The organism is Pseudoalteromonas sp. P1-9 (genome assembly GCF_001399975.1).
In the GTDB taxonomy this organism is placed as follows: domain Bacteria; phylum Pseudomonadota; class Gammaproteobacteria; order Enterobacterales; family Alteromonadaceae; genus Pseudoalteromonas.
Map to the genome: position 1 here is coordinate 1 of NZ_LKBD01000028.1, position 57,671 is coordinate 57,671.

48 protein-coding genes, 1 tRNA gene and 1 riboswitch (1 of these 50 running past the window's edge) are annotated in these 57,671 nt (G+C 40.4%); of the genes, 27 read left to right on the forward strand and 22 right to left on the reverse strand.

From position 1 onward, the window contains the following. Window positions 1–377: 377 nt before the first annotated feature. The 6 genes from AN214_RS15555 (at window position 378) to AN214_RS15580 (ending at window position 6,090) form a co-directional block, all read left to right on the forward strand. Complete coding sequence (locus AN214_RS15555) at window positions 378–1,760, forward strand: integrase family protein (protein WP_054980566.1); 1,383 nt, start codon at window positions 378–380, stop codon at window positions 1,758–1,760. Next, entirely contained in the window at window positions 1,744–2,604 is an 861-nt protein-coding gene (locus AN214_RS15560; RefSeq protein WP_054980567.1) for a hypothetical protein, read from the forward strand. The genes AN214_RS15555 and AN214_RS15560 overlap by 17 nt, the downstream gene beginning before the upstream one ends. 78 nt (window positions 2,605–2,682) lie before the next feature. Next, on the forward strand, window positions 2,683–2,874 hold the full coding sequence (locus tag AN214_RS15565) for an AlpA family transcriptional regulator (RefSeq protein ID WP_054980568.1): 192 nt from the start codon (window positions 2,683–2,685) through the stop codon (window positions 2,872–2,874). Between the two features lie 2 nt (window positions 2,875–2,876). After that, entirely contained in the window at window positions 2,877–3,419 is a 543-nt protein-coding gene (locus tag AN214_RS15570) for a hypothetical protein (RefSeq protein ID WP_054980569.1), read from the forward strand. A 314-nt stretch (window positions 3,420–3,733) separates the two neighbouring features. Next, window positions 3,734–4,765, forward strand: a complete 1,032-nt coding sequence (locus AN214_RS15575; RefSeq protein ID WP_054980570.1) for a hypothetical protein — start codon at window positions 3,734–3,736, stop codon at window positions 4,763–4,765. Next, the gene (locus AN214_RS15580; protein ID WP_054980571.1) at window positions 4,762–6,090 is read left to right on the forward strand and encodes a VapE domain-containing protein; all 1,329 of its coding nucleotides are present in this window, start codon (window positions 4,762–4,764) and stop codon (window positions 6,088–6,090) included. The genes AN214_RS15575 and AN214_RS15580 overlap by 4 nt, the downstream gene beginning before the upstream one ends. Window positions 6,091–6,537: 447 nt before the next feature. Here AN214_RS15580 and AN214_RS15585 read toward each other — a convergent pair whose 3' ends face one another. Further along, the gene (locus AN214_RS15585; protein WP_054980572.1) at window positions 6,538–7,200 is read right to left on the reverse strand and encodes a hypothetical protein; all 663 of its coding nucleotides are present in this window, start codon (window positions 7,198–7,200) and stop codon (window positions 6,538–6,540) included. Between the two features lie 79 nt (window positions 7,201–7,279). On the opposite strand from AN214_RS15585, the gene AN214_RS15590 reads away from it, so the two are divergent. Further along, window positions 7,280–7,540: a hypothetical protein gene (locus AN214_RS15590; RefSeq protein WP_054980573.1), complete on the forward strand. Its 261-nt coding sequence runs from the start codon at window positions 7,280–7,282 to the stop codon at window positions 7,538–7,540. A 174-nt stretch (window positions 7,541–7,714) separates the two neighbouring features. Here AN214_RS15590 and AN214_RS15595 read toward each other — a convergent pair. Together AN214_RS15595 and AN214_RS15600 are read right to left on the reverse strand one after the other, a co-directional pair. Next, window positions 7,715–7,791: transfer RNA gene (locus AN214_RS15595), tRNA-Pro, on the reverse strand. A gap of 364 nt (window positions 7,792–8,155) precedes the next feature. After that, the gene (locus AN214_RS15600; protein ID WP_054980574.1) at window positions 8,156–8,806 is read right to left on the reverse strand and encodes an arylesterase; all 651 of its coding nucleotides are present in this window, start codon (window positions 8,804–8,806) and stop codon (window positions 8,156–8,158) included. 10 nt (window positions 8,807–8,816) lie between these two features. Here AN214_RS15600 and AN214_RS15605 point away from each other — a divergent pair, with 10 nt between their 5' ends. Together AN214_RS15605 and AN214_RS15610 are read left to right on the forward strand one after the other, a co-directional pair. Continuing rightward, on the forward strand, window positions 8,817–9,530 hold the full coding sequence (locus tag AN214_RS15605; protein WP_054980575.1) for an ABC transporter ATP-binding protein: 714 nt from the start codon (window positions 8,817–8,819) through the stop codon (window positions 9,528–9,530). Then, window positions 9,520–12,015, forward strand: coding sequence for an ABC transporter permease (locus AN214_RS15610; RefSeq protein ID WP_054980576.1), 2,496 nt, complete (start codon window positions 9,520–9,522; stop codon window positions 12,013–12,015). Before AN214_RS15605 ends, AN214_RS15610 begins: the two co-directional genes overlap by 11 nt. 11 nt (window positions 12,016–12,026) lie before the next feature. Here the strand turns inward: AN214_RS15610 and AN214_RS15615 are convergent, their stop codons facing one another. Continuing rightward, window positions 12,027–12,923, reverse strand: coding sequence for a TIGR01777 family oxidoreductase (locus AN214_RS15615; protein ID WP_054980577.1), 897 nt, complete (start codon window positions 12,921–12,923; stop codon window positions 12,027–12,029). Between the two features lie 89 nt (window positions 12,924–13,012). On the opposite strand from AN214_RS15615, the gene AN214_RS15620 reads away from it, so the two are divergent. After that, a complete protein-coding gene (locus AN214_RS15620; protein WP_010559882.1) occupies window positions 13,013–14,062 on the forward strand; it encodes an AI-2E family transporter in 1,050 nt (349 codons plus the stop codon). A gap of 34 nt (window positions 14,063–14,096) precedes the next feature. Here AN214_RS15620 and AN214_RS15625 read toward each other — a convergent pair whose 3' ends face one another. Then, window positions 14,097–14,981, reverse strand: coding sequence for a LysR family transcriptional regulator (locus AN214_RS15625; protein ID WP_010559883.1), 885 nt, complete (start codon window positions 14,979–14,981; stop codon window positions 14,097–14,099). A 304-nt stretch (window positions 14,982–15,285) separates the two neighbouring features. On the opposite strand from AN214_RS15625, the gene metE reads away from it, so the two are divergent. Continuing rightward, on the forward strand, window positions 15,286–17,556 hold the full coding sequence (gene metE, locus AN214_RS15630; protein WP_054980578.1) for a 5-methyltetrahydropteroyltriglutamate--homocysteine S-methyltransferase: 2,271 nt from the start codon (window positions 15,286–15,288) through the stop codon (window positions 17,554–17,556). Window positions 17,557–17,590: 34 nt separating this feature from the next. Here metE and AN214_RS15635 read toward each other — a convergent pair whose 3' ends face one another. Next, the gene (locus tag AN214_RS15635; protein ID WP_054980579.1) at window positions 17,591–19,963 is read right to left on the reverse strand and encodes a GGDEF domain-containing protein; all 2,373 of its coding nucleotides are present in this window, start codon (window positions 19,961–19,963) and stop codon (window positions 17,591–17,593) included. An 87-nt stretch (window positions 19,964–20,050) separates the two neighbouring features. Next, on the reverse strand, window positions 20,051–21,742 hold the full coding sequence (locus tag AN214_RS15640) for a collagenase (RefSeq protein WP_054980580.1): 1,692 nt from the start codon (window positions 21,740–21,742) through the stop codon (window positions 20,051–20,053). 167 nt (window positions 21,743–21,909) lie between these two features. On the opposite strand from AN214_RS15640, the gene pyrC reads away from it, so the two are divergent. Continuing rightward, entirely contained in the window at window positions 21,910–22,947 is a 1,038-nt protein-coding gene (pyrC, locus tag AN214_RS15645) for a dihydroorotase (protein WP_010559887.1), read from the forward strand. Window positions 22,948–23,012: 65 nt separating this feature from the next. On the opposite strand, the gene AN214_RS15650 is transcribed toward pyrC, so the two are convergent. Further along, entirely contained in the window at window positions 23,013–24,401 is a 1,389-nt protein-coding gene (locus AN214_RS15650; protein ID WP_054980581.1) for an MFS transporter, read from the reverse strand. 955 nt (window positions 24,402–25,356) lie between these two features. Between AN214_RS15650 and AN214_RS15655 the strand changes: the two genes are divergently transcribed. Next, window positions 25,357–26,616: a hypothetical protein gene (locus AN214_RS15655; protein ID WP_054980582.1), complete on the forward strand. Its 1,260-nt coding sequence runs from the start codon at window positions 25,357–25,359 to the stop codon at window positions 26,614–26,616. Window positions 26,617–27,160: 544 nt separating this feature from the next. On the opposite strand, the gene AN214_RS15660 is transcribed toward AN214_RS15655, so the two are convergent. The 5 genes from AN214_RS15660 to AN214_RS15680 all read right to left on the reverse strand — a co-directional run bounded on the left by AN214_RS15660 (window position 27,161) and on the right by AN214_RS15680 (window position 33,813). Further along, entirely contained in the window at window positions 27,161–28,195 is a 1,035-nt protein-coding gene (locus tag AN214_RS15660) for a DUF2235 domain-containing protein (RefSeq protein ID WP_054980583.1), read from the reverse strand. Between the two features lie 48 nt (window positions 28,196–28,243). After that, window positions 28,244–28,876: a lysoplasmalogenase gene (locus tag AN214_RS15665; protein ID WP_054980584.1), complete on the reverse strand. Its 633-nt coding sequence runs from the start codon at window positions 28,874–28,876 to the stop codon at window positions 28,244–28,246. Window positions 28,877–29,210: 334 nt separating this feature from the next. Beyond that, complete coding sequence (locus tag AN214_RS15670) at window positions 29,211–32,009, reverse strand: hypothetical protein (RefSeq protein ID WP_054980585.1); 2,799 nt, start codon at window positions 32,007–32,009, stop codon at window positions 29,211–29,213. Beyond that, on the reverse strand, window positions 32,009–32,560 hold the full coding sequence (locus AN214_RS15675) for a condensin complex protein MksE (protein WP_054980586.1): 552 nt from the start codon (window positions 32,558–32,560) through the stop codon (window positions 32,009–32,011). The genes AN214_RS15670 and AN214_RS15675 overlap by 1 nt, the downstream gene beginning before the upstream one ends. A gap of 5 nt (window positions 32,561–32,565) precedes the next feature. Continuing rightward, entirely contained in the window at window positions 32,566–33,813 is a 1,248-nt protein-coding gene (locus AN214_RS15680; protein ID WP_054980587.1) for a hypothetical protein, read from the reverse strand. Between the two features lie 195 nt (window positions 33,814–34,008). On the opposite strand from AN214_RS15680, the gene nhaD reads away from it, so the two are divergent. Next, complete coding sequence (gene nhaD, locus AN214_RS15685) at window positions 34,009–35,262, forward strand: sodium:proton antiporter NhaD (protein WP_054980588.1); 1,254 nt, start codon at window positions 34,009–34,011, stop codon at window positions 35,260–35,262. Window positions 35,263–35,345: 83 nt separating this feature from the next. Next, window positions 35,346–35,519: riboswitch (Lysine riboswitch) on the forward strand. 130 nt (window positions 35,520–35,649) lie between these two features. Then, window positions 35,650–36,936, forward strand: coding sequence for a lysine-sensitive aspartokinase 3 (lysC, locus tag AN214_RS15690; protein ID WP_235576770.1), 1,287 nt, complete (start codon window positions 35,650–35,652; stop codon window positions 36,934–36,936). Here lysC and AN214_RS15695 read toward each other — a convergent pair. Then, the gene (locus tag AN214_RS15695; RefSeq protein ID WP_054980590.1) at window positions 36,886–37,671 is read right to left on the reverse strand and encodes a 4'-phosphopantetheinyl transferase superfamily protein; all 786 of its coding nucleotides are present in this window, start codon (window positions 37,669–37,671) and stop codon (window positions 36,886–36,888) included. The two genes, lysC and AN214_RS15695, sit on opposite strands and share 51 nt — an antisense overlap. A 106-nt stretch (window positions 37,672–37,777) precedes the next feature. On the opposite strand from AN214_RS15695, the gene AN214_RS15700 reads away from it, so the two are divergent. Continuing rightward, complete coding sequence (locus tag AN214_RS15700) at window positions 37,778–39,100, forward strand: sodium-dependent transporter (RefSeq protein WP_054980591.1); 1,323 nt, start codon at window positions 37,778–37,780, stop codon at window positions 39,098–39,100. 41 nt (window positions 39,101–39,141) lie between these two features. On the opposite strand, the gene AN214_RS15705 is transcribed toward AN214_RS15700, so the two are convergent. Further along, a complete protein-coding gene (locus AN214_RS15705) occupies window positions 39,142–40,131 on the reverse strand; it encodes a 2-hydroxyacid dehydrogenase (RefSeq protein WP_054980592.1) in 990 nt (329 codons plus the stop codon). A gap of 93 nt (window positions 40,132–40,224) precedes the next feature. Here AN214_RS15705 and AN214_RS15710 point away from each other — a divergent pair, with 93 nt between their 5' ends. Next, complete coding sequence (locus AN214_RS15710; RefSeq protein ID WP_054980593.1) at window positions 40,225–41,109, forward strand: NAD(P)-dependent oxidoreductase; 885 nt, start codon at window positions 40,225–40,227, stop codon at window positions 41,107–41,109. A gap of 60 nt (window positions 41,110–41,169) precedes the next feature. On the opposite strand, the gene AN214_RS15715 is transcribed toward AN214_RS15710, so the two are convergent. The 4 genes from AN214_RS15715 to sbcB form a co-directional block, all read right to left on the reverse strand. Next, window positions 41,170–42,270 (reverse strand): methyl-accepting chemotaxis protein, encoded by a 1,101-nt coding sequence (locus tag AN214_RS15715; protein ID WP_054980594.1) that lies wholly within the window; start codon window positions 42,268–42,270, stop codon window positions 41,170–41,172. A 220-nt stretch (window positions 42,271–42,490) separates the two neighbouring features. Continuing rightward, entirely contained in the window at window positions 42,491–43,132 is a 642-nt protein-coding gene (locus tag AN214_RS15720) for a nitrate- and nitrite sensing domain-containing protein (RefSeq protein ID WP_054980595.1), read from the reverse strand. 139 nt (window positions 43,133–43,271) lie between these two features. After that, window positions 43,272–43,532 (reverse strand): Rho-binding antiterminator, encoded by a 261-nt coding sequence (locus tag AN214_RS15725; RefSeq protein WP_054980596.1) that lies wholly within the window; start codon window positions 43,530–43,532, stop codon window positions 43,272–43,274. Between the two features lie 8 nt (window positions 43,533–43,540). Next, window positions 43,541–44,980 carry an exodeoxyribonuclease I gene (gene sbcB / locus AN214_RS15730; protein ID WP_054980597.1) on the reverse strand — a complete coding sequence of 480 codons (1,440 nt, stop codon included), beginning with the start codon at window positions 44,978–44,980 and terminating at the stop codon, window positions 43,541–43,543. 340 nt (window positions 44,981–45,320) lie between these two features. Between sbcB and AN214_RS15735 the strand changes: the two genes are divergently transcribed. After that, on the forward strand, window positions 45,321–46,475 hold the full coding sequence (locus AN214_RS15735; RefSeq protein WP_054980598.1) for a hypothetical protein: 1,155 nt from the start codon (window positions 45,321–45,323) through the stop codon (window positions 46,473–46,475). 235 nt (window positions 46,476–46,710) lie between these two features. Continuing rightward, window positions 46,711–47,550 (forward strand): isopenicillin N synthase family oxygenase, encoded by an 840-nt coding sequence (locus AN214_RS15740; protein WP_054980599.1) that lies wholly within the window; start codon window positions 46,711–46,713, stop codon window positions 47,548–47,550. An 89-nt stretch (window positions 47,551–47,639) separates the two neighbouring features. Here the strand turns inward: AN214_RS15740 and AN214_RS23195 are convergent, their stop codons facing one another. The 3 genes from AN214_RS23195 to AN214_RS15750 all read right to left on the reverse strand — a co-directional run bounded on the left by AN214_RS23195 (window position 47,640) and on the right by AN214_RS15750 (window position 48,951). Then, the gene (locus AN214_RS23195; protein WP_267890898.1) at window positions 47,640–47,765 is read right to left on the reverse strand and encodes a hypothetical protein; all 126 of its coding nucleotides are present in this window, start codon (window positions 47,763–47,765) and stop codon (window positions 47,640–47,642) included. Window positions 47,766–47,988: 223 nt separating this feature from the next. Next, window positions 47,989–48,354 carry a response regulator gene (locus AN214_RS15745; RefSeq protein WP_010559909.1) on the reverse strand — a complete coding sequence of 122 codons (366 nt, stop codon included), beginning with the start codon at window positions 48,352–48,354 and terminating at the stop codon, window positions 47,989–47,991. A gap of 165 nt (window positions 48,355–48,519) precedes the next feature. Next, complete coding sequence (locus AN214_RS15750; RefSeq protein WP_054980608.1) at window positions 48,520–48,951, reverse strand: CBS domain-containing protein; 432 nt, start codon at window positions 48,949–48,951, stop codon at window positions 48,520–48,522. A gap of 577 nt (window positions 48,952–49,528) precedes the next feature. Here AN214_RS15750 and nagK point away from each other — a divergent pair. The 8 genes from nagK to AN214_RS15790 all read left to right on the forward strand — a co-directional run. Next, window positions 49,529–50,422: an N-acetylglucosamine kinase gene (nagK, locus tag AN214_RS15755; protein ID WP_054980600.1), complete on the forward strand. Its 894-nt coding sequence runs from the start codon at window positions 49,529–49,531 to the stop codon at window positions 50,420–50,422. Between the two features lie 2 nt (window positions 50,423–50,424). Further along, entirely contained in the window at window positions 50,425–51,552 is a 1,128-nt protein-coding gene (nagA, locus tag AN214_RS15760) for an N-acetylglucosamine-6-phosphate deacetylase (RefSeq protein ID WP_054980601.1), read from the forward strand. A gap of 334 nt (window positions 51,553–51,886) precedes the next feature. Then, a complete protein-coding gene (gene nagX, locus AN214_RS15765; RefSeq protein ID WP_054980602.1) occupies window positions 51,887–53,026 on the forward strand; it encodes a transmembrane glucosamine N-acetyltransferase NagX in 1,140 nt (379 codons plus the stop codon). 245 nt (window positions 53,027–53,271) lie between these two features. Then, window positions 53,272–54,072, forward strand: a complete 801-nt coding sequence (gene nagB / locus AN214_RS15770; RefSeq protein WP_010559914.1) for a glucosamine-6-phosphate deaminase — start codon at window positions 53,272–53,274, stop codon at window positions 54,070–54,072. 90 nt (window positions 54,073–54,162) lie between these two features. Further along, on the forward strand, window positions 54,163–55,083 hold the full coding sequence (nudC, locus tag AN214_RS15775) for an NAD(+) diphosphatase (RefSeq protein ID WP_054980609.1): 921 nt from the start codon (window positions 54,163–54,165) through the stop codon (window positions 55,081–55,083). A gap of 71 nt (window positions 55,084–55,154) precedes the next feature. Continuing rightward, window positions 55,155–56,330 (forward strand): cystathionine beta-lyase, encoded by a 1,176-nt coding sequence (locus AN214_RS15780; protein WP_054980603.1) that lies wholly within the window; start codon window positions 55,155–55,157, stop codon window positions 56,328–56,330. A gap of 9 nt (window positions 56,331–56,339) precedes the next feature. Continuing rightward, window positions 56,340–57,161, forward strand: a complete 822-nt coding sequence (locus AN214_RS15785) for an ABC transporter permease subunit (RefSeq protein ID WP_054980604.1) — start codon at window positions 56,340–56,342, stop codon at window positions 57,159–57,161. 2 nt (window positions 57,162–57,163) lie between these two features. After that, window positions 57,164–57,671 carry the 5' portion of an ABC transporter ATP-binding protein gene (locus tag AN214_RS15790; RefSeq protein WP_054980605.1) on the forward strand. The gene runs 380 nt beyond the window's last position, so 508 of the gene's 888 nt are visible here — the first part of the coding sequence; the start codon lies at window positions 57,164–57,166; its stop codon lies off the right edge, out of view.

The window sequence follows — 57,671 nt, forward strand, 5'->3', positions numbered from 1 at the left end:
ACAGCCATCTAGGCCATCAGTCCCCTGAAGAGTTTGAGATCCGATATAATTCGGTAAGCTAGGTGTCTAGAATTTCAGGGGAAGATCACTTAACAAAACCTGACATAACCTGAACTTTATTTAATACTGGCTACACGAAAAATAAAAAGGAATTTGTTAGAAAAGGGAAATGGGTGTAAGTCTTTGAAAAGAATGGTCGGCATAGCAGGATTTGAACCTGCGACCCCTGACACCCCATGACATCCAAACGTGTTGTTTTTAAAGCCTAAAAATAATAAGCTATTGTTTAGCTTTATTTTTTATTTTCATAAGGTTTCAGCAAATTTCTGAAAATCAGGTTATACTGGCTACACATTGGCTACACGCTCGGTTTGAATATGGCGGATCTAACTTCAATTACTCAGGCTAAATTATCAGTATTTAAAAAAGCTGCTTCACCACGACAGCAGTTAGGGTGCGATAAAATTGCAGGTTTCTTTTATCTTAAACTTTCCAGTGGTGGCGCATGGCGATTGCGCTACACAGATTTACTCGGAAAACGAAGAACAGCAACAATTGCAGACGCTAATGTAAAACCAAATCAAGCGGCACAAGAAGCTATTTCATGGAAAGCTAAGCTTAGGGATGGAATAGATCCTCTCTCGTATAAAGAAGAACTAGCACAAATACAACGTGAAGAAGAACAATTAAAAGCGGCAAATGTTTACTTAACTGTGGGGGCTTTTTTTGATGCTATCTATTCGCCCCATAAGTTAGACAACTACAGGTACGGTGCTGGCACTTTAAAAGTGATTAAGCATAATTTTTCGCACTTGTTTAACCGTGATATGGATAAATTAAATAGTGCTGATATTTTACAGTGGTACAACAAACGCAGAGCTAAAGGCATAAAGCGCTCTACGCTAGTAAGAGATTTTGGCGCATTTAAAGCCATGCTGAACTATGCCGCCCAACCGTTAAAAGGCGTAAGTGAGCCTATTCTGAAAGTGAACCCAATTAAAAGTCTTACCTTGCCAGCGTTAACAATTAAAGAGCAAGATGAGTTAGAAGCCCATAACGAAAAGTTAAGCCACCAGCGCGATATATTCAGTAATGAAGTTAAACAGCAAATACATACAGGGCTAACGCTTTATGCTGATAAGTTGAAAGAGCAAAGACGTTCAAGCATAGCCCACGGTAAAAGCCATTTAATAAATTTAGATAACTTAAATTATCCGCACTGGTTTATTCCCTTTTGCCATATAGCGCGTTTAACAGGTATGCGCCCAGCCGACATTTATAATTTGAAATGGGAAAACTTACTATTTAACCAATTTAATGATCAAACGACATTAACCTTTACACCTAGCAAAACTAAAAAGGCGGAAAACAGCCGAAAGGTAAAGTTTCCTGTTACGGGTGAATTAAAGTTTGTATTCGATAGCTGGGCATCACAACAAGAACAGGCTAAACATGGCTTAATATTCAAGTCAGAGCGCACCAACAAAAGTTTAGAGCGCAAAGCCCACCTAAGACACTGGAAGCATGTTAAAGCGCTTGGTGGTGTGCCTGAGAGCTTAGATTTCTATTCATTTAGGCATAACTTTATATCTGAGCTGGTGGCGCGTGGAGTGCCTGTATTAACTATTGCGGGTTTAGTCGGGCATAAAGATGGTTCGATGATCGCGGCTAACTATCTAAGGCATGATGAAACTGATATAGCGAACATTTTAAGTAATCTTAATAACTTTAATGAGGTGAGTAGTGCAAAGGTTATGTAAAGAGGAACAAAGGGATTTGCGTTTTGAGTTAGGCTCGTATTGTAATCAGTTTCAGGTGATGGCTGCAATCCCTAATAGATATCAGAAAGTCGAAGGAGTAACTGAAACAAGCTTAGCGGCAATCGAGTATATTTCTTTTATTTCTTATCCAGAAGCAAGTAAACAGCGTGAACGTGAAAATTTTAGCGACTCGCTTTTACAGGCGGTATTAAGATCACAAAATTCCATAACAGAACTTAATAAACATTTTGAGAGCCCAAAAGAGTGGCCGCGTATAGATACTTGCCTGAGTAAAGGCAAAAAACGACACTATAAAGCTTGTGTTCTATGGCAAGCTTATACTCATTACTGTAATTATGTAAATCAAGCTGCGAGTGGTGAAGAGACTATCAATCGTGGTTGGTATGATTTTTTAGTAAAATATTATGCGTTTTATCAAAATTATGATGATGGTTTTGCTTTCGGGAATTATCAGTCAGATTTTCAGGAGCTTTACAGTAACCGATTTGATTTTCAAAATATTAAAAATCACGGAGAGAAGGATGAATTACGGCCAGTGATAAAAGATTGGAGTGTTTTTAAGAGCTCTTTGAATTTAGTTTATGGACTTATAAAAGCATTTGAAAAGCAGGGTATTAAGTCTTTACCCAGTCTAAATGTGTTAATCTCAAAGCCTTTTTGGGTTTATGAGGCAACAAAGAATAGTCAGTATAAATTAGCCAAATACTTACGCGATGGTAAAGATAAGCAACCTCAAGTAAAAACTAGTATTGATCCAATTAAAATGCCATTCCTCGATTTATCTTTTGATCCTATTTTTCTCAGAAAAGACTGTATTTTTTAATAGATACACTTTTGATCACCCAGCAGCTATATAACCTCATATAAAGTGAAATCACTATTAACAAATGAGGTTTCATTTATGAGTACAAATCAAATTGCAGACAACTTACGCTTAAAAGATGCGGCTGCTTACATTGGTGTGAGCAAGCCGACATTATGGCGTTTAGCTGAACAAGACCCAACTTTTCCAAATAAAATTCGTATTAGTAGCCGTTGCTGTATTTATCGAAAAGCTGACTTAGATAATTGGCTAACAGGTAAGGAGGTATAGCAATGAAAAAGCTAAATGATTTTAACCCCTGTTATATACCTAAACTAAACAGCCAAGCGTACCAATTGCTTTTATTACTTTTAGATAATGATGAGGTGGCAGAAACCGAATTAACCCGCATCTTTAATGGTCGCCAGCGAAGCCCATTACAAATTTTAGGGGGTGATAAGTATTGCTGGAACATTATTAACCATACAAATGATAAAGGCGTTATTTTTGCGCGTAGTTTAGACCCAAGGCATAAATCAGGTTCAAAGCCTGATGATGCAAAAGCAAGAGCTGAACGGAAAAGTGAATATAAACAAGATTCGCACAAACTGGCTAAGCAAGGCCGAATTAGGGAGTCTAAAGCCTTTATCGAATCAATTAGAGCTAAGTCAGAACTTGCCGACTTAGTGAGTAATGCTGCAAATGATGATCACTACAATCAACAAGCCCAAAATGAAAAAGCCAATACAGCACCAACTGTAAAGGCTTCTAATTCAAATACTGGTGGGAAAAGTTTAGAGACTCGCCACCAGCCAAAAAAGGAGTCAAAAGAATGAGCCCTTTTAAAAGTTACAAACAAATAAAGCTTGCGGTTGATAAGTTACTCAACTCAGAGGTAGGTGTAAAGCTTAGTGATGTTTTATTTTTATTATTATATTTAGTTTTTCAGTTAATAGTATTAGTCACACTATTGATCACTTTGTTCAAATCGGGGGCTTTATGATTTTACAAAAAAAAGCCCTGTTAAAAGGGCTGATTATACTAGTAAATTGCACATTTAATTATACTCGAAATGAACAGCAATTGCTCGCTGATGGTACACACAGAAACCCAGTAACAAATAGTGCTCTTCCAGATCGAGGTGATAGCTATGCTTAATTTTTTACACGCTAAAAGCCACAATGTAACCGCTGATTTTACGCATATAAATTGGCATGAGTTAAAGCTAAAGGTTAAAAGCCCTCAAGACTTAGGCGCATTAACACCTAAAGAAGCTAAAGCTAGATCGGCCGTTATAGCGGCTACCGATGCGCCTAATAAAACGAAAGAGTCGATTCTATTACATGATAACTTTACGTTGCTTAGGCTTGATTTAGACGATACTAATTTAGAGCTAGATACTATTGGCGATATGCTAGAGAGTATGTGTATAGAGTCATACTTAATTCATACCACTGCAAGCCACCAGCAACACTCCGCAACAAACCGCTATAGAGTTTATATAGAACTAGCCGCTTCTGTCACTTATGAGGTATGGGCTTTAATGGAAAGCTATTTGAGCTATGTTTTTATGGCTGATGATTGCGCTAAGCGTCCACAGCAAATAATGTATTTACCTGTACGTTTAAAAAGTGATAGTTACCAATTTAAAATTGCAGAAGGAAGGGCGCTTGATGTTGAAAGCTCACAGCTTTACAAAGACGCATTGTTATTTGAAACAGAGCAAAATAAACAGCTAGAACAGGCTACTAGTCTGCCCATAAAACCAACTTATCAAACTCAGCTTATAGGTAAGCAGGTGTCTATTATAGATGCTGTAAACAGTGCTTACGTATGGCATGAACTACTTTTAAGTTATGGCTATAAAGCACAAGGTAAAGCTTATTTGCCGCCAGAGTCCACAAGCAAACAAGCAGGGGCTTACATATTAACAAGCCATACCGATGGTAAAGAACGTTATTATTCACACCATGAAAATGACCCTTGCGCTAATGGCCTGTGTATAGATAAGTTTGATTTTATGGTGATACGTTCCTATCAGGGGGATTATAAAAGAGCGTTAAAGCAAATTGCTGAAACGTACTTTCCTGACTTGCATAAACACAACCTAAAAGAGTACAAAATCAATAAGCAAAACCAACGTAGCCAGACATTGTTTTTAGGTGAAGGGGGTAAGCTATGATTGATACTATACCCGCACCACATAATAAGTACGAAATTGATTTACCACAAAACACAGTATTAGACAGACCACGTTTTACTGACCTAAAAGAAGATAGCAAAGGTAATGTGAGAGTTTTAAACACTAACCAAAACTTAGCCGATTTAGGTAACTTTTGCGGTTTAGGGTTTAGGCTCAATATGATGACGTTTAATAATGAAGTGTGTGATATTTTTGGCGACTTAATAGCCGACTCTTATGACAGCATTAATAGTAAATTAATTTCTGCTGCAAATATTTATGGCTTACCTGAAAAAGCTGTTAATACACATTTGATAGCTCTATGTGAAGAAAGCAAGTATCACCCTATTAAACTATATCTTGATGATGAACAATGGGACGGTAAAGAGCGCGTAAGTGCGGTTATTAGCTGTTTAAATGCTAAACATGAAACGTTAGCTGACACCATACTAAAACATTGGCTGGTGGGTTGTGTGGCTTCCCTTTATGAAAGTAATTTTAACAGTAAGCTTGTGCCAGTGTTACAAGGTGATCAATCTTTTAGAAAAACGGCGTTTGTTTCTCGCTTTGCTGAAATAATACCACACGCTTTTTTAGAAGGGGCGGCATTAAACCCCGATGATAAAGACAGTGTTTTATCGTGTATTCGCTCATTTATTGTTGAGCTAGGGGAGCTTGAACGCACCAGTAAAAACTCCCAAGGTAGTTTAAAAGCGTTTATCACTAATAAAGTCGATACAGTAAGGCCGCCTTATGCAAGGCTCGATATTAAAAAACCAAGGCAAACACATTTTATTGCCACGGTTAACGGTAGTGAGTTTTTAAAGGATGAAACAGGTTCAAGTCGCTTTGCTGTCATTGAAATGGAAAAAGCCGCTAACATGGATAAGCTAAACGAGCTGTTAGGCTGGCACTATGATGGTACAGGCTCACTGAAACAGGTCGATGAGTTACAGCTAAAACAGTTTTGGCTTGAAGTTAAACAGCTCTATTTAGATGGTCATGGCTGGATGTTAAAAGACGAAGATTTGCAGCAAATAGCCAAGTTTAATGATAGCTACCAAGATAAGGGCTTTGCTTATAGCTACATATACGACAATTACATAGCACCAGCGAGTATGATCGATTTTGCAAACGAAATTGATAGGCCACAATGTATTAATGGTTGGTTTTCAGCAGGTGAGTTAATTTATGAAGATAAAAAACTTAACTCTTATACAAGCGGTGTTATCGGTAAAGCATTAAAGCAGTTAAGCCGCGAGGGTTATCTACAAGCTAAAAAAGCAGGGGGGAATCAAACACGCTATAAATTAAGAGGTTACTAGCCGCTTCTTTTATATCAACTGTTAGGTTAGTTAAGTAAAGTTAAGCTATGAATTATTTACCTAACCCCACTAAAGCCCTTTATTCATAAGGGCTTTGCTCGTTTTTAGTTAGGCAGTTAAGTAACTTTCTACAAAAAGTAAAAAATAGCTCAGTAAATACAGGGTAGTCATTAAACGGATTAGGACTAGCGAGAGTAGAAAAGGCTAAAATAGGAAAGTTGGCATTTTAACTTAATACCTAACTTAAAATTATCTTAGCCTTTAAAATTCAACTGGTTAGTGGTTGTTGGGTATCAAGAACTAAGCTAACTATTTTTGAGTGTTTACCTAACTTTCAACTGTTTTGTAAGTCTTTAGCACCTGAACAATAACCCATACAGCCTAAGCTCCTTAATTGAATGAGAGGGTTAGTTTGTTGGGCAAATTTACAGGTGCTCAAGAATAGGACTAGTTGGTTGTGCTATTAAAGTTTTTAGTTAGCTTATATTCAATTGAGCTGTTTGTAGCACTTATAATTTCTATTACCGCTCCTTTATACGTTAACAATTTACCTTGAGATAGGTCGAGCGTAAAATTCGTTGTGAACGGAGTTCGTATCATACCGTCTGTAAACTCACGATAAGTAAAGTTTAATATTTCGCCATTACGACCATTATACTCAATAATTTGCTGCAAAGAATTAGAGACTAGGCAATGATCCTGCTCTCTATAAATTACAGAGATTTCATTGCTAGAGTAGCAACTCATTGTAGCGCCACAAATTTCACCATCTCTTTTGTCATACGTTATAAAATTTGAATATCCCACTATTTTACCGTAGCCATTCTTAAGCCCTACAGCTTGAAGGTTAGGTGAATAATAGCGGTGTGAATTTGGGACTCTCTCACAATATTTACCAGCCGAAATACTTGTTCCATAACCTTCAGCAGCAGACACAGTTACTGAGCTAGCTTGAAAGCCCTTTACTTGCATTAGCATCCTTTCACCTAATGTAACAGTGTTAGCAATGTTTAGTTTTGGAATTGAGATTTCTTCAGTTTTTACCGGTGGTGTGGTTGATTTGCAAGCAGCTAAAGTTAGCAATACTAAAGGAATAGTGAAGCGATACATGGAATGTCCTTTTCGTTAACTGGTCTGATAAAATGTGATCTAATGTTGCTAGAGTTGTCAAAGATTTACAAGAGGTAATATGAAATCAGCTAACAAAACAGAAAATGATAAATTAGTATTTGAAACGTTGGTAGGATTACTCAATAAATCCAGCCGATATAAAAATCCTAGTTATCATGCCTTAGTTAACCACCTTAACAAAAAGGGTATAAAAACTAGCTGGGGAAACAGTTGGACTCGTAAAAGCTTATTTAGATATCTACAAAGAAACGGCTTTTCTGGCGTGTGGGGATTACGTAAAAGCTTAGAGCAATATATGAAACTAGCTAAGTTTATTTAGGGTATTTTCAGACATCGTAAAAAGGGAGTTAAGCAACCAGTACGCGCGAACAACTAAATGAAGTAAGCATTATTTCCCGACTATAAAAAGCGTTGAGTGGCTACACATTGGCTACACAAAGAAATTTTGAAGAAAATAACTTACATAGAAACGGGGCTAAGTTATTGAAAAGAATGGTCGGCATAGCAGGATTTGAACCTGCGACCCCTGACACCCCATGACAGTGCGCTACCAAGCTGCGCTATATGCCGACATTGTTGCTAGTGTATTCTCGGATTTATGTAAAAGCAACTAGTCTAAGTTTAACTGCGTGATAAACATACGATTTAATGAAAGTGTTCGCTGCTTTAGTTAGAAATATCTGGTCACGTACGATTGTTATTGTTTTACCTAACCCACCGAATACATGCGTTCTTCGTCTAAACAATTAGAGATATTTTATAGCGGCTCACTATCAAGACTCATTAATGTAACAACTCAAAAAATAAACGTATTTAAAAGCGAATCAGCTAATTCTCCTAAATCAATATTCTTTATTTAATGGGCTGTTTAATTTCGATAGCGGTATTTTGTCAGTTAACGTTGCTGCTAACGTGAGCCGATTCTCAATACCGGTTAGTTGTTTAAAATAATATCTGCAAAATGTTGTTTCATTACGTCTGCTAATAACGGTTGTGCTTTTGCGTTTGGATGAATGCCATCTGGAAGCATAAGCTCAGGCTTGGTCACCACCGATTCAATAAAAAATGGAATGGTTGGTACAGATTTTTCATTCGCAACTTGCTTATAGGCGTTTTGAAACAGTGTTGCGTAGCGCTTGCCTAGGTTAGGGGTAATAGCTACTTCCATTAAAATGACGTTTGCGTTTGCAGCTAAACTTTTATCAATAATTTGGCGTAAATTTTTCTTGAGTAATTTTACCGGATAGCCGCGTAAACCGTCGTTACCGCCTATTTCTACTAATACCCAGTTTGGCGAATGTTCATCTAATAAAGCGGGAAGACGTTGCAATACACCACCACTGGTTTCGCCGCTAATACTTGCATTTATCAAACGGATAGGGGATTTTTCTTGGTTGTACGCATTTTGTAACAACTGAGGCCACGCTTGTTCTTGTTTTAAACCATAGCCTGCGCTTAAGCTGTCACCTAAGATAAGTAATTTAGTTACTTGATTTTTGTCGCTTTTACCATCACTGTGATCGGTGTTGGCGATTGCCGTGTAACTAATAACAAGTAAGATAACAAATAAACTACGTAACAACATTGAGAGTCCTATGAATAAGCTTTCGCAAATGAATGTGATTCAGGTTAAAGACCTTGAAAAAACTGTCGCAACACTTGATGGCGACCTAACTATCCTCTCTGGCATCAGTTTTAATGTCAAGCCAGGCGAGTCAATTGCGATTGTCGGAGCATCGGGCTCAGGTAAATCTACCTTGCTTGCGCTACTTGCGGGCCTTGATAGCGTCACTCAAGGTGAAATATTTTTAGATGGCGAGCCATTACATAATTTAGATGAAGAGCAGCGTGCAGCGGTACGCGCAAAGAGCGTCGGTTTTATTTTCCAATCGTTTATGTTGGTACAAAGCCTAACGGCTCTTGAAAACGTAATGTTACCGGCGGAGCTCGCAGGTGAAACAAACGCTGAAGAAAAAGCCAAAGAACTGCTTGAAAAAGTAGGGCTTTCACACCGTTTACATCATTTTCCGTCACAACTATCGGGCGGTGAACAGCAGCGCGTTGCGATTGCGCGCGCCTACATTGGCGAACCTAAGGTACTGTTCGCAGATGAACCATCGGCTAACCTAGACAGTAAAAATGGTCGCATCATTGAAGAACTTTTATTTGACTTAAATAAAGTCGCCGGCACAACTTTAGTGTTGGTTACGCACGATGAACACCTTGCTGAAAAGTGCCAACGTACGCTGCATATAGACGCAGGCCAATTAATCGATGACCGTATCGGAGTACAGGCTGATGTGGGCTAAATTAGCGTTTAAATTATTTCGCCAAGAGTTAAAACGAGGCGAACTCAATATTATATTACTTGCGATTGCGCTTGCCGTGATGACGGTAATGACATTGTCATCCATCACTGATCGCATCGGTCTTTCAATCAATCAAAAAAGCAGCGAGTTTATTGCCGCAGATCGCGGTTTGCAAAGTAACCACAAACTGCCACAAGAATTCCTTACAAAAGCGATTGATGACGGCCTGCAAACGGCCACTTGGTATGGCTTTGATAGCATGCTTTTTGCCAACGATGAAATGCAAATTGCGTACATTAAGGCAACCGACGAAGGGTACCCACTAAAAGGCCAATTAAAACTTAAAGACAGCTTTGAAGGAGCTGAGTATGTTACCGATGCCCATCCAGCGCCTGGCAATATATGGTTGTCTGATACGGTTTTTTACAGCTTAAATATTGAAGTAGGGGATGTGGTTGAAATTGGTGAAGCCAATTTCATTGCAGAAAAAATTCTTGCTGAAGAGCCTGATGCACCATTTGCGATTTTTTCGAGTTCGCGTCGGGTGTTAATGAATATCGCTGATGTTGAAAAAACACAGGTTATCCAACCGGGCAGTCGTGTTTCTTATCGTTATTTATATGCCGGCACCGAGCAGCAACTTAATGATTATTACGCTTGGCTCAAACCGCAATTGCTTGAAAACCAACGTTGGTATGGCGTAAAAGATCGCCAAGGTCCAGTATCTGATTCTGTAAACCGCGCTGAGCGCTTTTTATTACTGGCAGGCTTGCTGGGTATTATGCTTGCAGCGGTAGCAATTGCTGTGTCTGCAAGGCGCTATTGTGAGCGTCAGTACGACCCTGTTGCAATGATGAAAACACTCGGCGGTTCGCGCACGACGATTCGTAATATCTACATTGTGCATTTACTGTTAGTGACTGTGTTTTCGGTTATTATTGGTTTATTGCTTGGTTTTATTTTACAAGTTATCGCAATCGATGTGCTGAGTGAAAAAATGGGTAAAGCACTGCCGCCAGCATCACTTTGGCCGCTTGGACTCGCCACCTTTACCGGTTTGATCTGTGCCGTTATGTTCTCGCTAAAACCGTTAATGGACTTATTTGATATCCCACCAATGCGCGTTTTGCGCCGTAATTTAGGGGATACCCTCAAAGTATCAAAACTGCATTTGTTACTTGCAACACTTACCGTGTTTGGCTTGATGTGCTTATTTAGTCGCAGTGTTGTGATTGCGGGCATTATGTTTGTGTCGTGCGCGCTTTTAGCAGGTATGTTATTTGGTTTAAGCCGACTATTGTTTACCTCCTCACGTAAATTGGGATTAAAGCCAAGTAATAGCTGGTCTTTGGCAATTGCGTCGTTACAAAAACGCGCTAACGCCAATGCGGTGCAAGTAATTAGCTTTGCACTTGCAATCAAGCTCATTTTATTTTTAGTAGTGATGAAAAACGATTTAATTGCCGATTGGCAATCGCAATTACCTGAAAACGCGCCAAATGGCTTTTTGGTAAATATTAGCGAATATGAACGCAGTGATATCGCAAATTTCTTAGCCGAAAACAACATTCAGCAAACCGATTTTTATGCTGTGGTGCGTGGTCGCGTAAATAGCATTAACGATGAGCAAGTAGCACGGTCAGTATCGGCGCAAGAAAATGAAAAACGCGATGAAGAAGCGCGCTCGGGTGTTGGTCGTGAGCTTAACTTAACATGGCGCGATACTTTACCAAAGCACAATGAAATTGTTGAAGGTGAGTGGTTAAATCCCGATGCCAACGAGCTTTCCATGGAGCAATCTATGGCTGAGCGGTTGGGTGTGAAAATTGGCGATGAGCTTGAGTTTTTAATTGGCTCGCAGCGTTTTAGTGCCAAAATCACCAGTTTGCGCGGGGTGAATTGGTCTACCATGCAGCCCAACTTCTTTATTATTTTAAGCCCAAAAGTGCTGTCACAATTTCCGGCAACGTATATTTCTGCCATTAGCACACCAAAAGAGTCAAAACGTGCCTTACAGCAGCTCGTGCGCAATCACCCTAGCGTGAGCATTATTGATGTAGATTCAATGATAAAGCAGGTGCGCTCAACTATCGACCAAGTGGCAACGGCCATTAGTTTTGTACTGATAATTGTGGTGATTTGCGGTGCGTTAGTATTGGTGTCGCAAGTGCAGGCAAGTTTGCACGACCGCATGCAAGAAGTGGTGATATTGCGAACCCTTGGTGCTAAAGCCAAGCTCATTAAAAATGCGGTGCTTTATGAATTTGTATTGCTTGGTTTATTTGCCGGTATTGCCGCAGCACTGTTTAGCGATATTGCATTGCTTGTTGTGCAGTATCGTATGTTTGAGCAAATTGGTAATTTGCATCCAACAATGTGGCTTTACGGGCCTGTAGTTGGAGCCTTATTCGTAGCAGTGCTTGGTTACAGTTTAGTGGCAAAAACGCTGCGAAAAAACACCCAAGGACTTGTTAGGGCACTATAAAAAAGTGGGCGTTATCGCCCACCTAATATATTCTCAAGGGCGGGTTTTAAATGTGGGAAATGAAATTTAAAATCTGCGTCTTGCAACGCTTTTGGTTTAACCGCTTGACCAAATACCAGTAAATCAGCCATCTCACCAAACATTAATCGCAATACAAATTCGGGCATTCTAAAAAAGTTTGGCTTTTCTAATGTTTCACTCAAACTTTCAGAGAATTGATTATTCGAAACTGGATTAGGCGCCGTTGCGTTAAACACACCGCTTAGCGATTCGTTTTCGATTAAAAACAAAATAATGTTAACCATGTCGTTAATGTGGATCCACGACATTTGCTGTTTACCATCTGAAATAGGGCCGCCTAAGCAAAATTGAAATGGCGGCACCATTTTTTTCAGTGCACCACCGTGTTTTGCAAGCACCACACCAGTGCGCAAAATACACACGCGGGTTTTATCCGATTGAGCTTTTTTGGCAAGCGTTTCCCACTGTTTGCAAAGATAGTGACTGTATTCATCAAAAGGTTGGTTATGCTGTTCATCAACCGGCTCAGTTTGCCTGCCGTAATAGCCAATAGCACTGCCCGAAATAAACGTATGTGGTGGGTTATCTGCTGCGTTAATTTTGTCGGTGATTTGCTCAGTAATGTGCCAGCGGCTAGATTCAATTTTTTGTTTTTGCGTTTTGCTCCAGCGCTTATCGGCTATCGGTTCACCGGCAAGATTAATCACAACATCAAGGTGGTTAAAATCAATGTCGTCGAGGGTTTCAAACGCATTTACATGGTGCCCCAAAATGGTAAACGCTTTTTCTTTTTTGCGGGTTAGCACCATCAACTTATGATGGTTTGCTAAGTGCTTACACAAGTGTGAGCCAATTAGGCCTGTGGCCCCAGTGATTAAAATATTCATAGATAAATCAAATAGCTTTCTATTTGCCACGCTTATAATGTAGCATAGCGCTAATTAGAACAAAGTGATAATACGAACTAAGGATAGCTATGGTTCAGCCCAATTTTACTGGTGCCAGTAAAAGTTTATTGATTTTTGCGGCTTTAATCGTTGTTTTAGCCGGCTTGAAATTAGCAAGCGCAATTGTCGTTCCGTTTTTACTCTCCGTATTTATTGCCATTATTTGTAGTCCGCTGATTAATTTAATGGGGCGTTATCGCGTACCAAAAGGTGCAGCAATTACACTGGTTATTTTACTAATTATGTTAATTGTGGTCAGTCTGGCAGGGCTTGTTGGTCAATCGGTTAATGGCTTTTCACAAAATGTTCCCGTGTATAAAGAGCAATTACAAACCGAGTTCTCAGGCCTATTAACCATGTTGGCTGAGTATAATATTTTGATCGATAAAGATCGCATTATGTCGTTTTTAGATCCCGGTAAACTTATCGACCTTGCTGCGAATACACTCGCCGGCGTTGGTGGCGTAATGGCTGACTTGTTTTTAATTATTCTAACCGTTGTATTTATGCTAGTTGAAGCGCCTTATATCGGTAAAAAAGTGCATTTAGCCCTTGATGATCCCGATATGAAGCAAAAACAAATCGACCTATTTTTAGACTCGGTTAATTCGTATCTCGCTATCAAAACACTGGTTAGTTTAGCGACCGGTGTTTTGGTTACGGTAATGCTTTGGGCATTTGGCATCGACTACTTTATTTTGTGGGGCGTGCTGGCATTTTTCTTAAATTATATTCCTAATATCGGTTCTATCATTGCGGCAATTCCGGCGGTATTACTGGCTGTTGTACTGCAAGGACCTGGCGTTGCAGGTTTAATTGGCATTGGTTACATGGCAATTAACACCGTAATGGGCAATATGATAGAGCCACGCTTTATGGGTAAAGGCTTAGGCTTATCACCACTTGTCGTGTTTTTATCATTATTGTTTTGGGGCTGGTTACTTGGCACTGTAGGCATGTTGCTGTCTGTACCGCTTACCATGGTTGTGAAAATTGCCCTTGAAAACAGTGAAGAAGGACGCTGGCTTGCAATGTTATTAAGTGGCGAAGAGCAAATTAATGAAGAACTAGAAAGCTAATTTGTAGTTAAATAGATAAAAGGGTTAGCATGTGCTAACCCTTTTTTTGTTTACAGGTATTTAAAAAGTGGCGATAAACTGGGTTGTCGCTCATGGTTTTTTTCATCGCTAAATACATAGGGCGTGATAAACCAAGCGCACCTAATGGAATTGACTTAATTAATCCTTGGCTTTCATAAGGGGTTACTAGCCAATCTGGTAAAGCAGCAACACCCATACCGGCGCTTACAAGCTGAAAAATAAGCAGGCCTTGATCGACAGTTTTTAAGGTGCCATCGAAACGCGCATTTTGAATAAAGTGCTTAAAAATATCTTGTCTTTCGCGTGGAATAGGATACGAAATAATCGTTTCGTCTTTTAAATCAAGCGCGGTTACATACGCTTTTTTAGCTAGCGGATGATCTGGGCTGACAATTAGCTTTAACTTAAAATCAAATAAATGTGCGAACTCAAGGCGTTCTGTTTCACGAATATCCGATGTAAGTACTAAATCCAACTCATCATTTAACAGTTCCGGAATGGCGTCGTAGCTAAAGCCTCGCTCGTAATCCACCTTAATATCCGGCCAAAAGTTGTTAAATTCTTTAATTGTTGGCAATAACCAATGAAAACACGCATGGCATTCAACGCTTAAACGCAATTGCGAGATAGGTTGGTTTAAGCTCTCTTTTAATCTGCATTTGGTTGCTTCCACTTTTGGCAGTACATCATTCGCAAGCTCTAACAACAACATACCTTGTGGCGTAAAACGTACGGGGTGTGTTTTACGCTCAAACAACTGACAATCGAGTTTGTTTTCTAAATCTTTGATTTGGTGAGATAAAGCAGATTGGGTTAGAAAAAGCTCTCGCGCGGTATTAACCAAAGACCCTGTCTCTTTAAGGGTTGCGATGGTTTTAAGGTGTTTTACATCAATCATCTTTAGGAATACTCATATTAAACTTGAACGACCGTGAGAGAGATTTGATACTAGCTGTTTATTTTTCATGTTTCAATGTTGATTTGTACATATCGTCGTCATTTCAATAATAAATTTCTATTTTATATATATGTGTAGATTATGATAGCGCTGTCAATTGGTGTTTGGCTTATATGGAAAAATTTGCTTTTCTATTTTGTATTAATTTATTTCAAGTTAAATTGGAAAAACTTGCGATTTTGTTGAAATAAATTTACCACTAATATTTAGCCATCTAAACGTCTTAAATAAAAAGGATATCAAGATGGCAATTACAATTCACAACTTAGGTTTTCCACGTATCGGGAAAAAGCGCGAACTTAAAAAGGCGGTTGAGGCCTATTGGCGAAATGAGAGTTCACTCACAGAACTGCAAGAGCAAGGACAAGCAATTCGCAAAGACAATTGGCAACTACAGCAAAGCCAAGGTGTTGAGTTGTTGCCTGTAGGGGATTTTGCATGGTACGACCATGTACTTAGTACCTCTTTGCTGTTTGGTGTTGTACCAAAACGCCATCAAAGTAGCACTGGGGAAATTGATCTAGATACTTTATTTCGAATTGGTCGTGGTAAGGCGCCTTCGGGCTGTGCTTGTGCAGCCAGTGAAATGACCAAGTGGTTTAATACCAACTATCACTACATCGTACCTGAACTGACTGAAAATCAAACATTTGAAATTAGCTTTACCGAGCTATTTGATCAGGTAAAAGAAGCGCAAGCGCTTGGTCTCCAGGTGAAACCTGTATTGGTTGGTCCGGTAACTTATTTGCATTTGGCAAAAACTGTCGGCGAATTTGATAAGTTAGACCTGCTGCCACGTCTGCTGACAGCGTATCAACATGTACTGAGTAAATTAGCTGATTTAGGTGTTGAATGGGTGCAAATAGATGAGCCTATTTTAGCGTTAGAACTAACGAAGGAATACCGTTTAGCGCTTACAACAAGTTTTAATAAACTGCATGGACAAGGTATAAAGCTGCTGCTGGCAACGTATTTTGGTTCAGTAGAAAATTACCTAGATGATATTGCAGCGTACCCAGTAGACGGCGTGCATTTTGATTTGGTTGCCGAAGCGCAAGATATAGAGAACATTAACGAGCGCATAGCTAAAGACAAAGTATTGTCTTTAGGTGTTATCAACGGCCGTAATATTTGGAAAACGGATCTCGAAGCGGTTTACAACCAAATACAATCGCTCGTTTCATCACGTGAGCATGTTTGGTTAGCGCCTTCGTGCTCGTTGTTACATACGCCTGTTGATTTAGCCTTGGAAACAACGCTTGATGGTGAAATTAAATCCTGGCTTGCATTTGCAAAACAAAAAGGGCACGAATTATCGTTATTGAAACAGGCCTTGCTGTCGGGGGATATAACTTCGCTCATTGACTATTCAGCGCCAGTGAAAGCGCGTGCTAAATCGCTGCGTGTAAACGATGGTGCAGTGAAGTTACGCGTTGATAGCCTAACCAAGCAAGATGGTGAGCGTACGAGCCCTTTTGCTAAACGTCAGTTGGTTCAAAAGCAAGCGCTTGGTTTACCTATTTTACCAACCACTACTATCGGCTCTTTCCCGCAAACAACGGCTATCCGTAAGGCGCGTCGCGATTTTAAAGCCGGTAATATTAGCGAAGCTGATTACACGGCTCAAATGCAAAATGAAATTTCTTATGCCGTTGCACAGCAAGAAACTGTGGACCTCGATGTGTTAGTTCACGGCGAAGCAGAGCGTAATGATATGGTGGAGTATTTTGGCGAATTGCTTGAAGGCTTTGCCTTTACCCAATTTGGCTGGGTGCAATCGTATGGCTCACGTTGTGTTAAGCCACCGATTATTTGGGGCGATATTAGCCGTAAACACCCGATGACGGTTAACTGGACCGAATATGCACAATCACTCACTAATAAACAGATGAAAGGCATGTTAACAGGCCCTGTGACGATTTTGTTTTGGTCGTTTATCCGCGATGATCTTGATAAACCAACAATTGCCAATCAAATAGCGCTGGCACTGCGCGACGAAGTGGTTGATTTAGAAAAAGCGGGCATAAACATTATTCAAATTGATGAACCTGCATTTCGTGAAGGCTTGCCGTTAAAAGCATCAAAGTGGCAAGACTATTTAAACTGGGCGGCGTATGCGTTTCGTGTATCGGCATCTGGCGTAAGCGACAGCACGCAAATTCATACCCATATGTGTTATGCCGAATTTAACGATATTATCGCGGCGATTGCCGATATGGATGCAGATGTGATTACCATTGAAACGTCGCGTTCAAATATGGAATTACTTAACGCATTTGAAGATTTTGATTATCCAAATGAGATAGGACCTGGCGTTTACGATATTCACAGTCCGAATATTCCAGAGGTAACGTGGATTAAACAGTTGATGAAAGAGGCCGCGAAGAAAGTGCCGGTGGAGCGTCTTTGGATAAACCCAGATTGCGGTTTAAAAACCCGTGGCTGGCAAGAAACCCAAGCAGCACTTAAAAACATGGTAACCGCAGCAAAAGAGCTCAGACAAGAACTCGTTTAAGTCACGTTTGATATGCAGGAAAACTGAGTTTGGCTTAACTCAGTTTTCCTGTGGTTAAAAAGGTAAACGCTTGTTTTGCAGGCATAGGTTTTGCTACTAAAAAGCCTTGACCATATTGGCATTTAGTTTGTTTTAGTACGTCGAGCTGGGTTTGTGTTTCAATTCCTTCAGCTACCACGTCAAATTCAAGGGCGCTGGCAAGCGTTAAAATAGCATCAACCAATGGGTGGTTTTCGCCGCAGTTAAGGTTATCAATAAAACTTTTATCAATTTTTAAAATATGAATAGGTAATTGATGCAAATAACCGAGTGCCGAATAACCCGTACCAAAGTCATCTAAACACAGTTTTACGCCGCAGGTTTTCAGCTTTTCAATAATTTCTGTCGCAAGGGAAAGGTTTTCAATTAGCCCCGATTCAGTAATTTCAATGCATAAACTACCTAATGGCAATTTGTATTCAAAGTAAAGACGCTGAATAAAATCAGCAAACTCTAACGTTGAAAAATGCTTAGACGACACATTTACGGTCACTTTAAAGTCTTCAGGTAATGTGCCGTGCCAAAGGCGTAATTGTTTTGCCGCAAGTTCTAAAATATGTAAATCAAGGGCGAGGATTTGCCCGGTTTCTTCTGCTAGTGGAATAAAATCAGCAGGTGAAATAAACCCACGCTCAGGGTGATGCCAACGCACTAAGGCTTCAAAACCAATGATTTCGCCCGTTTGAATGGTAAAAATAGGCTGATAGAAAAGCGCAAACTCGTGTTTATTCATACCACTTTGAATATCGCTTTCTAAAAGTGCAGCGCCTTTCAGTTTTTGTCGCATGGTGTCGTTAAAAAACTGTACTTTGCCACGGCCAAGTGATTTTGCTTGGTACATTGCGGCATCTGCTCGCTGCAAAATTTTATAGGCTTCGTCGGTGTCTTTGTTGGCAAAGGCAACACCAATGCTGGTTGATGCTTGCAGTAAATGGTCATCAATTAAAATAGGATCTTTCAGCGCGAGCTTTATGCGCTCAATTACAGGTGTAACGTCTTCTGCGCCAAAAATATCACACAGTAAAATAGCAAACTCGTCGCCACCTAAGCGTGCAAAGGTATCGGTTTCGCGAATACATTGACCAATAATGTTGCAGATCTTAACTAAAAATTTATCCCCGACTTGATGGCCTAAAGTATCGTTAATCATTTTAAAACGATCAAAGTCTAAATAGAGCAGGGCATGAATTTTAGGGTTATTACTGCGGCCAAGTGCGTTAATCGCAAGGGTTAAATGGTCAATTAACAATGCACGGTTGGCAATGCCTGTGAGTTCGTCGTGCATTACTTTGTGTTGCAATGCTTGCTCGGCAAAAACGCGATTAATTACAAGGCGAATTTGTTGGCTAATATAAGTTAATAAGTCTTTATCATGCTCGGTGTAGCTAACGCTGTGGTTGTAACTCTGCACCACAATAATGCCCGATAGCTCGTCGTTTAACTCAAACGGTACACCAAGCCAAGAATTAGGCTGTGCACCAATTAAATCAAAGTCACCGTTATCAATATGGCGTTGGTATTCATCGCCATTGATTAGTACGGCTTGTTGCTTATTGATGGCATAAACCGATGCGGTTTTTTGTATTTGCGCATTACTAAAGCGTTTTAACGTAATGCGCTCTACGCCATGCTCAATAATGTACGGAATTTCTAAGCCACGGGTTTGTTTATTGTAATAACCAATAAACAAATTTTCGGCAGGCAGTAAGGTTTTAACAATGTCGTGCAGGCCAGTATAAAAACTGTCCATGGTCTGCGAATCTGAACTTAAGTTAGCAATTTGCAACATGCCTTTTTCAAGCAGCTGTGCGTAGTTAAGTTGATTAATAGTATCGGTAAGATTGGCAACCGTTTTGCACTGGTCAATTTTGGCGCTGAGCATTGACGCAACGGTCGTTAAAATACTCAAGTGATCGGCTGTGTAGTAGTCTTTCTCAGGGTGTTCGCAATCAATTACGCCAAGTACTTGGCCGTCGTAAACTAGTGGTACACATATTTCCGAAAGCACGTTGCCGCTAATATCTAAGTAACGCTTGTCTTGTGATACGTCGCTAATAATTTCCGCGCAACCGGTTTCAAACACATGACCGCAAATACCTTCTGAAATAGAAATAGCGAGTTGTTCATTTTCAATATTATTGTGTTTATGAATGGATGAAACTTGGTTGAGTATTTGCTTTTCTAAATCGGCGATAAAAATGGAACATTCATCAAAACCAAGACGTTTAACTACTTGATGCGTCACGTAGTCGTAGAGCTCGTCGAGATCAACAATACGAATGAGCGACGAGGCAAACTCGTTAATAATACTTAACTGATTAGCTCTGGTGGTAATTGCGTCTACATTATCGCCCGATGAATACTGCATAAAAGCGCTTGCTAGCCGTGTGTTATTAGAAGTTAACACAAATGTAACTCAGCAAGCGCATTTGCTCAATAAAAGTTTGTTTTGCGGTTATAAAATATGATTATGCTCGGCGTTAACTTTAAGCGTTTTAGGCATTAAATAATCGCGATATAAATAACGATAAAGTCTATTTGGCTTTTCTTTTTGCGCGGCTTCTTGGTGTGGGTTAGTTTGCTTATAGCTTGCTAAATAGTGTGCAAACGTATCGCTGTGCTTTGCCACTAAACTGTCGAGTAACTCACTGTAGCCGTCAAAGTAATCGGTGCGTAAAAAGTGCGCTAACTGACGATAATCCTCTAAGGCATTCTCAGATAAATAACGGTGTGCTAAATACGACCACTGGTAAACACGTTTTGAACCATCTTGGTAGGTAGTGTCAAAGACTTCACGCAAGGTAGGCCATTTTGCTTGCTCGGTTTCGTGCAATAACTTATTTACGCGGTCATTACTGTTCCCTTGCGCTATTAATTCTGCGCCACCTTCACTCCACCAAACTAAGTGGCTTGGAAAGTGGCCAAAACCATCGTATTTATTAAAACGGCCATCTAAATAGTGCACGTATTCATGGTTCAGGTTCCAAACCGAAAAATCTTCTTTCCAAAATGCTTTAAAAGAATAAAAAGTAGCTTGGTTACCGGGTTTGCTCGGCTTACCTTCAATGTACATACCGCCATTGTCGGTGCTGATATCAAAAATCATTTGGCCGTGCTGGTTGTAGCCTGTGTAGTTATCAAAAATAACAACACGCAGTGCTTCATTAAAATCGTTTGGCACAGGTTGGCGGTTGGTAGCGTATACGTCATGGAAATGTGACTCTTGCGAAATTAAACGCTCGCAACTTATATTAAGTTGCTCGGTAGTCAAAGTTTGTGCGCGAATAAACAGCGAATCGGAACATTTATGGTTAATTGGCAGGGCATCATCAAGTTTTATTTCGCTGCAGCGGCCTTTAAATTCCTCATCACAAGCTGATTTACCACGGAAGCTATTTACTAAATAACGCTGTGAAAAGATAAACTCTTTATTTGTGTTTGGGTTTTGCTCAAGTGCTTGCCACACTTTTTCATCAAGTGCTTTTTCAGCTGCTTCATCATCTAAAAGATAATGAATGTAGCCAAGCGCCCAAGCCGCGTGCGCTTGCTGCCAACCGTTATCGTTTTGAAGTAAGTCGAGTAATTCTTGTTGCCAGTCAGTTTGTGCAAGTACCGCTTGTTTAATCTCATCTTCACCGCGTGCTTCAAATGCTAAAAAACCAATGGCGCGAAGTTGTTCCCATTTAGCATATTGCGCTGCAAGCGGGCTTGAATCGCTAAGCGCTACATTTGGAAGTAAAGGTAAGTGCTTAGCTAATTTATCTTTTAAATCATCAAAATAGTAATAGCGGTAAAGTGTTACCGCGTAATTTTCGATGGTGCGGTAGTCGTCTTTCGCGATGGTTTTCATGCGGGCAAATAACGCGCTATCCAATGCAATTAGTTGCTCAGTCGTTAGGTTTTTCGTATTGCCAAAATAGCTAAAACCGCGCAGGGCATAAAGTGTTTCATTAATATCGGCACCAGCGTTTAGATTGGTAACTAGGGCATCAAAGTCACTGCTGGTTAACCCTAATTGCCAATAAGCTTGTGTGTTAATTGTGATAGGGCTTTGTAAAAGGGTGGCTGTTGGCTCGCTTGTAGTCGAGGCACAACCCGAAGCAAGTAACCCTGTTAACAACAGAGAAGTAGCGCGTGTTAGTTTCATTTTTGGTCTCTACTTTTATTAATGTGTGCGCTAACTTATCAAAAAGGGATATTGTATACAATTATTATCGATAAACCTCATTGCTAGCGCTTTACAGCGGCATCACAAGTCAATAAGATCACCACAATCGGACGTTCGTCCGCTCACCGTCAATAAAAGGTAGGATCATGACAGACACAACTGCTAAATTAACCATTACTCGCCCAGACGATTGGCACATTCACTTACGTGATGGCGACCAGTTAAAAGACACCGTACGTGACGTAAGCCGTTACATGGGTCGCGCGATTATTATGCCTAACCTTGTACCACCAGCAACTTGTACTGATTCTGCCCTTAGCTACTACGAGCGAATTCAAGCGCACAATAACAGCAATTTTGAGCCGTTAATGGTGTTATATCTAACAGATAAAACAACGCCAGAAGAAATTAAAAAAGCGAAAGCGAGCGGTAAAATTGTTGCTGCTAAATTATATCCAGCAGGCGCAACCACTAATTCAGATTCAGGCGTAACGTCAATTGAGGGCATGTACCCGGTATTTGAAGCGATGGCTGAAGTGGGTATGTTGTTACTTATTCACGGTGAAGTAACTGATTCAAGCATTGATATTTTTGACCGCGAAAAAGTATTTATTGAAAACATTCTGTGCAAAATTGTAGATGATTTCCCAAATCTTAAGATTGTACTTGAGCACATTACGACGAAAGATGCGGCAGAGTTTGTAGCGGCAGCAGGTGATAATGTTGCAGCAACGATTACGGCGCACCACTTACTGTATAACCGTAACCACATGCTAGCAGGCGGCATTCGTCCACATTACTACTGTTTACCAATTTTAAAGCGCAATATTCACCAAGAAGCGTTAATTAAAGCGGCAACCAGCGGCAGCAAAAAGTTCTTCTTAGGTACGGATTCAGCGCCGCACCTAAAAGATAAAAAAGAAGCGTCATGTGGTTGTGCTGGTTCTTACACTGCGCACGCTGCACTTGAGCTATACGCAGAAGCATTTGAAGAAGCAGGCGCACTTGATAAGTTGGAAGCATTTGCAAGCTTTAATGGCCCAGATTTTTATGGTTTACCACGCAATACCGACACAGTGACCCTTGAAAAAGACACGTGGCAAGTACCAGAGTCATACCCACTAGGCGATGACGTTGTTGTGCCTATTCGCGCAGGCGATGAAATCACGTGGAAAGTAAAGTAATACATTTTCCAAATGTAAAAAAGCCCGCTATTTGCGGGCTTTTTTGTTATTTAAATAAGTTAGCTTTATGGCTGATTTTGTTTATTTTCATTTGCTGTTAAGGTTTGCTCTGAACTTGCATCAAAATCTGGGTGTTGCTGCTTCGTAAACTCTTGGTCATCAAACTCTTCATCGTCTAAATCTTCTTGAGAGTGAGTGTTTTCCTCATCCACTACCAGCAATTGCTCGTGCGCTGTGGTTTCTTCAATACGCGGATCCATAGTTGCAGCCAGTGGCGATGCGGTTACATCGGATGTACCCACCACATAATCGCTTGGCTCGGGTTGCTCCGCTTTTTGCTTAGAGTTAATAAAGCTTAGCAGTGCAAACATCACCACAGTGAGCACCGCAGTTGAACCATACAAAGCTTGGTGACCAAAAAACGCCATAATTTGCGCATTCACGGCCGAACCAAGCGCTGCCCCTGCGCCAAACATAATCAGTAAAGCTGACGATACACCAACGCGGTCTTCATCTTCTACACGCGAGTTTGCTAGCGCTGATGAAAGCGGGTAGAGCGTAAAGGCAAATAAGCCAAAGGCAAAAGTTAGGGCATAAGCGACATACTGAGTAAGTGGCAATAAAAATAAGGCTAAACTCACCATACCAATGGCAACCGCGTTACTGCGAATTAAAATACTGCGGCGAATTTTGTCGGAGATAACACCCATAGGCCACTGTGCGAGTAAACCTGCAAAAATGGTGATTGACATAAACAGTGCAATTTCTTGTGCACTAAAGCCTGAAAGGCTTGCAAACGTAGGTGCTAAACCATAAAAACTACCATTAATAATGCCTGCAAAATGCACCGCCGTTAGCGATTGTGGCACTTTTTTAAAGTAGTCAATTAAACTCACTTGAATTGGTTTGAGCGGTTTAGGGTGAATACGCCGTGTAATTGAAATTGGAATTATGCCAAGCGACAACGCCATACAGACTAAAAAGAGCGGGGCATAACCGAGCTCTGGAAATTGTGATAACGCTAATTGGCCTAATACCATGCCCAATGAAGACATGATCATATACATAGAAAATACCCGTCCGCGCGACTCAGGCGCAGCTTGTTCGTTGAGCCAACTCTCTAACACCATGTAGTTACACATCATGCTCAGGCCAACAATTAAACGTAGCACCAACCACAGGTAAATATTGTCACTGAGTGCATGTGCTGCAACACAAGCCGTTACCGCGGCAGTACTTGCCACAAAGGTACGAATATGACCAACCGATTTAATTAAGTGGTAACCCAATTTAGAACCAAGTAACAAGCCTAAATAATAAAATGAAGTGAGTAAACCAATCCAAAATGTGGATACATTATGTTGACCTAAATAAAGCGCAAGGTAAGTGGTGAGTAAACCCGTTCCACCAATTAAAAATAAGTTTGTGAAATAAAGCGAAGGGAATGATTTCATTGAAATACTTTTTTGCACGGTTAGGTAATTATACTAGAAGATTGAAAGGGTATTTCCAAGGAGGAAATTGAAGATTTTGATACTGATCTTTATTGGTATTAGTTAGCGAGTAGGGTTGTAACTTTTGTGGTGGTAAAGGGGAGTGAAGATAATTTAAAAACCTGTTTTTAGTAAATCAAAGAGTGATTTTAAGTTAACAGACAAAGTGCAAGACCTGATCCTCAAGCCTTGTAATCTAAATATACGCAAACAATCTTTATAAAAATTAACTATATTTGTCGCGCTGGCGACCGCAGCCAAAAGGTGGCTAACGCCAGCCCCCCTTTGGATTCCCCCGGCGCCCCTAAATCAAACTTAATCTTCAAACAGAATTTTAATGTGAACATAAACGCCATGAATCGGCATCCATGCCTCAGCATGGCTTGCTCGACCGCTACGCTCCCTGTCTCGCATTATTCATTTAAAATCCGTTTTCAGGTTTGATTAAGGGGGAAGTTAATCTCAGCAAAAGACTTCAAGGTCGCAAATGAGCGAGGAACAGCCGTTCACAATTTGATTTCAAAAGATCATACCTATATTAACTTTTGATTTCGTTGAATACCTGAAAAGTATGTGTATTTGCACAGGTATAATAGTTAACCAATCAAAAATGTGATTTTACTTCCTATTAAATAAATTTATTAATTCTCGCTTTACCTAGCCCATAAAATTCAACTTATTGATTAATAATTAGATTTTTAAAGCTATTTCGTATTTAATAGGACACAACTGAGGGCTCGATAAGACAGGTCTCGCTTTCTTTTCGAAAATTAAATACGTTAGCGCCCTTTAAAATGTAATTTATTAATATTAATCAATTGCTTATTGTTATTTTTTATCAAATTTTAGGTGATGTCTGAAAATTACATATCCGGCATTCTCGATAATAAGCGTTATGAATTAAGGAAGTACTGAGTTGCCTGATAAAAGTGAAGAATTGAATGTTGCTTTAGGTTATCGAACACAACTTCAAGAGAAGAGCCATAAACCGGTAGAGGTGGACGATGATATTTTAAAAGGGCTACAAGAGCACCTAGATAAAGTTTTTCCAAACCCAGAACAAGATGACCAATTTAGAGTGGGTTTACTTCGCGAGTTTCTTGCTGGTAAATCAGTTGATTACAAACTTACCACCGTAGATATAAAAAAATTATTGCAAATAGAAGGTATTACAGAAAGTCATCCTTTATTTGAAATGGTAACAAATGGAGAAACAAGTGATTATGATGATTATATCACGGCTTTATTCTCCGAAAAGCATACTAAAACTCTAGTTAATGCCTGTGAAGAAATAGGATTTAAATTAAGAAGCGGGTTCTCAATTGGTGTCATTGACTCTGAAGGCTTGCAAGCTGAACAAATTCCTATCTGGATGACCGAAGCAAGTGTTATTAATATTACTCAACAACTGTTAATTACCAGTAATCGTCTTTCTAAGCTGTTGGCTAAGAGTATGTGCTTTAGGTTTAATGAAAATAGCAAATATCAACTGTCTAATGACATAAATGACTATAAGAGTAAGCTGCTTAACGACCGAACTCTTCAAAGGGAATGGAGCTTGTTTTTTGCCGATTGTGGTTACAATCCAAAGAAGCCTCCTCTTGGGAAGCGGGTAGAATTATCAAATGAGTACGATCAAAGTTGTTTTATCGATTTTTCTGACTCGATAATAAATTTCATTTTAGGTCATGAATGCGGTCACCATCTGGCAAAACACTCTATTGATGGTATAGCCTCTGTTGATAATGTTAAATCTGACGATCCTTATAAAGAAGAAAAAGAAGCAGATATGCTGGGTTGTCACTTAGCAATGCATATAGGTCACAATCCAGAAGAACCAAACTGGTTTTCTGCGATAAACTTGGGAGCTACATGTATATTAAAAGCCACTCAATTAATTGAAAAAAGCCATCATCTGTTAAAAGATGGCCATGAGAAAGTTGATCTACAAGTGAATGCTTCTCACCCACCATTTGAGACAAGAATTGAAATCATTAAGTGGTTTGTAAGCTACTATTATGAGGATGCTCCCGCATCAAAAGTTGCCATTGAAATGCATGATTTGATTTTGGATTTATTTGACTTTATTTGGCTAAATGTCTCAAGTTTTGTAAAAGGTTTACATGAAAAAGGGCATCGCCCTGAACCAGTTAATTCACAGTGGTTGCCAGAATAAATTCATAACAAGCACTTTAAACGGAACAAAAACAGTTGGCTTTTTCGCTCCGCTGCACAATCATAGCCAACAATTTTGTCCGCTTAAGTGGCGTTACGAATAACAGCTGTTGACACTGAACAGTCTTTAGAAGCCGGTATTTAGGTTCACTGCTTATCCCCCTTAATCAAACCTGAAAAGAACAATTGATGAGCAATTGCCAGCAAGGATGCTGGCAAAAGCATACTTGAGATAGGGATATCGATTGTATGCTGTTTGCGTTCATTTCAATTTTTCTTTGAAGAATTAGTTTGATTTTGGGGGCACGTTTTCTACGAAATACATCCTTGTATTTCACCCTACGGGCCAGCTTCGCTGTTCAAATTTATTCCCGATAAATTTGTGGTTCGTTCGTTTTTGTCGTGTAACAAAAATGAACAAGAGTGCGCCATGGATGGCGCAAGATACCCGCATGGAAGCAAAACCGGCTTATGGCTGTCGTCGCCAGCGCGACAAATGCTAGATTGAAGCGAAAAGGTTAAGAATTACACTCAAACCAAATACATCACAACACCGAATATTCCCTCATTCCCTCTATACCAAAAATCATCCCACTGCGTTCTCCATTGGGTAACAACAACTGAAACGGTTTATTGCGAAGCGCAATTGGTCGGTAATCGGCGATAGCTTGAAAACGTTCTACCACGCTGTAGTGTACCAACGGCATACAGTCTTCCAAGCAATCAACGCGCACCTGTCTTGGGTTTAAGGTTTTTGATGACATAAAACCAGTGCGGGCTTTTTGGTGTAGTGGACCATCAATTTGCGGGAAAATAGCAATATCGTCTGAGCCGATGGATACCTCATTTTCACTAAGTTTAGAGTAATCGACTTGATGAAGTTCAAGCACTTGTAAACCAAAGCGCTTTGCCTCTTCAAGCATATAGCTTAGGCAAATGTCGGCAAGACCATCGTGCCAAAAGCCGCCGCCAATATCTGCATGCACACCTGCAAACCACACTTCTTTTACGTTGGCACCCGGTGCCATCAGCAGGGGTTGAAAGGCAATACGGCGTTCATCTATCGCAACTAAATGCACTGCTTGTTGAATTAGCGGGCTTACACTGTTGTTTTCAAAAACCACATCGCTTGCAGGCTGAGTGTGCGCGCTTAAATCAGGCATGCCGATAGAGGCTACCGTGTCATACACACCTAAAAAGGTGATTTTTCGGCCGTGCTCGGTAAGTTTACTAGCAAAACGCCTTGCAATTGCGGCGCCGCGGCTAAAACCAAAAATAAAAATGTGGTCATCACCTGTGAGGGTGAGATAGTCATTGTAGGCTTGGTTGTAAATGCTTTCTAAATCAGCGTACTCTGGTGCAAACATGGTATTAAACACTTGGCTTAACCAATTGCCGTAGGTGCCAATGCCTGCGTAATAAAAACTTTTTTGCTGCTCAAAGGTGTGGCTTGTATTGATTAAATCACCACCGCAAAAAATATGGGTTTTTACAATATTGCTGATGCTGCTGTTGTAAAATACATCATCCACATCACTGGGTTCGTTGCAGGTGCCATCGAAGCAAAATACGGCGTTCATTTAAAACAGTCCTTGTTAATACTCGTTATTCTATAAACCCGTTCAAGGCTAATTGGTTAAGCTAAGCGCAATCATACTTTGCGCGATGTAGTAAGTCGCTAGAATCGCAGGTTGGCTCCACGCATATTCTTTAACAAAACGGCGATACGCCAAAATTGAGTCCGACACCATAAAAAACAGCGCACCAATAAAGGCGTAAAGGCTCATGTAGTGCCACGATAGCTGGAAGAAGTTGTAGCTTGTAAGCACCATTAACGTCAGTGCCGTTGCATAGGCATAAACCGGAATACGCAACTTACCTAAATGTTTATTTAAAACGGCAATGAGTATGCCCGCATAGGTTAATAAAAAGAGCAGCAGCCAACCATTAAACTCAAAGCCTGTGGTGTCGGTAAAGGCAATCACATAGGCTACATGAGCGATAAAAAACGCGATAAGCCCTTGCAAAAAGTAGTCTTTTTTCAACATTAAAAAAATGTCGCCAATAAGTGAAAAGACTAATCCGCCAAATACCCAATAGTGTACCGGTGTGAAGGTAGTGGTTTGCAAATACGCAAGGCAAATGATCAAAATGGTGGTTAGTGGCTTAAAAATATAACAGAGTGCGTCTTTTTTTAAGCTATCAAAGTAAATGTGACTGTATGCCGAAATAAAAATAAAAGGCAGAAGTGTATTAAACATAATTAACGGTTTTACAACAAAATTGTGACCAAAATACGCAAGAACTGCGAAGAACTCAACAGTTTAAAACAAAAAGCGGCACTTATTTTGTGCCGCTTTTAATTAATTTGCGCTCTGGTTAAATTAGCTTGCTGCTAAATTACTTTCAGTGTCGCTTACCTCAATCCAGTCGTTTTCATCTACCCAGTTTTTTACCTCCGCTTACAGTGCGAATTGGCACGATGTATTCGCAGCTTACTTGTGGTTTAACCGAGGCGAATATAGGTAAAAGAGAACGAAACAAAAAGCGGCACTTATTTTGTGCCGCTTTTAAATAACGTGAGCTTTGATTAAATTAGCTTGCAGCTAAATTACTTCCAGTATCGCTAACTTCAATCCAATCGTTTTCATCTACCCAGTTTTGTTTACCATCGCTTACCGTGCGAATTGGCACGATGTATTCGCAGCTTACCTGCGGCTTAACCGAGGCAAACAGCGGCACGAAACCAAAACTGTATGCGGTTTCAATAATCGCTTGTTGGTTTTGCGGGTCGATATCTGCTGCTTCATCAATGTAGATAGGAATACGGTATTTACTTTGTTCTCTATCTGCCAATAAGTAGCGAATAAATAACATGCCGCACAGCAGTTTGATGGTAATACGGGTACCGTTTGATCCAGCCGAGTCAATTTTATCAAAGGTATCTTGCTCGCCTGCGCGATTGACCACTACAAAGCGAATATCAAATAAATCACTTAAGGTTAATCCGCCATTACCCGTGGCAAGCTCAATTAAGTGATCTTTTGCGCGATTAATCTCTTTTTCATCAAACGCTTGTTGGCTTAGTAAATCGAGGGTATCGCCGTTATCAAGCTTATTTGACGTAGAGATAATGGTATCAATACTTTCAATAAGCTGTTTGCGCGGCAGTACTTCAATTTTAAAGCTCTTTAAGTTTGAAATACGGTGCTGACTAATGCCGCTATTAAAGCTGTTCATTTCACGGCGCAGACGGTCTAAATCTTCACGCAGGCCTTTAATAGTCGCGGCTACCTCGGTCAGTGCCACACGGGCTTGGCGTTCTACCGCTTGTTGTTCGTTATCAAGGTTATGATAAGCATTAATCACTTTTTGATACTTTAAGTACTCGTCGGTTTCACCATCAAATTTGGTAAGGCCTGCGTTGTAAATATGCAGGTAGGTGTTTGATACGTTAACCGCAAAATTTCTAAGCTCATGGCAGTCTTTGTTAAAGCCATGAATTAAATCGGCTAAGTTATCAAAATCAATGGTGATATCAATTGGGTAGGGCGTTGATTTACCTGAATAAAAATCAAGGGTATGGTCAATACGTTCTGATTTTACTTGCGCTAAACGGGCACTTTGGCGCGCCAGCATATCGCGGTTAGCTTTAATGATTGAACGTCTGTCGGCAATGGTGGCAACGGCGTTTTGTACTTCGCTGAGTAACCCTTCTACTTCATCTTGCTCGCTCTCAAGTTGTGAGAGTAATAACTCTTGCGCTTCAATTGATTCCAGCATAGTGGTGTATTTAGCAAATTGGCTCAGTGCGGCTTCGTGCGCCATTACCGTTTGGTAAAGGGTTTCTTTTTCCTGCTTTTTGCCTTCTAAATCAACGGCAACCTCTTTTTGCGCCAGTAATTCTTTAAGCGATGTTTCAAACGCATTAATTTGCGCTTTAATGGTTTCTTTATCATCGCCCGATTGCATTTTAAGTGCGTTTAAGCCCTTTAATGGAATATCAATGCCTGGCAATTTGGCCACATTACCTTCAATTGAGCGGGAAATTAAATCAAGCAGTTCACTAAATGCCGTTTCATCATGAATGGTGATGTCGTTTTTACCCGACGTTGCCATGGTCATAATATCGTGGTTAAGCAGGCACGAAATATCTTCTACTTCTTTCAGTGATAAGTCTTCACGCATGCGAGTAAATAAGTTGTACTCAAGGTTTTTAAGCTGCTGTTTTAAGCTCTTAATTTGCTTGGTGGCATCTTTAATGCGGAAATCAAGCGTAACAAGTGATTGCCCCTCAGCGCTGGCAAGCGTATGCGAGAGTGCATCGTATTCTTTTTTAACTTGTGAAAGCTCAGCTTTTAACTGCGCTTCGTTAACCAGCTCAAACTCATTTTTAAGGGTTGAAAATTCACTAAACCAAGCATCAAGTTGGGTGCGTTTACGTTCTATTTCACGAAGTTGACCTACATACAAACTTTGGCGCTGTTCAAACTCGATTTTTTCACTTTCAATGCCTTCTAGCTGCTCGGTAATTTCAATTAGTTTGTTGTCGTTAAAATAGCTGTAATCAATTAAGGCTTTATCAATTTTTGGCGCAAAGGCCGCAAGTTTGCCTTTTAGTGCACTTTGATGCTCTAACATGCTTTCAAGCGCAGTGATGGCTTCGCCATTTTGTTCAAGCGCTTTTAATTCTATTTTTGCACGGTTTACTTTTTCAAAGGCGCGTTGCCACACATCGTAAAAGTCCACTTTGGCGTTTGACATATGACGTTCAAACACTTTTAGCATAAAGCGTTTTACATCTTGCGCGCCAAGCTTATGTAAGTTAAGAATTCGACGGAAAATCTCTTTATAAATCGATGCGTCATGAGCATGATTTAGCGGGATCATTTTAAGGTTAAGCACACTATCAAACGGGGTTGCGCCGCCCGTCAGCAGGGCATTTAGCTCTTGTGCTTTAAGCTCATACGGGGCGTAACCTTTTTCACCTAACTCTTTAAATAGCTGGGTGTATTTTAAAATACGTTTGTTTTGAGTGTAGTCGGCTAAATCTAACTTGCCGTGGTAGCAAAAATACTGGTAGCCATAACCTGCAACTTTACCAAGGCCTGCCACACCAATTACTACTGGGCCATGGGGCAGCTCTGCTTCTAGTAGAATATACGATTGATCAGATGCAAAATAGAATTTACGGGTTTCGTCAAGGTCGTGACCGTCCCATTCGGTTAAACGTAAATCGTTAATTAGCGGAAACTGTAATGCGTTGATAACTGAGCTTTTACCTGTGTTATTTGGTGCACAAATAGAGCTACTTTTATTGAGCGGGATCACACATTTTGCGTAGCCTGCGGTATTTAATAGGGCAAGTTTGGTTAACCCATATAATTCAGTCATTACACTTGCTCCTCGTCCATGTGACTTTGAAAATTGCTAATATCGTTTAGGGCATCTAAATAGCGGTGCGCAGAGGCAAGAATACGAAAACCCAGTTCAGTTTCGCGGGCAACACCGAGTCTTACCATACGTAAAAACACATCGCGGCGCATATCGCTACCTGAAAATATTTCGAGCTGATCAAACAAGTGCTTGTTGTTTTGCACTAAGGTCATCATCAGTTCAAGGTCGATATCGCTATCGAAAAGGGCAACTAGTGGATCTTTACCGAGGTTGGCATAGTGCTCAATCAACACATAAATGGTAAGGGCAAATGAGCGGGAGATTTTACCCATATTCGGGGTGCCATCATCTACTTGCAGGTAATAAAACCCGCGGGCATCGTGAACAAGGGTTTGACCTAGCGCTGAAAAAAGCGCTTCATAGGCATCAAATTCTTGATCAAGTTGTTGAAAAAGTTGGCTGTCTTGCTCGCAAATATGGTAGCCAGACACCAGTTTTTTATTGATTGCTTTAAGTTCTGTAAGCAATGATAAATCGATTTGAGACATAAAAATTAATCCGATGAAACTGAACTTGCGAGATACGGCTTGAGCGTTAGCTGTTTATTGCCACTTTGAATGGTTACTTGCTCGCCGTGGGAAATAGCGAGCGTATTATCGCTTGCTAGTTTTTGGTAAAGGTATAATAACTCGTCAGTTTCTAGTTCATCATAGGTGGTCGTTAAGAAATCCATAATAGACGCTTTTTTGCTGCGTTTAGCTTGCGTAAAGCGTTGTTTTACTTCATTGTAATCAGGAATGTTAGGTGCTGTGTATTGATTCACCGCACTCATATCCGGTAATTCGTACTCGTCGTGCTCAAACTCCGCAAGCTCGGCCATATACGCAGTGATTTGGTTGTTAGAACCAAGCGACAATCGCTGCGCCTCTGAGCTAAAGTACGGCATAAATTCGCCAAGGATTTTATCCACCCCTTGTTTACGAATAAGCGCAAGTACTTCTGAGGTTTGTTTGGTTAGCTGGGTATTGCGGCGCAGCTCTTCGCGCAGAGGTAATAATACATCGGCACTTTTGGTGAGAGATTGCTGACCAATTAAATACATATCTAAAATACGGCTGCGCAATTGCTCAAGCTGGCGCTTTTCGTGTTTAAATTTGCCAAGGGTTGTGAAGTGAATTATCAAGTCACTCAGTGAGGCTTCAATTTGCTCAAAACAAAGCTTAAATTCGCCGCCAATATCGACCATATTGAGCATTGGTTCAATGTATTCATCAAATGCTTCAATGACCGCTTTATATCGCTTTGCCAACGTTAAATTAGAGTCGTTAGATTTAGCTTGTTCAACCAGGTTAAAAATAGCGTTTTGATTATGTTGAAATAATTTAACAATTTTACGCACGCGCTCATCCATAATGCGTGCATTTCGCTTGATTTCCATTTCGTCATCATTAAAACCGGCATGTGACAAACGTTGGTTTAAGCGTGCTAAATCTTCTACCAAAACATGAATTTCACCAACTAAGCCAAGGCTTTCTTCTTGCAATAAAAATTGCGAAAAATCGGCAATAGCACGGTTAATTTCGAGCTGTGACGATTTAGCGAGAGGTATGATGATCTCTAACTGGATCAACTTGTTAATTTGCTTAAATACCGCCTCTGAAGAGAGTTTGGGTTCTAATTTTTTTAACAAGCTTTGGGCATCTTGGAAGCTAAAATCGCTAAAATCAAAGCGTTTAATTAAGGCTTCAATCAGTGACCAATTGTCTACCAAGGTTGCTAGAATTCTTTTAGGTGGGATCATATTTATCCACGTTATCTTGATATCTATCCAAAAAGTAAATTTTTTATAAAAAAAATGTGTAAATTAACTAAAGCCGTAGTGGTTTTAGGTAATCTTCAGTGCTACACTTCGCGCCGCTCAACAGGCTTCTTATCGACCGCAGGTTGGGTGTTCGTTCAAATTTTTAACTCAACTCTAGCAGGTTAAAATAACAAGATGGTGTCAGGTGTTATTCTCGCGCTGATAGCAATCGCTTTTGTGCTGATTGTTATTGAGGACATTATCCATGTAAACAAAGCCAAAACAACGCTATTTTTTGGAACTTTGTGTTGGATTATCCTCTTTATTTCCCCTCTACATGGGCAAAGCCCAGAATCTGTTCAAAAAGAACTCGATCATAATATTTTAGAAATTGCGACCTTGTGGTTGTTTTTGATGGCAGCGATGACCTTTGTTGCTTATTTAAACTCCAAAGGGTTTATTCAAAGCTTGGTGCATAGGGTATTGCCGAGTGAAATGAGTGAGCGCAATTTAATGTATTTAATTGGCGCATTTGCATTTTTCTTCTCGTCGATTTCTGACAACATCACCGCCACATTGATATCACTTGCGGTTGTGATGTCGCTTAAGCTAGATGCTAAAAAGCTCATTAAATATGCCACGCTTATTGTATTTGCGGTGAACTCGGGTGGTGTATCGCTTATTACGGGTGATGTGACGACTTTAATGATCTTCCTTGCAGATAAAGTCACCATTGCGAACTTGTTATTATTAGTTGCCCCAGCGGCATTGTCGGTTTTTATTTTAGCCGCGATGCTCAGCATGGGCATGAAAGGCACCATTACCTTTGAAAAGGTCGAATTACGTCGTATTGAAAAAACCGACATCACCATTGCCTGTATTTTTGTTTCGACCATTATTGCCACACTGATGTTTAGTGTGTGGTACAAGATCCCACCGTTGCTGACCTTTTTATGTGGTTTGTCGATGATGTTTTTGGTGGCGCAGTTTTTAATGCGCAAAAAAGACGTAAACAAAAAAATCATCGATTATGTACGTGAAATTGAGTACGACACCTTATTGTTCTTTGTTGGTGTATTACTGCTTGTTGGCGCGATGAAAGAAATTGGCATTTTGAATCAATTTACCCACCTTTATGAAGTGCTTGCACCTGAGTATGCCAATTACTTTATGGGTATTCTATCCGCGGCCGTTGATAACGTACCGCTTACCGCAGCACTTTTAAAAGCAGACATTGTTATGGATACACGTCAGTGGTTAACCTTTACCTATGCAACCGGTGTAGGCGGTTCAATGCTGATTATCGGTTCAGCTGCGGGTATTATTGCGATGAGCAAAATTAAGGAGCTTACCTTTGTAAGTTACCTACGTATGTTTATGTATTTGATGATTGCCTACACCATTGGTTATTCATCATCGTATTTAGTTGGTTGTTTATTTCTTAATTAGTGATTGACAGCTAGACGGCTAAACGGTAAATTTCAAAAGCCTTCTTTTCAGAAGGCTTTTGTTTGTGTGCTTATTAAGTATTCAAACACAGAAGAGGTGCATTAACCAGGTAGTAGATTCGAGGGCACATTCCCGACGACGGTCTATCAGGGGGTTAACTGCCGAGGAGTGATCTGGATTTGTGGCCAGCTTGCTTCGGTTCTAGAAGTTGAATCTTCGGGACTGTCACCTGTAACAGGTGGAGAGCTTCTGGCAGAGACTATCCTGATGTAATCAATCACGTTCCTTGCCAAGTTCTCCTTATTAAGATTTAAAGGAGAGACCGTGTCTAATTCGAGTATTAATGTAGCAAAATTTGGTGGTACCAGTGTCGCAGACTATGACGCTATGGTGCGCTGTGCCGAAATTGTTATATCAAACCCAAGCACCCGTTTAGTTGCCGTAAGTGCAAGCTCTGGTGTTACCAATCATTTAGTAAGCCTTGCAAATGATGATTTAACGGACGTTGCGCGCCAAGAACATATTGACGCCGTGGTTGCCATTCAGCACAAAATTACTGAGAAACTCACATTAGATGACGACATTACCGAAGGTTTTTTAGCTACACTTGAAGCGTTTAAAACCTTTGCATTACAAAACGAATTTGATGACAAAGCAAGCGATGAACTATTAAGTTTTGGTGAGCGTTTATCATCGTATTTATTTACCCAAGTTTTACGCAGCTTAGGTGCACAATCGCTGCGCTTTGATGTACGCGAGGTGCTCGTGACCAATTCACATTTTGGTAAAGCAGAACCTAATGTTGAGCGCACTCGTGAATTAGCACAATCAAATTTATTGCCTTTATTAAGCGAAAATATTGTTGTTACCCAAGGGTTTATTGGTGCAAATAGCCAAGGTGATACAACCACGCTTGGCCGTGGTGGTTCTGATTACAGTGCAGCATTATTGGCTGAAGCGGTTGATGCAAAAGCTGTTTATATTTGGACAGACGTAGTGGGTATTTTTAGTACAGACCCTCGTTTATGTGTAAAAGCGGCGCCGATAGCCAAACTGAGCTTTGATGAGGCGGCAGAGATGGCAACCTTTGGCGCTAAAGTATTGCACCCAGCTACTATTTTACCAGCAAGTCGCAGTGGCATTAGTGTGTTTGTTGGTTCGAGCAAAGCGCCAGAGCAAGGTGGTACATGGATTGAAAAAGAAAAATCAGAACAAGCCGGTATTCGCGCGGTAACCCAGCGTAAAAATCAAATATTATTAACGGTTAAAAGCCCAGAAATGCTACTTGCTAGCGGCTTTTTAGCGCGCGTTTTTACCATTTTAGCGAAGTACAATATTTCGGTCGATTTAGTTACTACATCTGAAATCAGTGTCGCGTTAACGTTAGATAACGCGCCAAATGCATCGCGCCCGGAGCTTGATCAAGCTTGTCTTGATGAGTTAAGCGAGTTTTGTCATGTAACGGTTGAGAATAATTTAACTCTGGTGGCATTAATCGGCTCTGAAATTCAATTACGCCACGGTGAAATTAACTTAATGGGTGTATTAAGTGATTTTAATATTCGTTTAATTTGCCATGGTGCAAGTAAGCACAACCTGTGTTTCTTAGTTGAACAAACTGAATCAGATAACGTGGTGCAAGCGATTCACAGCCGTTTGCTCGAAGCCTGTTAAATCGGGTTTAAGAGAAACTTCAACAAGCGTTGGTGGCTGTTTAACAGTCATTGGCGTTGCCATACTAAAATCAAACCCATTAATTTGGCAGCTATAGGCTGCTAAATTATGTTTTGCATAACCATGATATACGTTAGGCGCAAGCAGCTGTGCAATTGGCATGGCAACAGCTTTAGCAAGGGCTTCTTTTAATGTCCAAATACGAAAAAAAGTATCGGACATAGGGTTTGCTGCTTCAATTTCTTGAATTTCATCTTGATGATAAAAGTGTTTGGCTAGTTTTAAAAAAGGGCGCTTTTGCGACATAAACTCAAGGTCGATGCCCATACGCTCTGGCTCATGTGCTAAATATACCGCAACCCAGCCTTTTGAGTGACTTATCACCAGTGAAAGTGGCAGGGTGTTGTTTTGATATTTAATCACCAAGCGCGCAGTGTGTTCATTAAAAAAGGTGGTGAGTTCAGCTGCTTCATATACAACAAATTGTTGCGCTAATTGCTTAATTAAGTAACGCGAGGCTAAGTATTCGCGTTTAGCGCTTTCTAATTTGCGCCTTTCTAAAATGCTAATTTCATGTGCGGATAATAAACTTGTGATGTTTATTTGGTCGAAATTAAGGGCTTGGCTATTGGCTATAACTAAATTAATTGGTGACTTAGGGCTTAGCACGCTAAAATGCGCGCGCTCAGGCGAGATGCCTGTGATTGGTGGTTTTTTGTTGTTAATCGTTTCCATACCCGATAGATTAGTCTTTTAGCCAAGCGCAGTATTACAATTTGCTGCAGTATATCTTGCTTGGTTACGTAAGTCGTGGTGTAGATAATAAAAATAAGAGTTCAATATGGCACAAATTAGAGATGGCTTTCAAAGTCGCTTAGGTTTTGTATTAGCGGCGGCAGGCGCCGCGGTTGGCTTAGGTAATATTTGGGGCTTCCCAACACAAGCAGCAAACCACGGTGGTGGTGCATTTTTGTTGGTTTACTTTATTGTAATTTTTTTACTGGCGTTACCTGCGCTTTTTACTGAACTCTATATTGGTCACAGTGCACAAGCGAACCCCGTAAAGGCGTTGGCTGAAGCGTGCCAATCCACGAGCAAGAAAATGGGCGCGGCAGCAGGTTATATTGGCCTTGGCGGCGCCATTGTGATGCTCAGCTTTTATAGCATTGTTGCCGGCTGGATGCTGGCATTTGCACTTGAACCAATCGCCACATTCTTTGGCCTTACCGACATTGCAAACTTCCTAAAATCAGATTCAATATTGCGCAACTTTATTTTTACGCCGTTGATGCTGATATTAACCGCCAGTATTATTTTAAAAGGAGTTAAGTCGGGTATTGAGGTGTGGTCGCGCCGATTAATGCCGGTTTTATTAGTGTTACTGCTTACGTTAATTGCCTATATTGCGACGTTAGATGGTGCGAGCGAAGGGTTTAATGCTTATTTAGTGCCTGATTTTAGTAAAGTTACTGATCCAGATTTAATTATTGCAGCAATGGGGCAAGCGTTTTTCTCGTTATCACTGGGTGTTGGCTGCATGATGATTTATGGCTCGTATCTAAAACGAGATGCTAACGTAGCAAAAATGTCGATTTCGGTTGCCATGCTTGATAGCAGCGTTGCGTTTTTAGCGGGCTTGCTGATTATTCCAGCACTTTATGTAGCACAAGCGCAGGGTGTTGAGATTATGCAAGGTGGCAAGTTGATTGGTGAAGGGCAATTAATTTTCGCTGTGTTACCTCAGCTGTTTGCTACCTTAGGTGCCTTTGGTTTAGTGGTGGCGTTTGTCTTTTTTGTATTAATGTCGATTGCATCGCTAACGTCAACAATTTCATCGACAGAAATTCCAGTATCGTTTTTAGTAGAAAACCATGGTTTTGATAGAAAGCCGGCAACTTGGCTGGTAACGATTATTGTGGGTATTTGTTCGAGTGTGATAATCGTTAATTTTGAGTGGTTGTTTGGTTTAGTGATCACCGTATTTACCCAATATCAATTGCCATTGATGGGGTTATTCTACTTTGTGGTTGTGGGGTGGCTTTGGAAACGCGGTAATCAACTGCACGAATCAAACAAACTTGGTTACAAAGTGCTAGCAAATTATATTCGTTTTATTTGCCCAATCTTAATGTTAGCGGTGTTTGCTAACGTGGCATTTAAGTAATAGGTTATTGGTATAAAAAAGCGCGTTTCAAACGCGCTTTTTTATTTAACTTCATTAGTTAATGGTAAATTGGCAATAAATTCATTCACATTGTTGAGTGTGGTCGCCACAATTTCGCTCATTGCTTCTTGTGTGAAAAAGCCTTGGTGGCCTGTGATCAGCACATTGGGAAAGGTGAGTAGACGTTGGAAAACATCATCGTCGATAATTTCACAGCTCATATCTTTAAAAAATAGTTCTGATTCTTGCTCATATACATCAAGCGCTAAATAACCTAATTTGCGTGATTTAAGTGCGCGAATACACGCAGCAGTATCAATTAACGCGCCGCGACTTGTGTTGACAAGCATTACGCCCGGTTTCATTTGCTCAAGCGCCTGTTCATTGATGATGTGCAAAGTGTCGTTGGTAAGCGGGCAGTGAAGGGCAATAATATCTGATTGTTGGTAAAGGGTTTCTAGGCTAACTGGCTTAGCTAGCTCACTTTCGGCAAATGGATCAAAATAGATCACGTTTGCACCAAATCCATTTAAAATTTTAACAAAAGCGCTGCCAATTTTACCAAGGCCAATCACACCAACCGTTTTGTTATGCAGATTAAAGCCAAGCAGTCCGTTTAAATCAAAGTTGTTTTCTTTAACGCGGTTATAGGCTTTATGAGTTTTACGAGAAAGCGTAAGAATAAGTGCTAAGCAATGCTCAGCAACCGCTTCAGGGCTGTACGCAGGCACCCGTACTACGACCATCTTGCAATGATTTGCGGCTGGAATATCCACGTTATTAAAACCTGCGCAGCGCAGGGCAATGAGTTTTATGCCAATTTCGTTAAGGGCGTTAATCACCGTTTCATTGAGCGTATCATTAACAAAGCAACATACCGCATCAAACCCCTCGGCAAGTTTTACTGAGATTTCGTTAAGTGGCTGTGTAAAATATTCAGCTGTTATATCGTTTGGCAATTGGCTGTCAAATGCGCTGATATCGTACTTTTGCGCGCTAAAAAATGCGATGCGAAATGGTGTTGTAGTCATATAGATATCCTTGGCAAAATGTAGGCCTATAATTCAATGTGTTAAATGATTATACTCAATCGCAGTTTTGTAAAGATTAAAAGTGAGTAAGTTATGTCGTTAAAAGTTGCGTTTATTGGCCTAGGTGTAATGGGTTACCCAATGGCGGGTCATCTTAAAAATGCGGGCTATGAAACATGTGTTTATAACCGCACCACTACAAAAGCGCAAAAGTGGGCCAATGAATATTTGGGTAGCTTTGCCGAAACGCCAAAAGCAGCGTCTGAAAACGCAGATTTTGTGTTTGTTTGCGTTGGCAACGACGATGACTTACGACAAGTGGTGAAAGGTGAAGATGGTATACTTGCTGGATTAAAACCGGGTGCTGTTATAGTGGATCACACTACAACCTCGGCTAAAGTTGCAAAGGAGCTAGCCGAACTTGCAAAAGCACAAGGCAATGACTTTATTGATGCACCTGTTTCTGGCGGTCAAGCCGGCGCTGAAAACGGTGTATTAACCGTAATGTGCGGCGGTGATGACGCGGTGTTTGCAAAAGTGCAGCCGGTTATGGCGGCATTTTCACAGTTTAGCCAATTACTGGGACCGGTTGGTTCAGGCCAACTTTGCAAAATGGTAAATCAAATTTGTATCGCGGGTGTGGTACAAGGGCTTGCAGAAGGCATGCATTTTGCGATGAATGCAGGGCTTGATGGTGAAAAAGTGGTTGAGACCATTGCCAAAGGCGCTGCGGGTTCGTGGCAAATGGAAAATCGTCATAAAACCATGCTTAAGGGCGAATATGAGTTTGGTTTTGCGGTTGACTGGATGCGCAAAGATTTAGGTATCGCGCTAGATGAAGCACGTAAAAATGGCTCACAACTACCCGTGACAGCAATTGTTGACCAGTTTTACAGTGAAGTACAAAATCTTGGCGGTGGCCGATATGATACTTCGAGTTTATTAGCGCGTTTAGAAGCAAGTAAAGGCAAAATCTAGCTACACATAAAACGCCGCTAATTGTTACAAAAATTGTGGCGTTTTCAGTTAACTAGCAGGTTAGGCTGTTTTATAGTGAGTAATTGAGCTTTTAAGTTGTTGATTTGATTGTGTAAGTCCTTCAATCAGTTCATTTAATTGCTCCATATCACTGGTTATGGAGTTAGATTCTTCACTAATAACACTTACTTGTTGCGTAATATGAGATGCGGCTTCCGATTGTTCTTCTGTCGACACCGATACGGACTTTAAGCGTGCCTGAATATTACTGATTTGATTATAAAGTGTGTTTATATTTTCAAGTGAGGAGTTACTGTTAGTTGAGGTGAACTTGCTCGACTCGTGTATATTTTCCATTAAGCTTTTTAACTCTTCTGCGTCATTTTTCACCAGGTCTAACACACCGCTGATTTCGCTTGTGGCATCTTTAGAGCGAATTGCAAGTTGTCTGACTTCGTCAGCGACGACAGCAAAGCCTCGACCTTGTTCACCGGCGCGGGCGGCTTCTATTGCGGCATTTAGCGCTAATAAATTGGTTTGTTCGGCAATACTATTAATGCTTTCTAATATTGATACGATTGACTGACTTTTATGATGCAAGCTCTCGGTGGAGTTAAATGCATTTTCATTTAGCTCGATTAGGGTATCGAGTGACCCTTTTGATTGCTCTGTGATAGAGCGCGTATGCTTTGACACATCGTCAAGCTGTGAAGTGCTATCCATCGACTCGTCCATTTCGTTTTTAATGCCTAACGTGGTTTGAAAAAGCTGCTCGGTTGAGCTGGCGATATTCTGTAGTGCACCATCGTTTTTAACAATTTGGTCAATAACATGACGACTGACATCCGATATTTTGTCAATGCTGCCACTCATAATATGCAGTGCGTTTGATAAGTGACCAACTAAATCTTTTTGTGAATTGAGCAACTTATCAATATCACGACTGATTGAACCGAGTTCGTCATGAGATTGATCGTTTAATCGAATGGTTAAATCGCCAGAGTTTGAAATATACGATAGGGTTTCTTTGATGTGGTTTATTTTTGAAGTAAGGCCTTTAATTACACGAATATTTGCCCATACGATGACGCTGGCAATAACTAATAATGCCAAAAGTTTACCAATTAAACCTTGGTAATAGCTGTTAATCGTAGCATGCATTTGTCTATCTATTTGTGCGGTAAATTCAGTAGCATGTTGTTTAATTTGATTAATATATTGGGTTGTTGTGGCAAACCATGTGCTTGCTTCTGGCCATGTATTTGTTGGTTTTTGGTTTAAAAAGACATCGTTTATGGTGTTGTTAATATAATCGTTATATTTGGCGATACTGCTCTCTTTAAAAAAACGAGATTGTTCTGAGGTGTCTGACAGCAGTGATTTAAAACGTCGAATATTGGCGATGTAACTTGATACCTCTTGTGCTTGTGTTGAATTTTTTTGCCGATAAAATTCCGTTGAGTTTTCCCCTTACTTGCCCTAAATGCTCTTTTAGGTGTGAATAAAAGTAAACCTGCATAAACTGCGCACGAGTTTGTGAATCATCAATTGAAACAGTAATGGCTTTTACTAAATCAAGGGCCATTAAATTAACTTCTGAGTAAAAATTAAAGGCCTCTTTACCGTTTCGGTTATCTACTTGTTGGCGAATAGCTGTGCGGTTAGCAATGTAGTTTTCAAGCCGTGTTCTCAAAAGTATTGCTTCACCAGAGAGGGTGTTCATATCGGCATTTTTTAGCGCTTGCAATGCGTTGTCGGCTTTTTTGCGTTGCGCTGTTACTTTCGTAAACTGACTTGCTGCGCCACCGGCAATAAAGCCCGCTGACAGGCCTCTTTCTACTGCGAAGTTATGCGCAACATTGTCGGCTTTCAGCGCCAATTCAAGCAGTAATTGATCGCCTTTTGCACTGTCTATGTTGTCTATATCTTCCTGGATAGAAAAACCTATGAGTAAAAAAATAAACAAACATGAAACAACTGATATTGCGATAATGGCTTTTTTGAAAGAAAGGTTGTCTAACATGCGCACTTCCTTGTTGATAAACGATATGCAGGCATATTAAATTTAGAACAAATTGTCTATTTTTCAAGCAACTAACGGTTGTTTTTATTAGCAAGTTAAAGGCTCGATCGAAACCAGAAAAATAGCATGAAAGTAGCGACTATATTAATGAAACACTGAAGTTATGGTGTTCTATGGCGTTATTGCAGGCACTCAAGATGGTGACATCGGTGAGATTAATGTTTACTAGGGTTTGGTCGCTTTGCATAAGAGAGAGAAATTCAGTGCCATTTTCATGAATAAGTGCTTTCGCGGTGCCACTGAATTGCTGTTTATTTTTTAGCGATACAACTACTTCGCTATTGCGCATACACACAATTTCAAAGTAGTCGTATAAGCCGCATGAAATAAGCTTAGCCATTTGTTTTGCTACAAGCTTTGAGCGTAGTGGTACAGGGCTTTTAATATTGCCATTTTTTTCTCATCGCTTTCATGTTCGTGCGCTAAATTTTCTAGGCTTAACATAAATTCATTGGCGTCAATTGATGGGTTATCTTCGCCATGCATGAGTTTGCTTTGGCAGTATTTTCGCCACTTTTCAAGCTCTTGGTGACTTAAGCTTTCTGGCCAGTTGCGGGCGCGATAGCGAAACAGTAATTCGCTGTATTTTGCATCGTCAAATTCCAGTTGTAAACCGGCGAGTTGGCTTGGCTCTGTGGTGCGGATAATATCAAATTTCGATTTATCACCACTTGATGCAAAACCCTGGTAAAGTGCGTAGTCGGGATTTGTAATCGGAGTTAAATGACTGTCGTCGTTAAATACTTCAACTACTTTTTCACGTAATTCTGGATGGGCGCGCAGCAACTTAAGGTTTGCTAAACACGCTTCTCTATCTATGCCTAATCGCTCTGCGTTTTCTGGTAACAGGGTTTTTGCCGGTGCGATAAATGGGCATTTATTAACGTGGACTTGCTTTAACCCAATAGGAAGTTGCTCATCTGTGAGGTTTTCACGTTTTGTATAAAGACGCTCTCGAATTTCTTCAACACTTAATTCAATTAAAGGCGTTGGATCAAGTGCTAAATTAAAACAGATAACCGCATTTTTATTTTGGTGATGAAACGCCATTGGCGCAATCCAGGTTGTGCATCCTTGGCTTGCTGGTATTTTTGAAGAGACATGTACCAGTGGCGTCATATTAAATACATCTACTAAATCCTGCGCAGCTTTTTTAAAGCGCAAATTAAAATAGTAGTGGTACATTTTTGGCAGTTTATCTTTGATGAGCTTTGCCAATGCGATGGTTGCAGTGACATCGCTTAATGCATCGTGGGCGTTGCCGTGGTCAATACCGTTGGCTGCTGTTAAATCTTCGAGTTTAAAGCTCGGAGTACCATCTTCTTTTTCGGGCCAATTGATACCTTCAGGTCTGAGTGCATAGGTTGCTCGCACTAAGTCAATAATGTCCCAGCGGCTATTTCCGTTTTGCCATTCTCTTGCGTATGGGTCGTAAAAATTGCGATAAAAAGTATAACGTGATACTTCATCATCAAAACGAATGCTGTTGTAGCCTGCAACACAGGTTTGCTCTTTGGCAAATTCTAAATGAATTTTGCTAATAAACTCTGCTTCACAGAGGCCGTGTTTCATTGCGTGCTGTGGTGTAATACCTGTCACTAGCGCTGCCATAGGGTGGGGCAGATAATCGGCCTGTGGTTTACAGTAAATGACCAGTGGTTCACCAATAATATTAAGATCAAAATCGGTTCTAATACCCGCAAATTGGCTTGGTCTATCTTTTTGTGGGGTTGCCCCCCAAGTTTCATAATCGTGCCAGTAAATTGTGGGTTGTTCTTGGTTATTCATAAAAAGCGTATTTCATTTGATTTGAAAAGTGTGTGAATTGACACAATGTCTCAATATAGCGCGAAGAATACACCTTTAAAAAGGTGGCTTATCACAAAGTAATTTTAGACTTTTCAAAGATATTTATTTAGCGCAATCATAGCATTTAACAGCGCTAATGTCCTTTGTTGTAACGAAGTATATTTTAAATCTATAGCGCTTCTTATATGAGGTTTTAGTTAAATGTAAAAGTATTAAAACACTGAATCACAACTAGGTCACACTTTCCCACAGTTACTTACTTAACCTTGCACGTCGAGCTGTATATCATTATGTTTTGCTTGAAGAAAAGGAAGGGTAGATGAAAAAATTTGGGTTGGTAACATGTATACTGGCAACTATCGTAGGTTGTAACAGTGAAAGTAGTAATAATGGCGATAAGCCGCCAACTACTTCAGGGACGGCAAGTAAAATTGATGAGACGTTTTTTCATCAAATTAAAAATGCCGGGCAGCATCAAACACCATGGCAAGGTTATCAATTTGACAAAGTGGGGATGTACTTAATTCATGCTGAGAATAAGCAAGTTAAAAATGCCTATATTGTCAATGCAAAAGAAACTATCCAAGATGCTGTCGCATTAGATAATGATTATGGTATTGACGTTAATCAGTTGAATGATATGAGTGTTACCGCTCATGACAAACTCCTCGAAGGTAATGGTCTTTTTGACTTTTATTATAAAATTAAGAACCACCAATATTATTTGCAAAGCTACAGTGAGCAGTCGGTCAATATCTCAGACATGTTAATTACCCCAGCAATTACATTGGCATATCATGAGGCATTTCATATTTATCAACACAACGCATTTAAACAACCAGCGGGTCGAGATCAACTTGATTTTGATGAATTTTGGAAATACCCACTCGATGAAGAAATGGTGACGCTCAAAGTAATGTTGTTAGCTTTAATGTCAGATTTGCCAAATAAAATGTTAAATAGTGAAGAAACATTACAATTTATTAAACAATATATTGTGCTAACGGAAGAAATGATGCGCATTGATAGTTCGCGTACAGGTGATGCGTCCACAGGTTGGGTTTACAAACATTCGTTAGGGCAAGAACTGTTTGAAGGTAGTGCACTATATGTTGATGTTATGATGTCACGAGAGGTGATAGCTTCTCATAAGAATAAACCCTTTAGTTTATTAAATCCGCTTATCCTTGATAAAGAACAATATGGCTACAAACAAATAAGTTCCAAAAAAGATAAAGAGCAATATTTTGCCTTTAACATGTTTTACGAATCGGGGGCTTCAATTATTTGGTTATTGCATCAATACGGCGTCGATCTTAAACAGCTAGAGAATGGTCATTATCCGTACTCAATAGCGAAAGAGATAGCAAATATCAGCGAGTTAGATAGTTATTATTTACTACGAGATTTGAAACAAACCGCGCTTTGGCAACAAGCAGCGCAAAGTGCTAAGCGTTATGGCAAATTTAATTAGATAGTCAGGTGAAGCATTGCTAATCACACTTGCTGTTAATGAGTAGCTGTAATTAAGTCATCATTGTAAATTGACATAAATCAATGGATGATGACTCAAAACATGTGTGCGGACATTCGTCCTTATAATCTATAATCACTTTAGTAAGAATGTGTGGTGCAAACACATCCCTTGAAATTATTTGATAAGTGTATGAGCAATAAAGGCTCTTCACTTTTTTATTTTGGTGAAACTTATGCAATTACCTACGGTTGATTATACCGCTGAAAACGCGGCTGAACAGTTTGTTGAGTCGTTAAGAAATACTGGCTTCGGTGTATTAAAAAACCATCCAATTTCGCAAGATTTGGTTGAGTCGATTTACAAAAATTGGCAAGAATTTTTCAATTCAAGCGAAAAACATGATTTTCTGTTTAGTAAAGAAACACAAGATGGTTATTTTCCTCCAGAGGTATCTGAGGTAGCGAAAGGTTTTACTATAAAAGACATTAAAGAATATTTTCATGTTTATCCAAATGGGCGTGTACCTGCGCAATTAGAAGCAGAAATTCGTGAGTACTATCGTTTAGCAAACGAATTTGCATCGACGTTACTTAGCTGGGTTCAAGAATACGCGCCAGCAGATGTTAAGGCGAAGTTTTCGATTGATTTGAAAGATATGATTTCAAATTCAGATCAAACATTATTACGTATATTACATTACCCGCCGATGACAGGTGATGAAGAGCCAGGTGCTATTCGCGCTGCGGCACACGGTGATATTAACTTGCTAACTGTGTTACCGGCAGCAAATGAACCAGGTTTACAAGTACAAGACAAAGATGGCGGTTGGTTAGACGTGCCGTGCGACTTTGGTAACTTAATCATTAATATTGGTGATATGTTGCAAGAAGCGTCGGGTGGTTATTTCCCATCGACAATTCACCGTGTAATCAACCCAACAGGTAAAGCGTCAGATAAATCACGTATTTCATTGCCGCTTTTCTTGCACCCTCGTCCAGATGTAGTGCTTTCAGAGCGTTACACAGCTGATGAGTATTTAAATGAACGTTTAAGAGAATTGGGTGTAAAATAACCTGAGCGAACACAAAAGCATATTGTGTTGAATAAACATAAAAAAAGCCCGCAACCGCGGGCTTTTTATTTACCTAATCTGAATTAAGGTTAGTTATAACCGCGTTCAAAACATTTTTCATCTTGAGTCGGTTGAAACGGCTTACTAGCATGTTTGTTATTAACCGGTTGTTGGCGGTTAGCGGGCGGGCATAAGCTGCCTGTTGAGTTTCCCATATTTTGCATTCCTGTTGTCATTGGTGATTGCGTTAGCGTCACGTCAAGTTATACAAAACTTATAAAAAGTGACCGAAAATTTACACTCAGTAATTTAACAACAGCAAATTGTAATTGTATTTATCTTAAACTGGTTGTACCTGCCTAAGTTGCTGCGTTTAACCAAGTTAGTGTAGTTGTAACAGGAAATTTGTATTTTGTATACACTATGAATTGAAAAAGTTCACTTTTTAAGCAATTTTTCTACTGCGGTTAGTAAACGCGTGGGGTCAAATGGTTTTGTAAGCCAACCACTGGCACCGCTGTTTTTGGCTTTTTCTTTTTTATAACCGCTCGATTCGGTGGTCAGCATAAGAATTGGCACATATTGATGTTCAGGTAGTCGCCTAATTTTTGGGATTAAGCTCAAACCTGTCATATTGGGCATATTAATATCAGTGATCACCATATCAAACTGTTGTGCGCGCAGTTTGTCCATTGCATCAACACCATCAACTGCAGTTACTACATCATAACCAGCACCGGTTAGTATTGCTTGGATCATTGAGCGAATAGTTTGTTGGTCATCCACTGCTAATATATGCGCCATGAGTTTCTCCTTGTAACTCTTATTTCGTATTTAAAAACCTTAGTAAATTGGATGTATTCTTCCGTTATTTTTGTATTGTTTAGCGATTATTTATTAAATTTAAAGCGCAATACATTTTTAATGACTGCGCGATAATTTGTTTCGCTGAAAATTTTGACAGCGCTTTTAGACAAAACGTCTGTGGCCTTGTTCATAAATTGCATGATGGTGCTGATCGATTGCGCGAAGCACATCGCTGCGAGTGATCACCCCAATCAAGCGTTTGCTGCTATCTACCACCGGGTAAATTTTGGGTTTGTTCGTTAACATGGTTTGCGCTAAATCCAATACTGAATGATCTTCGTCTATTGCCAGTACATCGGTACGCATAATATCAACCACTTTGTAATGGCTTTCATTTTGATAAGTATCCTCAAGCATACGTTCAAGGCAATCTTGCTCAGACAAAAACCCGACTACATGTTTGTGTTCATCAAGCACTGGTCCGCCAGTTTGATGTGAGATTAATAGTCGCTCAGACGCTTCGCTAACAGTCATATGAACAGAAAAGGATACGGCGCGATGCGTCATGTAATCTTTTACTTTAATTGAATTCATGGCACGGTCTCTTTTGGCATTGTTTAGCTTAAGCTTAGTTTGTAACTTTGTGATTTGCCAAAGAGATAAGTGTTCTGTAAGACTAAAATATGACAATTGATTGTTACGTGTCATCAATTGAAATTTTTAGCTTAATAATTTGACATACTAGGTACAAAGCGCAAATCTGAAATGCCAGCGTTGACCATGCATTACAAGAGTAGTTGGTATCTGCTATTGGGTTTAATAACTATTAGTTTATCTAGATAACGAATGTAATAAAAAGTATACGATAGACGTTTTTGTTGAATACGATTTAGAGACTAAAAGTAATTATTTGGTCGTTGTTAAGCGTTAAGTCGGTTCGCTATTAGTCGTATAAGCATAAATTAAATATTAAATAAAACATATGGTTATGCTGATATTAATTAATGGTAAGCAAAAACTATAAAAATTTAATGACAACGCTGTCATTATTTGTGTAACATTAAATCAACACTTGGGTTGGGGAAATGCGTAAAAGTGGATAGTAAACACAAGTAACAAATAGATGTGTTAAGTACTTTTACGGAAAAATTATAAGAATTGAGGTTGTTTAATGGTTGCAAGCAGTGCAAATAAAGAGCAAATCTTTATTGGAATAGACGGTGGCGGTACAAAGTGTCGTGCAACCGTATTTTCGAGCCAAAATGGGGTGTTGGGCACGGGCTTGGGCGGTCCTGCTAACCCGTTACATGGCCTAGACCGCACGCTTGAATCCATTATGGTTTCAACTCAGTTAGCAATTCAAGATGCCGGCTTAAACCTCGATAAAGTAAACGATGTGGTTGCAGGTCTTGGTCTTGCTGGCGTCAACTTGCCTGGTTTATATCAACAAATTCAAGATTGGCACCATCCATTTAAAAAGATGTTTCTGACAACTGATCTTCACACTGCATGTATTGGTGCGCACGAAGGGCAGGATGGGGCAGTGATTATTACAGGCACTGGCTCGTGTGGTTTCTCATTTGTAAATGGTCAAAGCACGATATTAGGCGGACATGGCTTTGCACAAGGCGATAAAGGTAGTGGTGCATGGCTTGGCTTAGAAGCTGTAAAATCAGCATTATTAAGCTTAGATGGTCTTGGACCAAAAACATCGCTTGCCGATATACTGTTAGCGCATTTTAAAGTAACCGATGCAATGGGCATCGCCGAAGCAATGGCGGGCAAACCATCAAGCAGTTATGCGCAGTTGGCGCGTCCAGTACTTGAAGAGGCAAAGAAAGGCGATGAGGTTGCACTTGCAATCGTAAAAGATGGTGCACGTTACATCAGCGATTTAGCCAATAAGCTATTACAAAATAACCCACCGCGTTTATCAATGATTGGCGGATTAGCCGAGCCATTGCAAGAATGGTTAGATAAAGACGTGGTGGCAAATGTTAAACCTGCAATGCAGCCGCCAGAAATGGGCGCCGTTTATTTTGCGCAAAACTCAATTAAAGGGTAATTATGTCAGCTACGAAGTATTTTGCGACACGCTTATTTAGCGGTGAACAGTTTGTTCAAAATGTGACGTTTAGTGTTGAAGATGGCGTGATCACAGCGTTTGAACACGGTCAAAGTGACAATGCGATTGTACTAGGGGGTACCGTTGTTCCGGGCTTTATCGATGTACAAGTCAATGGCGGTGGTGGTGCATTTTTTAACGCCGAGCAAAGTGTAAATTGCGTTGATGCGATTGCAAAAGCGCATGGCCAATTTGGTACAACTGCATTATTACCAACACTTATCACAGACAGTGTTGAAGTAATGGAACGCGCAGCTGATGCCACAGCTCAGGCAATTAAAGATAAAGTGCCGGGTATTGTGGGTGTGCATTTTGAAGGACCCCATTTATCAATGCCGAAAAAGGGCACGCATAGCGAAAAGTTTATTCGCCCAATTACGGAAGCGGAATTTGCAGTATTTGAACGCCAAGATTTAGGCATCAAGGTAGTTACCTTAGCACCAGAAAACGTATCTGCCAGCGACATTAAACGCCTCGTTGCAGCGGGTGTTAAAGTATCAATTGGTCACACTAATGCTGATTATCCAACGGTATTAGCTGCACTTGAAGCCGGTGCTGACGGTTTTACTCATTTATATAACGCGATGAGTGCATTCACTTCACGCGAACCCGGTGTAGTTGGGGCAGCATTAACTGACACCAACGCATGGTGCGGCTTAATTGTTGACGGTCATCATGTTCACCCTGTATCTGCAAAATTTGCTATCGATAGCAAAACCCGTGGCAAAATTATGCTAGTAACAGATGCGATGCCACCTGTGGGTACCGACGATATGGAGTTTGACTTCTTTGATGGTCGTAAAGTGATCCGCACTGGCGATAGATTAAATTCAACCACAGGTGAATTAGCAGGCAGTGTGTTAGACATGGCAGGTGCGGTGCGCAATACCATTAATACTCTTGATGTTAGTTATGCTGAAGCACTGAGAATGGCATCACTTTACCCGGCACAGTACCTAGGTTTAGGTAATCGAAAAGGGCGATTAGTGGTTGGCGCAGATGCTGACTTTGTGGTGATGGACAATGAATTTTATGCACGAGAAACCTATGTTGCTGGTGCAAAGCGATAATTGATTCCTGGGCAAAAACCCTGCTTTGAAGTAACAAGCGGGGCTTTTTTTTATCTAAAAGAAAGTAAAAAAACAGCGTGTATTTTTAGGGGAAGTACACACGTAATTAGACTTAAGTGATACCAACGGATTGTTTCACTCGGTATTATTATACCAATTCGCTTAACGCGTTAATCACTTTAGCGAGCTAAATTTATTGCTTATTGCGTTCGAATTTATTTATGTAACATGTCTACATAAGAGAAATTCTACTTACTTGGCACATTATTTTTAAGCCTAGAGCTGAGAGCACACGGAACAGCATTGGTATTACAAGTATAAAAACGAGGTTGTCGTGAGCGATACAAATAAGAAAACGAAGAAACGATTAGCATCACTTGATGCACTGCGTGGCTTTGACATGTTTTGGATTTTAGGCGGTGAGAAAATTTTTGCCGCTTTGTTTGTTTTAACTGGCTGGGCTGGATGGAAAGTTGCAGAGGCGCAAACATTACATAGTCAGTGGCACGGTTTTACCTTTTACGATCTAATTTTCCCTTTATTTATCTTTTTATCTGGCGTTGCGATGGGGTTGTCACCTAAACGTATCGACCATCTACCTTTTGTTGAGCGCAAACCTATTTATATAAAAGCGTTTAAGCGTTTATTATTGCTGTGTTTTTTTGGTGTACTTTACAACCATGGCTGGGGCACTGGGGTACCACTTAACCCAGAAGAAGTACGTTACGCAAGTGTACTTGGGCGTATTGCTGTCGCGTGGTTTGTCGCGGCGATGTTGGTATGGCATACAAGCTTTAGAACACAAATGTTTACCCTTGCTGGGATCTTGATTGGTTATTGGGTTTGGCTTTGTTTCATACCGGTTCCAGGTGGTGTTGCAGGTGATTTATCGACGGGCGGTGCTGGTTCTTGGAACGCATGGTTCGACACAAACTTACTACCAGGCATTACCTATCAAAACAAGCCAATGGATCCCGAGGGTATTTTGTCGAGTATTCCTGCTATTGCTAATGCGTTATTTGGTGTTATTGCGGGCCGCTATATTAAACAAGCACAAGAGCGTGGCGAATGGAAAACTGCAGTTATTTTATTTGCTGCAGGTTTAGTTGCACTTGCTGCTGGGTGGCTGTGGAATATGGTATTTCCAGTTAATAAAGACCTATGGACGTCGTCATTTGTTATGGTAACGGTGGGTTGGAGCTTTATTTTACTGGCGGTGTTTTATGCTGTTGTTGATTTACTTAATCAACAACGTGCTGCATATCTATTCGTAATTATTGGCGCTAACTCAATTGTGATTTACCTCGCATCAAGCCTAGTGAACTGGGAATACATTTCACGCAGTGTGTTTGGTGGGTTTATTGCTGCGGTACCGGCACCTTGGCAGCCTTTAATAGGCGTGTTTGCCTTACTTGGCGTGCAATTGTTAGTGCTGCATTGGCTATATAAACGCAAGATTTTAATCAGCGTTTAACGCTTACTATTTTAAAAAGCAGGCACCGCCTGCTTTTTTATTTTCTTTATATTTTATAACGCTTTTTTATTCACTTTTACTTTACAAATATGTAAATAGACGCAATAATGACAGCGTTGTCATAATGGTGAAACCTAATATCGTTGTATCCCGATTAGGTTTTGTGATCTATGGATTATCTATACTTGTACGGACAGATATCCATAGATCCCATTTTTATTTAACCCCTTACTAGAGCCTTTCCTATGCAAATAGTTATTTTAAAAGATGCAGCTGCAGTGGCCGAATACGGTGCTCAGATTTTTATCGATCAAATTAATAGAAAACAAGATTCTGTATTAGGATTAGCAACGGGTTCGACACCTGTAGCGCTTTATCAAGAACTGATTAAAGCGAATCAAGCAAATAAAGTAAGCTTTAAGCAAGTAACAAGCTTTAACTTAGACGAATACTTAGGTTTAGACGGCGACCACCCGCAAAGCTACCGTTATTTTATGAACGAGCAGTTATTTAATCACGTTGATATCGACAAAAGTAACACGTTTGTTCCGCCGGGCGATGCACAAAACCCGATCACCGCGTGTAAAATGTACGAGAATAAGATCTCACAAAGCGGCGGTGTAGATGTTCAATTATTAGGTATTGGTCGTAACGGTCATATTGGTTTCAACGAGCCATCATCTAGCCTTGCATCGCGAACGCGTGTAAAAACGCTTACCAAAGAAACGGTAGAAGATAACGCCCGTTTTTTTGCAGAAGGTGAATTCCAGCCACATTTATCAATTACCATGGGTATTGGAACGATTTTAGAAGCGAAAAAAGTAGTATTGCTCGCAACTGGCGAAAATAAAGCTGATGCAGTGCGTGATATGTGCGAAGGTGCGGTTTCCGCTGTATGTCCAGCGTCTGCGCTACAATTCCATCAAGATGCAGTGATTGTTATTGACGAAGCAGCAGCAAGTAAACTTGTAAACGCTGAACTATACAAGCACATTGAAGGCGAAAATCAAAAGTTACAACAGTATTTAGCTGAGCTAAAGCACTGATCATTTTGTAACATCATTTTTGTTTTAAAAAGCGCCATTGGCGCTTTTTTTATGTTTAAATGTAAGCATATTAAATTCAACAAATTAGCTATGCAAAATCTGCCTTTTAGTCAAATGCCACTGGCGCGTTGCTCGCGCGAACGCAGTAAACCTGAATTTATCACGCAACAACTTAATAGCGACAACGCCAAAGTACTGCTTTTTTATCAAGATATGATGTTATCGACTAGCCACCTTGATGATTTATTGTGGTTAAGTGTAAAGCAAGTCACAACAATTTTAGGGCGTGCGCCGCACCTCTTTTTAGGGCTTGAGAATAATACCCCGTACTTTGCTATCGAAATAACCCAGCAAGAATTAGCGCTTGATGAATTAAGTTGTTATCAAACACTGCCATTTCGCAGCCAACTCGCCAGTTTCCCTGCTGCTAGTGTAGCGATCGCAGGCTATGCAAAAACCTTATTGCATTGGCACAAAACACACGTATTTTGTGGGCGCTGCGGCAGCCAAAATACCTCGTATGAAGGGGGATACTCCCGTCGCTGTGATAATAAAAAGTGTGGTCACATTACGTTTCCTCGTCATGATCCGGCGGTTATTATGATTGTTCGTAAAGTATTTGACGATGGTGTTGAGCGCTGCTTGCTTGGACGCCAAGCATCGTGGCCTGTAGGTAACTATTCAGCACTTGCCGGATTTGTGGATGCGGGTGAAACGCTCGAAGAAGCGGTTATTCGTGAAGTAAAGGAAGAGTCGGGCATTGATGTGTCTGAGGTCCAATACATCGCATCGCAACCTTGGCCGTTCCCAAGTTCAGTGATGATTGGCTTTATTGCAACGGCAAGCAGCACAACAATTGATATTGGTGAAGATGAACTGGAAGACGCTAAGTGGTTTAGCCGAGATGAATTAGCGCAATTTGGTGAGTGGGGCGATGACTCATCAAGTTTTAAAAAGCCGCGTTATAGTTCGATTAGTCGCTTCCTGTTAGAGCATTGGATTAACTCATAACAAATTAGATTTGATTAGCCGTCTAAAAGTCTATTTAATGTTTGTAACAGAACCAAGAGTAGAATCGATTTATGAAAGCAAATACCCAAATTATTCACGCAGGTCGCAAGTCAAAATACACCCAAGGGGTGGTTAATCCGGTTGTACAACGTGCATCTACCATTGTGTTTGACTCAGTAGCGCAGATGAAAGAGAACACCGCAAAGCGCGGTGAGCAAGCGCTGTTTTATGGTCGCCGTGGAACGCATACCCATTTTGCTTTACAAGACGCAATTACTGAACTTGAGCAAGGTGCAGGGTGTGCCTTGTTTCCAAGTGGTGCGGCAGCAGTTAGTAACGCCATTTTATCGTTCGTAAAAACGGGCGATCATATTTTGATGGTCGATACCGCGTATGAACCGACACGTGATTTTTGTGAAAAAATTCTCGCAAATATGGGTGTGAGCACCACTTATTACGACCCACTTATTGGTGAAGGCATTGCCGACTTGATTCAAGACAACACGGTTTTGTTGTTTTTAGAAGCGCCGGGTTCGATTACCATGGAAGTACAAGATGTACCTTTACTGACTAAAATTGCGAAACAACATGATTTGCTAGTATTTATTGATAATACCTATGGTAATGGCTATTTCTTTAAACCACTAACCCACGGTGTTGATGTGTCAATTCAAGCAGCAACTAAATACATTGTTGGTCACTCAGATGTGATGATGGGCGTAGCAATTGCAAACGAGGCATGTTGGGAGCAGTTACGTGAAAATGCCTACCTAATGGGGCAATGCACATCAGCAGATGATGCTTACCTTGCCATGCGAGGTTTACGTACACTGCCGGTACGCCTAAAGCAACACGAACAAGCAGCATTAGAAATTGCCAATTGGTTGGCGGAGCATCCGTTAGTTGATCATGTACGTCACCCAATGCTCGACACATGCCCAGGCTCAGATGTGTTTAAACGTGATTTTAGCGGCAGCACAGGCCTTTTTAGTTTTGTATTAAAAGAGGGTAATCAAGCTGCGATTACTGCACTTTTAGATGGTATGCAACATTTTAAAATGGGTTATTCGTGGGGTGGTTTTGAAAGCTTAATTACCGTCACAACCAGTTTTAATCGCATTCGTACGGTAACAAACTACGATTTTTCAGGACCTTTGGTGCGCATTCATGTTGGACTTGAAGACGTAGATGATCTTAAACTGGACCTTGCCGAAGGACTTGAACGTTTTCAAGCACAATTAAAATAAAGGATTTGTATGGGTTCAACTAGCTTTCATCGTGTTATTGCATTTGCGCAATTTGAATTTTCACGGTTTCTATTTTCAAAAAGAGGGCTAGTTGCCATTATTAGCTACCTTGCGATTTGGTCACTTATTTTGACCAACGTGGTAGCGAAAGGCGCTGCGTTTTTTAAAGATCCCCAGTTTGAACGCTTTATGGCGCAATTACTTGGCGAGGTAGGGCTTGAAAACTTATCTACGTGGGCAGTTCCTGAATTAATCGTATTTTGGTTAGTCGCAGTGCTGACTTTTCCATTTTTTGCCATGTTTTCCGCAGCCGATCAGTTATGCAGTGATAAAGCGCGCGGCACGATTCGATTTTTACTGTTGCGCGCAAAACGTGAAGATTTATTGCTTGGCCGCTTTCTTGGTCAAGTATTGGTAGTTGCTGCGTTTATAGGTATTGCCTTATTGGCAAGCATTATGTTGATTGTTTGGAATGATGCGGGTCAACTTTCAGGGTCACTGCATTTAAGCAGCCAAATATTGGTTGATTTAATGTTTGTTGTGTTACCGATGATTGCCTTTATGCTGCTGTTAAATGTTTATTCAACATCATCTAAACAAGCCATTGTTCATTGTTTACTGTTGCTTACATTAGGCAGCATTATTATTGGCTTATTGGCAGAGTATATTTGGCAGGGCTTTTCATTTTTAGGTTACTTGCTGCCTAACGCTAGCTTGTTTGACACCTTAGCGTTAAGCGCGAGCGTGTCTGAACAATATTTGCTGCCACTTGCACAAACGCTCATCTACGGTGCGCTGACGTTTACATTATTTAAGAAGCAAGGGGTGTAACCATGATTGAACTTAAAAATGTAAGCAAACACTTTGCAAGCAATCAGGTATTAACGAACGTTTCAATGACCATTGAAAGTGGTGAGCCTGTTGCGATTATTGGCCCTAATGGTGCGGGTAAAACCACGCTATTTAGTTTAATCTCGGGCTTTATTTCACCAAGTAGTGGTGAAGTACTGTTTGGTGGCAACACAATTCCTCATGCAGCGCAGTTTGGTAAACTGGCGGTATTACCGCAAGATGCACAGCTTGATCCGCGCTTTAGTATTGAAAAACAACTTGCTTTTTTTGCCAAATTACAAGGTTTTGCAAAAGCGTCTGCGCTCAGTGAAGTGACACGTGTGTTATCGCAAGTAGGGTTAGTTGAACACAAAACCAAAAAGCCACAAGAATTATCACACGGCATGCGAAAACGCGCCTGTATTGCCCAAGCGCTGATAGGCAATCCCTCATTTGTATTACTCGATGAAGCCACAGCAGGGCTTGACCCAATTCATGCCAAAGAGATAA

Excerpts from the sequence above, each read along its gene's own strand:
- AN214_RS15565 (WP_054980568.1), top strand. The coding sequence starts at position 2,683 with ATGAGTACAAATCAAATTGCAGACAACTTACGCTTAAAAGATGCGGCT.
- AN214_RS15710 (WP_054980593.1), top strand. The coding sequence starts at position 40,225 with ATGTCGTTAAAAGTTGCGTTTATTGGCCTAGGTGTAATGGGTTACCCA.
- nagA (WP_054980601.1), top strand. The coding sequence starts at position 50,425 with ATGTCAGCTACGAAGTATTTTGCGACACGCTTATTTAGCGGTGAACAG.
- lysC (WP_235576770.1), top strand. The coding sequence starts at position 35,650 with ATGGTGCGCTGTGCCGAAATTGTTATATCAAACCCAAGCACCCGTTTA.
- AN214_RS15555 (WP_054980566.1), top strand. The coding sequence starts at position 378 with ATGGCGGATCTAACTTCAATTACTCAGGCTAAATTATCAGTATTTAAA.
- AN214_RS15650 (WP_054980581.1), bottom strand. The coding sequence starts at position 24,401 with ATGAAATCATTCCCTTCGCTTTATTTCACAAACTTATTTTTAATTGGT.
- AN214_RS15635 (WP_054980579.1), bottom strand. The coding sequence starts at position 19,963 with ATGCAGTATTCATCGGGCGATAATGTAGACGCAATTACCACCAGAGCT.
- AN214_RS15575 (WP_054980570.1), top strand. The coding sequence starts at position 3,734 with ATGCTTAATTTTTTACACGCTAAAAGCCACAATGTAACCGCTGATTTT.
- AN214_RS15725 (WP_054980596.1), bottom strand. The coding sequence starts at position 43,532 with ATGGCTAAGCTTATTTCATGCGGCTTATACGACTACTTTGAAATTGTG.
- AN214_RS15680 (WP_054980587.1), bottom strand. The coding sequence starts at position 33,813 with ATGATCCCACCTAAAAGAATTCTAGCAACCTTGGTAGACAATTGGTCA.
- AN214_RS15640 (WP_054980580.1), bottom strand. The coding sequence starts at position 21,742 with ATGAAACTAACACGCGCTACTTCTCTGTTGTTAACAGGGTTACTTGCT.
- AN214_RS15600 (WP_054980574.1), bottom strand. The coding sequence starts at position 8,806 with ATGTTGTTACGTAGTTTATTTGTTATCTTACTTGTTATTAGTTACACG.
- AN214_RS15780 (WP_054980603.1), top strand. The coding sequence starts at position 55,155 with ATGAAAGCAAATACCCAAATTATTCACGCAGGTCGCAAGTCAAAATAC.
- pyrC (WP_010559887.1), top strand. The coding sequence starts at position 21,910 with ATGACAGACACAACTGCTAAATTAACCATTACTCGCCCAGACGATTGG.
- metE (WP_054980578.1), top strand. The coding sequence starts at position 15,286 with ATGGCAATTACAATTCACAACTTAGGTTTTCCACGTATCGGGAAAAAG.
- AN214_RS15705 (WP_054980592.1), bottom strand. The coding sequence starts at position 40,131 with ATGACTACAACACCATTTCGCATCGCATTTTTTAGCGCGCAAAAGTAC.
- AN214_RS15750 (WP_054980608.1), bottom strand. The coding sequence starts at position 48,951 with ATGAATTCAATTAAAGTAAAAGATTACATGACGCATCGCGCCGTATCC.
- AN214_RS15785 (WP_054980604.1), top strand. The coding sequence starts at position 56,340 with ATGGGTTCAACTAGCTTTCATCGTGTTATTGCATTTGCGCAATTTGAA.
- AN214_RS15745 (WP_010559909.1), bottom strand. The coding sequence starts at position 48,354 with ATGGCGCATATATTAGCAGTGGATGACCAACAAACTATTCGCTCAATG.
- AN214_RS15620 (WP_010559882.1), top strand. The coding sequence starts at position 13,013 with ATGGTTCAGCCCAATTTTACTGGTGCCAGTAAAAGTTTATTGATTTTT.
- nagB (WP_010559914.1), top strand. The coding sequence starts at position 53,272 with ATGCAAATAGTTATTTTAAAAGATGCAGCTGCAGTGGCCGAATACGGT.
- AN214_RS15610 (WP_054980576.1), top strand. The coding sequence starts at position 9,520 with ATGTGGGCTAAATTAGCGTTTAAATTATTTCGCCAAGAGTTAAAACGA.
- nudC (WP_054980609.1), top strand. The coding sequence starts at position 54,163 with ATGCAAAATCTGCCTTTTAGTCAAATGCCACTGGCGCGTTGCTCGCGC.
- AN214_RS15570 (WP_054980569.1), top strand. The coding sequence starts at position 2,877 with ATGAAAAAGCTAAATGATTTTAACCCCTGTTATATACCTAAACTAAAC.
- AN214_RS15700 (WP_054980591.1), top strand. The coding sequence starts at position 37,778 with ATGGCACAAATTAGAGATGGCTTTCAAAGTCGCTTAGGTTTTGTATTA.
- sbcB (WP_054980597.1), bottom strand. The coding sequence starts at position 44,980 with ATGAATAACCAAGAACAACCCACAATTTACTGGCACGATTATGAAACT.
- AN214_RS15735 (WP_054980598.1), top strand. The coding sequence starts at position 45,321 with ATGAAAAAATTTGGGTTGGTAACATGTATACTGGCAACTATCGTAGGT.
- AN214_RS15670 (WP_054980585.1), bottom strand. The coding sequence starts at position 32,009 with ATGACTGAATTATATGGGTTAACCAAACTTGCCCTATTAAATACCGCA.
- AN214_RS15625 (WP_010559883.1), bottom strand. The coding sequence starts at position 14,981 with ATGATTGATGTAAAACACCTTAAAACCATCGCAACCCTTAAAGAGACA.
- AN214_RS15580 (WP_054980571.1), top strand. The coding sequence starts at position 4,762 with ATGATTGATACTATACCCGCACCACATAATAAGTACGAAATTGATTTA.
- AN214_RS23195 (WP_267890898.1), bottom strand. The coding sequence starts at position 47,765 with ATGGGAAACTCAACAGGCAGCTTATGCCCGCCCGCTAACCGCCAACAA.
- AN214_RS15740 (WP_054980599.1), top strand. The coding sequence starts at position 46,711 with ATGCAATTACCTACGGTTGATTATACCGCTGAAAACGCGGCTGAACAG.
- AN214_RS15675 (WP_054980586.1), bottom strand. The coding sequence starts at position 32,560 with ATGTCTCAAATCGATTTATCATTGCTTACAGAACTTAAAGCAATCAAT.
- AN214_RS15605 (WP_054980575.1), top strand. The coding sequence starts at position 8,817 with ATGAATAAGCTTTCGCAAATGAATGTGATTCAGGTTAAAGACCTTGAA.
- nagK (WP_054980600.1), top strand. The coding sequence starts at position 49,529 with ATGGTTGCAAGCAGTGCAAATAAAGAGCAAATCTTTATTGGAATAGAC.
- AN214_RS15615 (WP_054980577.1), bottom strand. The coding sequence starts at position 12,923 with ATGAATATTTTAATCACTGGGGCCACAGGCCTAATTGGCTCACACTTG.
- AN214_RS15660 (WP_054980583.1), bottom strand. The coding sequence starts at position 28,195 with ATGAACGCCGTATTTTGCTTCGATGGCACCTGCAACGAACCCAGTGAT.
- AN214_RS15590 (WP_054980573.1), top strand. The coding sequence starts at position 7,280 with ATGAAATCAGCTAACAAAACAGAAAATGATAAATTAGTATTTGAAACG.
- AN214_RS15720 (WP_054980595.1), bottom strand. The coding sequence starts at position 43,132 with ATGTTAGACAACCTTTCTTTCAAAAAAGCCATTATCGCAATATCAGTT.
- AN214_RS15585 (WP_054980572.1), bottom strand. The coding sequence starts at position 7,200 with ATGTATCGCTTCACTATTCCTTTAGTATTGCTAACTTTAGCTGCTTGC.
- AN214_RS15695 (WP_054980590.1), bottom strand. The coding sequence starts at position 37,671 with ATGGAAACGATTAACAACAAAAAACCACCAATCACAGGCATCTCGCCT.
- nhaD (WP_054980588.1), top strand. The coding sequence starts at position 34,009 with ATGGTGTCAGGTGTTATTCTCGCGCTGATAGCAATCGCTTTTGTGCTG.
- AN214_RS15715 (WP_054980594.1), bottom strand. The coding sequence starts at position 42,270 with ATGCATGCTACGATTAACAGCTATTACCAAGGTTTAATTGGTAAACTT.
- AN214_RS15665 (WP_054980584.1), bottom strand. The coding sequence starts at position 28,876 with ATGTTTAATACACTTCTGCCTTTTATTTTTATTTCGGCATACAGTCAC.